The organism is Bacillus sp. m3-13 (assembly GCF_000175075.1).
Lineage (GTDB): Bacteria > Bacillota > Bacilli > Bacillales > Bacillaceae_I > Sutcliffiella_A > Sutcliffiella_A horikoshii_C.
The window spans coordinates 1-56,641 of record NZ_ACPC01000017.1 but is presented as its reverse complement, the minus strand read 5'-3'; the positions used below and the strand labels follow the sequence as shown (position 1 = coordinate 56,641).

Here is a 56,641-nt window from a genome sequence, read left to right as displayed (position 1 = left end):
CGTTTTGAATGGTAGTTTTAAAATTGAAAGCACGATAAGTAGAAAAATACCTATACTCATGCTGTAACTATCATTTTATGGAGCAGGCGCAAACCCGTGTTCTTAACATTTCGCTATGAGAAAAAAAGCGTACTCAAACAGAGCTCGACATTGGTCGAACTTTTCCTCATATCGCACGTATTTGATTACGTTTAGTTAAGAACTACCTTTTCCATAAAACAAACTCCTTCTGTTTGAAGATACTTCCATTATAATGGATGCGCTTTTGAAAGTCACGCCTATTATTGTATGTTATTCCGTTTATTAATAATTAGTTTCTTTGTTTTCTCATTAACATAGGCATAGAGGATATCCTTCACATCGATTTGCCGGACTGTTAAATGGTCTAGCAGCCACTCCTTAGATCTGTCCAGCAGCTTTAGATTCTTTTCTTGAATTTTCCCATCAATGATAACTGAGATTGGAAGTCCCTCATCATCAATTGATATTTCCAGATGCTGTACTGTCACAGGGGTGTTTTCCGGCTTTGGAATGATGCTTATCTCCCCAATCGGTTCTAAAATGGCATAGTCAATGTCAGAGATTTTCGGGTACCCTTTACTTCTTAGTATGGAAAGCAGTTGTGCGATGGAAACCATTGATTTTTCCATATTATCTTCAACAATTTGACCATGCTTGATGAGGATGGTAGGTTCTCCCAAAAAGAACCGGTTGCCCCATTGCCAAAGGGTCAGTTTTGAGAATATTATATGTATCGTAACGAGTACAGCGAGAGCACCGAGCGTTGGTAGATATTTAGTACTGATTAGCGGTTCTGATGCTACCGTCCCCACAATAATAATAGCCACTAGGTCATACGGAGTCATCTGTACGATAGTAGATTTCCCCATCAATCTCATAATGGCAATTGTAATTATGTATATGGTCAATATTTTCAGGATTAAAATCATGGTTAACTCCTCATATCTCTTTTCGAAATATGATGTCCTGATTTATTGATAATATCCTGAGATTTAGTTATTAACTATTAGATGCTCGGTGGTTTCAGGTATTTCTTTTAACGCCTTCTTTAAAAACTCGGGGTATAAAACTACATCTTCTAGCTCAGTGATTGGTACCCATTCATAAACCAACCTTTCCCCTTCCACCCCATGAAACGGTCCATTGGGAAGAGCTTGTTTATCTTCAGTTGAAACAAGATAGTAAAAGCCTATTTCATGAACTTTCTTCTCACGGTATTCAAAGAAATTTTCTACAATCCAAACCAGCCTTCTAATTTCAACGGATAAATCCAGTTCTTCTTTAAATTCGCGTTGCAGGCTGAGGGGGGATGCTTCGTTCATCTCCACTCTTCCACCCGGCAGCGACCAGATTTTGTCCTCGCTTGCTCTGTGAAGGAGGATACGGCCGTCCTGAATCCAAACTCCAGCTACTCTGTAATTGAAAACAGCTTTTTCTGTATGGAAAACTACATCCACTTTATTCACCTCCTTTGAGATCGTTTATTATGGTTGCAATTTGTTCAGTCAGTGTTACTTGGCTGCTAATAATCCAAACCAAAAATGCGATTAAAACAATTGAATAGAATGTTACGTACCTTTTCCAGTTTTTTTCAGGTCTAAATGGCTTATAAGCGTTTTTGAATAACAACAAAAAAAATACCAAGCAAAATACATATGTCACATTCCAATAAGCATTTGCTTTTGATATCAGCTCGATTGCTTGTATTGCTTCATTGGTGGGAGTGTTTATTACTTGATCCTTTATTATGTATCCTTTTTCAATGGTTAGATCCCCATTTTCATGATATTGATACGAATATCCTGTTAAATTGAAGTTGGTCACCGTAGTAAATAGTATGAGGCTAAGGGTACTTAGTATATAAAAAATAAAAATATGTTTGATTTTAATTTTTGAAATGAGTATCACTCCAAGCTTCTAATGACTTCACAAATACAACCCGTTCCTGCCCAATCCCGTCATAGTTCTGATGTATCGGAATGCCTTCTATAACCATGTCCCCATCCGTCATGGTAAAACCCATTCTAGTATGGAACTTAATAGAGGTGGCATTCACAGGCGAGGTTACACAACTCACTTCTGTACAGCCTTTTTCCTTAACTGCCTGAAAAAAATGTTCATAAAGTGTTCTTCCGATATTTTCCTTACGTGCCTTAGGGTTCACACCCACAAAATGTATGTATGCTTGGTGTAGATTGGATGGAGAAATAAAGCCTATAACAAACCCGATGGTCTCTTCGTTTTCTTCTATAATAAAACTCGTGTCTTTAAAATGATGAATGAATAATCGTGGCAGCATGTCGACCATATCCCGCCCGCCCCACCATGTGTTAAGGTTAGTGGATATGCGGAGAAAGTCTTCGTCTTGTATGTTTCTTATTTTCATATGATTGACCTCTCTATCTCACCTTGTATGTAATCTCTAACACTTTTTAGCTCTTCATTCTGAAATACTCCTATTCTATTGCCTTGATAGCTCTCAACCACTTTCCGGATGGTCTCTTTGTACTCTTGTGGAAAAGAAGTAAGCCCATATTCTCCCGCTTCTAGTTTGGAGGAAATGATTCCCTCTTTTACGTACCAATACACTCTTATCAAATTCAACACACAATATACCGGGTCCGCCTCTACGTTTTTTAAACAATCCTGATAATCTGCGAGGATTGAAGATAAATAGTGAGTGCTTGGAATGACAGGAAAAACATCATCTATCATAGGACCTTCCCAGCATATGCCTCTATGATTGAGTATACTGAGATGAGCTGCCAGATCAGGGTCCACTTTATGCTCAACGTTAATTGCCTCGTATTGACCTGTTAACAACTCTGTTTCAAAGACTTGTCTCCATCCTTCACTATAGTGGAATTCATAGGGACTTGGATGGGTCCAGTTTTTAAGTTGATCTTGTGTTAAAAAGCTGATTTCAATAGGATATGGGTAGTTAGAATTGGCAAGCAGGAATTTTGCTAGTTCGCATTGCGTAGGGATGTCTAGCGAATTTTTCACAATTACCAATAGGTCTACATCACTTTGATCAGGATTAAAGCCACCCATTGCCAATGAACCATGGATGTAAATGCCGACAAAATTCTCGTCTGTTATGGCTTTGATAGTATTGGTTAATTTGTTAAAGTAGCTTTCCATATTCTTATTCAACTGTATCAACCCGATTAAATGGGAAATATCTTAGAACCACTTTTCCCATCACGTTTTCTTTCGGTATAGAGCCTATCTCACGGCTGTCTCTGCTTTCATTCCGGTTATCCCCCATCACAAAAACATGACCCTTTGGAACTGTCACTTCTTCAAATGGAAACAGCATTTCTTCTTGTAGATACTCTTCTACCAACGCCTCCCCATTCCTATAAACGGTTCCTCCCCGATATTCCAACTTGTCGCCCTCTACACCAATCACTCGCTTGATCCAGTAATTGTTTCCCTGAGTTTCGTCCAGCAACGCGTTTACTAATGGATTCTCCTTGAAATTATCTGTTAGACTTCTTTCGCGCTCCACCCGACTATCAATGACTACAATATCATTGTACTTTGGGTCGATTCCCACCATGTACCCGCTTTTGAAGATTAACACTTTATCACCATCATCTTTACTGGTCCAGATATCCTCTCCATCCAACGTCGGTTCCATGGAGCTCCCTTTAACGGTAAATGGCTGCACAACCAATGCACTAACAAGAAAAGCGAAAAAGAGGCCGATTACGCATGCCTTCCCCCAACTAAACAATTCTTTTTTAAATTTTTCTGTTTTCATATGTATCACCCTAACAAGCTATTTTGGTTTGTTCCTGTCCCAATAATACGATATGGAAGGGGAAAAGGTTCCATTTTCCAATGATTACTTCACTACTTTTTCACCTATTACATCTTTCAACTCTTCAAAACTACTAATCACCAGATCCGCTTGTGCCAGCTCTTCTTCCTGCGCAAAATCAAACCTGGATCCAATTGCCGTCAATCCATTTCCTTTTGCCGCATTTATATCTGACAGTCGGTCCCCTACAACCGCACCATGATGAATAGAGTACTTCTTCACGATTTCCCCCACAAGTTCTGTCTTATCCAAGGATTCAATTTGGTTGTCTATTTTTCTTGAAGAAGGGAGGTATCGATTGTTTCAGATTCAACTACCAACGCAAGCATCCAGCTCTCGCTTCCTGATTCATGCCATTCACCCTCCTCCCACATGACTCCTTCTCCACTTTTTATAGGGGTTTTTTCTCTGTCTGTTCCAGTTACCCACCCATCTCCTTGGACTACAATGAACAACTGCTGTACGGTTGCCTGATGATATCCCACTACACCGCCAGCATCCAATTGAATAAATCCGATACTATTCTCCTGCTTGTTTCTACAAACTTTTATAAAATGGGCACCCTGTGAATCGTATTGTTTTATCGGGAAACCTATTTCTTTATCAAACCGAAAAAATTTCATTGCTTACTCCTTTCATATTACACATTTTTAAACAAAGCACCTTGCCTTCTTGCCAGTCGCTCCATCACATTGACCAATATGAGGGCAATGATGAAATACGCCGCACCTACCATTAACTCATTTAACAAGAGCGGACGTATTGCGTTATTTTCCAACTGATAAATAGACCGAATTGCTTCTATGCTATTAGTAAGAGGCAGTACTCTTGCCACGGCTTCCATCGGTCCAGGAAGTAGACTGACAGAAAAGTTCACTCCACAGAAAACCTGAAACGAAGCAATCATGAAATTCAAAAACAGGTTTACATTTGAAAACAATAAACTGACACATGCAAAAAGCAGTGAAAAGCTCAAAAGAGAGAACATGGTTACCACAAATAGAAGTAGCAAATAACCAAACTGCTCCACCGGAAGTTCAATTCCAAACAAAAGTCTCGCGATGATAAGCCCTACTATAAAAACAAACAATCCATCCAGTAATGGAACTATTGCTTTTCTTGAGATGATGACAAATGTTGAAGTTGGGGAGGCAATATTCAACTCCAATGTCCCATATTGCCTCTCCCCTCTGAACATGGACATAAAATTAATCATCATCGTCCGGCCGGTATAAAAAACAACGTTACCAAGGACAACATAGGATAAATACTCAGGACCCGCAATCGCACTTACTAATGTGGCAAAAAATAAATAGTGCATGAAAGGATCCAAAACCCTGAAGAGAATAAACAATCTCAGTGTTTGAAACGAATAGAGAGCTTTATAAGATAGATAAGTAAAACCGAATTTGTTTAGCAGTATCATCTATATCGCCCCCAGACTGCCATGATTTCTTAACACCATTTCCATTCGTTTGATAATGAGAACAGAAAGGAGAAAATAACACAACACTTATCAGTAATGCAATTCCCATGGTCGTAAACATTTGCGGTGACAAGGCAAGGGTTTCGTAGTACCCCCTGAATGCCCCACCGTCATAGGAATTACGAAAGCAATGGCCCTAAAAACCCCATGGCAAACTGTCGACTGGCACAAACACGCCACAAATTAAAAGGACCGGGATCAAGATTAAATTCTGATAATCAAATACATTTTGAAACGCAACAAATACGATGGCAAGTATCATGCCAACGACACTCAGGGAAAACAACAATACTAGTACCGAAAGAAAAAAGAAGCCCATAATCCTGAATCCCAACTGGCAATTGAAAAATGAATCTTGCGTATACGAAACTTAGAATCATGGACAAAAGAGCGATAAATGCATTACTAATCGCCTTTGTTTAGAATCACTTGGAATAAGGATACAGGGGCTGCAATTAAAAGCTTCAGCGTGTCGCTCCATTTTTGAGCAATCAACGCCGAACCAGAAGAGTAAAGTACATAGCTCCACATACTAATTAAAGCAGACGCCACCACAAACTTTTCCACATTCACGCCACCGCGCATCTGCTGCAGGAAATAGACAATTGCCAAGAACATCAACGGTTGGAAAAACAGTAAGAACTGATACATTTTGTTTTGAAAATTAGTAAAATATTTGAGCTCTCTTACTAATAAGAAGAAAAAATTCATGGCGTCACCCCACATCCTTCATGTGGTGAACATACGCATCTTCTAACGATATCTCACGTCGTTCAAGCTTAATGACATCGCCATACTTTGCGAGATATTCTTTCAATTGATCCAAACGGGCTTCTTCCTCTTCCACCTGAAACATAACAGAGTAATAAGGTGCTTTAATTTCTGTCACTTCTACCTGTTGTAGGAACTTATCCTCTTTTAGTTTGTCAGTATCATAGACTTGCATCGTAGCTTCAAACAACTTTAGATGGTTGCAACTCTCTTTTATATGTGTCGGTTCCCCAATCATACTGATTTCTCCATTTTTAATAAAAGCAATTCGATCACACAGCTCATCTGCTTCCTGCATGTAGTGCGTCGTTAAAATGATGGTAATACCTTTTTGGGCAAGTTCTTTCACAATATCGCGGAGAAGTCTTGCTCCAATTGGATCGAGTCCGATTGTCGGTTCATCAAGGAAGATGATTTTCGGATCATTGATCAAGCATCGTGCAATATGTAGTCGTTGTACCATTCCTTTAGAATATGTATGTATCTTCTGGTTTGTTGCATCTGTTAACCCTACTAATTCAAGTAACTGGGAAATCTGTTGGGATTGATCTTTGTTAGGGATCTTATATAAGGTGCAAAAATAGTGCATATACTCTTTTGCTGTAAGTCGCCCGTAAACTCCCCGCTCTCCTCCGTAGACAAAATTAATTTTGTCTCTAATTTCACTGCTTTCTTTTACCACATCGTACCCGAGTACTTTGACGCTTCCTGTTGATGGTAAAAGCAACGTCGTCAAAATTTTTATCGTGGTGGTTTTTCCTGCTCCATTCGGTCCAAGAAGTCCAAATACTTCTCCTTCCCTGACCTCGAAGTTCACTTGATTAAGTGCCGTCTTTTTTTCACCCTTCATTTTGTATATTCTTGACAAACTCTCAACCTCAATTACATTTTTCATATTTTTGGCCCCATTCTGAAAATTATAACTCTGATTATAGAGAAGATTGGGTGAGGTGTAAATAATTGGTTCTATTTTCTCCGGGAAAATAGGATTTTTCTATCATTTTTTTCCACCAAGATTACTTACTGTCGAAAACTCACTGTTTACTGTCGGTTTGGAGTGAAATACGGTCCGAATCTTTTGAAATACAAGCCAAAGTCCTCTACTTACTGTCCAAACTTTATGCAATACACAAAAAAGCCGAAGAACAAAGTTCTCCGACTTTTCTGCATAACTAAACCGAATTCAGCCTAACACATCCGTAATCCCGTCCATATTTTCCGAGATCCATTCAACAGCAACATCCAAGTTCTCAAACTCCTGAACCTCAAATGTTACTTCATCCTGAAGCAGCCAAACATCTTTATCTTCATGATTAATGCCACCAATCGACCAGTGCAACAAGCTGTATGGGTGATTATGATTTAAAAATGAAGCCCAAGTTTTCGATTGGGCCACATTTTTTAATGAGTTGATTTTGCCCCCATTGCTCATTTCGCTCCCTCCACTACCAATAAACTCATTCGTGGATTTAAAATTTGGCTTGGACATTTCAACATATAGCAGTTAGCACTTTCCACAAAATCAACTGTCATGTCTTCATCAAAAAAGAGAAGCTTTGATTTTTCCATTAATAATGGTCCTATGTTTGTTTCTAGCTCCACATCGTCATCGTCTTTTTCCGGTGTGATCCATAGTGCGGAAACTCCGCTGACGACGCATCCACATCCATCTGTATCATATTTTAGCTTTAACCATTTTCCTTCTTGGTTTTCAAGCTTTGCTTTTACTCTTTCTGTTGCTTTCTCTGTGAACGTTACTTTCACGTTTCATGCCTCCAAAATGTTTCATTGTTAGCCTGATTGTACCATATATTGCTCATTAGTATAACTAGAAGGCATTAGGAAAGGATGGTAGTGGATAAGTTCTTGTTGTCAAAATGGATAATTGTAGGTACGATACTAATATCTTTATTAGAAGGAGGAGATTACCAATGTCAAAAGTAACAATTAAAGTGATGGATAACGGAGGGTTCCGTGTAACAGGTGATGTAGAGTTAGTTGATGCAGAGGGAAACAAGTTTGAGGACAAGCCGGCGTTTACTTTGTGCCGTTGCGGCCTATCTAAAAAGCTTCCTTATTGTGATGCTTCACATAAAGGCAATTTCGAGTCCTGTGTGCGGGCTGCCCAAGTACTGAACGACTAAATTGGTGCAGCCGTAACCAGTAAAGCTTGGAGGGGAAATCATTTTCCCCTCCTTTCATTATGAATAATGGAGTCGCTGGAGTTTTGGAAGGTAAAGGAACAAAAAAATAGAACGTCCCAGACTGAATACAACAAAAGCAAGCCAGATACCCTGATTTTCAAACATAGGTACCAATAACCATATGACTAATAAAAATAGAAGTAGTGCAAGAAAAATAGAGTTTCTAATAGACTTGGCGTCTGTCACCCCTGAAAATATCCCTTCTAGTTGCAAACCCCAAAAGCCCACAAAAGGGAATATCACCATCCACACCAAGTTGTCAATTGCCATATCTCTTACCGTAGCTATATTTGTAAACAATCCGACAATACTATCTCCAAATAGCAACATGAGGACAGCCAGTGTAACAGCAGTTCCTAACCCCCATACTGCAGACAAATTTACAGCTCTATTAAATAGGAATAAATCTTTGCTTCCTAACGCCCTTCCCGTCAAAATACTGGATGCATTTGCAAATCCACCAATTAAATAAGCCATTATATAATGAATTTGTAGCAAAATGGAATTGGCAGCAAGTGTCACCTCTCCCATACCGGCACCCTTGGATGTAAAAATCCCGGTCATAACCAACAAACATACTGTTCTTAAGAAGAGGTCTCTATTTACTTTTACCATTTTCATCAAAGGATCTGGATCTAGAATCATCCGAAGCTTTACACTGGAGAACCCTATTCTGTTATGTCTGGCTATGATGAATCCACCAAAGAGAACCGCACTTATTTCAGAGATAAGAGTGGCATAGGCTACTCCAGCCACCCCGAGCCCTAAAACCATTACAAAGACAATGCTAAGGACTATGTTCATCACATTCATAACCAATTGGGTGGCAAGCGATAGCCGTACCTTCCCCATTCCGATTAACCACCCAATAAACACATAGCTCATTAAGATAAACGGGGCACCCCAAACGCGAATGGAAAAATAGGTGAAGGCAAAGGAAGATACCGCATCGCTCCCTCCTATTACATTTAATGCAATATGTAAAATCGGCTTTTGAAAAATGATAAAAAGCAAGCCAAAAATCATTGCGATAATCATCGGCCTTAGTAAGGTTAATTGGGTTTCATTAATATTATGTGAACCTTGTGCCTGTGCAGTAAAGCCGCTTGTACTGACTCTTAAAAAGCCAAGTAGCCAGTACATCGTATTGAAGATGACAGCTCCAATTGCCACTCCACCTATTGAAGATGGATCAGGCAACCTCCCAACAACCGCTGTATCCACCACTCCGATTAGCGGCGTGGTAATTCCAGCTATAATGAGGGGAAACGCCAGTCCTACATACTGCCTGTTACTAAAGGCTGCTTTCTCTTTCAATACTCCTGTGTTCATACCTTCTTTTCCTTTCTGTCCTTAAAACGAAGCAGCCTTAATCAGTGCTTTCGTATACGGATGCCGATTATAGTGGTTGAGGTCTTCCAACGGAAACCGGTCCACTACGATGCCATCTTTTAAGACCATTATCTTGTTGCATAAAAAGGTGACAGCTCTTATGTCGTGCGAAATGAAAAGTATCGTCATTTCAGTTTTTTCTTGAAGATTCTTTAGTAACTGCAGAATCTGCTTTTGAACGGTAACATCAAGGCTTGCCGTAGGTTCATCACAAATTAAAAGGCCCGGTTCTAGACTTAGTGCCCTGGCAATACTGACACGTTGCTTTTGCCCTCCACTCAATTCGCCTGGAAAACGCTCCAGCAAATGTGCGTCTAGACCGACCATTTCAAGGAGTGACATCGCTAGTTCTTTGCGGGATGTCTCTTCTCTATTTAGAATAGAAGGCTTTACCTCTTTGAAATTATCTAATGGTTCCAAAACACTTTTCCAAATTGGAAGCTTGGGATTAAGGGTGCTGTTAGCGTCCTGGAACACCATTTGGACTTGTTTGCGGTACTCTCGCAACTCCGCTTTCTTTTTTGGCACAATTGAATTGCCATTAAATGTTATGTCACCTTCCTTATAAGGTTGAAGACCCAACAGTACCTTCGCAAGCGTACTCTTTCCACTACCGCTTTCTCCTACAATCCCCACACACTCTCCTTTGTTTACAGCGAGAGACACATTGTCTAGGGCTTTAACACTTTGGGAATAACTAATGGTCAGCTTCTCTACGATTAATTGGCTCATATGGACATCACCTTCTCCCTATTCGACTCCACCCCAATTTCTTCTCCAGGCAGAGCCAATACACACCCGCATAATTTTTTTGTATAAGGGTGCTGGTGATAACAGCGAATCACTTCGGGAGTTCCACTTTCTACAATCTCACCATGTTCCATTACATATATCTTGTCCGTCCGCTTGTAAGCCTGTGTTAGATCATGTGTGATCATCAAAACGGCACATCCCGTCTCTTTTCTCATTTTCTCAATATAATCCAATACCTTTTCTCCACTCATGACATCAAGTGCAGTGGTAACTTCATCGCAAATTAGCAACGATGGCTTTAACGCAAGGGACATCGCTATAGCAGCCCTTTGTACCTGTCCTCCACTTAATTGAAAAGGGTAACTTCTATAGACTCTTTCCGCTTCTAATCCCGTTTCGGCAAGTACATCCAAAGCCACAACTTTTGCTTCTTTTTTTGATAGAGGATGATGCGCCCGGATGGTTTCAACCATTTGTTTCCCTATTTTAATAAAAGGTGTGAAACTCCCTCTGTAATCTTGAAAAATAATGCCTATCTCTTTCCCGAGAAGCTTTCGGTGTTCCTGATGTGACAATTCTAATAGATTTCTATTTTTATAGAGAATCTTACCTTTTGCGTTCATTTGTCCTGGAAGCAGGTGCAAGATTGCTCTAGCCGTCATGCTTTTCCCGCAACCACTTTCCCCTATCAATCCGATCATTTCCCCCTTGGCAATCTGGAGATTTAATCTGCTGATTATTGCTTTTGATTTATTGTGTGTTTCAACGACTAATTGTTCAATAGTAAGCAAAGGTTCACTCATCGATTATCACTGCCCTTTCTAATGTCAAAGTGATCTTTTAATCCATCTCCCAATAAATTGCATGTTAAGACAGTTATCATGATGGCAAGCCCAGGATAAATCATTAGGGAGGGTACTGCTTGAAAATATCCTCGCCCTTCATTCAATATAGCTCCCCATTCGGGAATAGGTGGCTGTGCTCCTAGTCCGATGTAGGATAAGGCAGAAATCATAAGGATCACCTTACCTACGTCAATGGCTGCCATCGCAATGATCTCCGGAAGTACTTGTGGCAAAAGGTGCATGCGAATGATTTTCCATGTACTTGAGTAGGAAATCTTAGACACAAAAATATACTCTTTTTCCTTTTCTGCCATAACTAGACTTCGGACCACTCTCGCATACATGATCCACCTGACTAGAATGATGGCGAGCACAATATTGGTTAGGTTTGGACCCAATATTCCAGCTATAGCTATGGCCAGGATAAAATCGGGAAATGCCAAGATGCCATCTATCATTCTCATAAAAACGGCATCTACTTTCCCACCTATGTAACCGGAGAGAAGGCCGATTGGCACACCAATTACTATTGCAAGAAAAATCGCAAGCAATCCAAGTCCAATAGTTAACTTGGCTCCATACAAAATTCTTGAAAAGACATCTCTGCCTAATTGATCTGTTCCAAGCCAATGGATGGATGAAGCCTCTTTTAGCCTATTTCCCATATCTATTTGGAATGGATCATGGGGAGCCATTGTGCTTCCAAACAAAATGACACCAGCCAGGAGGCTCGCAAAAATGGAACCAATCACTAGATTAGGATTGCGAAGAAGACTATTATTTTTCCATTTTATCGTCATACTTTCCATTAACTTACCTCCCTTCCATGCCTAATCTGTGGGTCTATAATCAAATAGAGCAAATCTACCATTAAATTGGTCATGACCACTAAGACACCTACCACCATAATGTATCCTTGGATTAACGGATAATCCCGTTGCATCACTGCTTGAACAATCATTTCTCCCATACCTGGCCAGGAGAATAGTATCTCAATTACGGTGATCCCTCCAAGAAGACTGCCAATACTCAAGCCAAACATAGTGACAAGGGGAACGAGACTACCGCGTAATGCATGAAATAGAAGGATTCTTCCCCTTCCTAATCCTCGGGCATAAGCTGATTCAATATATGTACTTTGCAAGGTAGAAACGAGTCTTTCCCTCAGTAATTTTATATATAAAGGCGCCATGGCGATCCCCAGAGTGATAGAAGGCAGAACAAAGTGGGAAAGCGTTCCCTTTCCCATAACAGGCAACAGGTTCCACTTTAATGAAAAAAAGTAGATGAGTAGTAAGCCAAGCCAAAAGCTAGGAATGGATGCACCGAGTATGGCAAACCACCTGCTGATAAAATCCGGCCACTTCCCTTCATATACTGCCCCTATCACACCAAGTGGTACGGCTATAATGAATAGAGCAATCAGCCCCCCTACGGATAAGGCAACGGTCGCTGGAAGTTTATCCAAAATGATTTCCAAAACTGGCCGTTTAGAGATAATAGATTCTCCTAAATCCAATTGCGCTACATTCCATAACCATTGAATATATTGAACTAAAATCGGTTTATCAAATCCATATTCCTTCATGACCCTTTCTTTATCCTCTGTGGTCGATATAACATCATCCACTTTCAATAATGTCCTGACCGGGTCTCCCGGGGTTATTTTCATCAAGACAAATGTTGCGAAAGAAAGTAGCAGAATCATAATAGTCAATTGAACCAGCCTTGAGGAAATAATAGATACAGCCTGTCGCATTTTTTCCACCCACTTCTATTCATGAAGAAAAGTGAAAGCATCCAGGATACTTTCACTTCATCATTTTATTTTACATCCATTTTGTTTGTTATTAGGTAATATTCCTCTGATCCTGGCTCCCAATCTTTGACTCTATCATTTACTCCTACGATAATGTGCGGGTGCAAGATGAAGGAATGAGGAACCTCCTTCTGAATGATATTCACTGCTTCCTTTTGGAGCTCCACCCTCTTTTCAGGATCTGCTGTGGTGTTTAGTTGTTGGGTTAGTTTGTTTAATTCCGGAATATTAATTTGGCCCGGATTCAACGCGCCATCCGGCAGATAAGCAACATTAAGGAAATAACCGCCATCCCCACGAGGAGCTGTCAGGTTAGAGTATGTCACCATATCCCACTCACCTTGTTGCTCCCATAAATAACTATCAATGTTTTCAATGGTGGTGATTTCTATATTAACCCCGACAGATGCAGCTTCCCCTTGCAGGTATTGAGCAAGTAAAGGAAGCTCAGGTCTTCCTGGATACGTCGCAAGTTTAAGAGTAAGCACCTCTCCGTCTCTTTCCATCTTTCCGTCCGCGTTCTTCTGATAGCCTGCCTCTTTCAACAGCTCTTCCGCCATTTCAGGATTATAATTGGTCGGTTCCGTTTCACCCGCAAATGCAAAGTCAGGATTAAATGGGCCTGCCGCCTCTGTTGCGTGACCATTCATAATTTCCTCTACTGCCACTGGACGGTTCACTAATAGGTCCAATGCTTTTCTCACATTTACATCCTGCAATGCAGGGTTAGCATTGTTATAGAGTAGAAAATGGACACGAAGGCTTGGTACCGACTCTACTTTTAGTTTATCGTTGCTTTCAATTGGCTCTAGCGACTCAGGAGGAAGATGATAGGCAATATCTGCTTCACCTGATTGAAGGCCAAGTGCCCTAACATTTCCATCTGAATTAAATTTGATTTTCACTTGATCCAATTTTGCTGCTCCGTCCCAGTAATCCTCATACCTTTCTAAAATTACTTCCGTTTCTGAGGTGAAACTTGTGACCTTAAACGGGCCAGTCGCTATCGGCTGCTCCCCAATATTTTCAGCATCGGCTTTAACGATGGAGGTATTTGTATGTACTAACTCAGAAAGAAAGGCCGGATATTCCTCTGTGTTGACGAACGTTATTTCTTGTCCGTCCGCTTCCATCGACTCGATTTTCAAACTAGATGAAATTGCTTCATTTGTTTCCAGCACCCGTTCAAAGGAAGCTTTCACCGCTTCTCCATCCACCGGCGACCCATCATGGAAGGTGACACCCTCCCTAATCTCAAATGTCCAAGTTTTTTCATCTTTTTTCTCCCATGCTTCTGCCAGCCATGGCTGAATTTCCAGGTTTCCGTCAATCTTAACCAATGTTTCTGCCACTCCAGCACGGACCCCCATCCAATCCTGATGCGGATCCATTGTTTTAGAAGCGAAACTGAATAGCATCGTTACAGACTTTTCAGCGGATTCTTTTGATGTTTCCTTTTCATTTCCACTACTGCAACCTGAAATGATTAATAGCATGACGATGAAAATGGAAAATAATCGTGATTTATTTGATTTCATATCTTTCTCTCCTTTTACCTATTAAGCCTTTGAAGACTTGGTTTAATTTTAGCTTCAGGCATTTTCTGTTTGGAAAGCGCAATGGATGCTCCAATGATTAGTGCACCGCCAACAAATGAGAAGACTCCTAAAGTCTCTCCCCAAAAAACAAATCCCCACATTACATTAAAGAAAATTCCTATGTATCGAACGACCTCCACTACCATGATATTTTCATGTGTAAATGCACTCGTTAACACTAACTGGCCTATCAGTGACACCACTCCGATACAGAGTAGGTAGAACCATCCAAGAGGCGTCGGCCACACAAACTCATTCCACATTAGTGGGAGAGAAACCAGTGCACCTGATGCCAGAAAATAAAAAACAATTTCATACTTATGATGTCTTGTGCTTAAATACCTAATCGAGGTGGCTGCACATGCTGCTAAAAAGGCGCTGAAAACACCGACCAGTGCATAAACAGTGTACGAATCATAACTAAACGGGTTTATCAATAAAATTGCACCCACAATGAATAGAGGAAACAACATAACCATATTCCTGTTCATTTTCTCTTTCAGAAAATAGCCGGAAAGCATGATGGCAAAGAAGGGCGATAAATGCGCGAGAATGCTTGCATCCCCAAGAGGTATGTGAGCAATGGTAAAAAAATAAGCCAACAGATAAAGTGCTCCAAGGGCTCCACGTAACACTAGCATCGGAACACCTTTTTTAGAAAACGCCACTTTTGTTTTTCGCGTAAGGAGGAAAATTAGAAAAGCTCCAATAAAGCTGCGAAAAAATACTATTTCAGACACTGGAATGGTTTCACTTGCAGCTTTTACAAAAACATTCATGATGCTAAATGTTAATGATGATGCAATAGCAAGTAGGATTCCTTTATTCAATACTCCCCCTCCTAGATAGGGCCTTACAAAACCCCATAGAATAGAATGATTACGATTTAAACACCACACCTATTTAATCTATTCAGAAATCCACCTAACAAAACGTAACGATTACTATTTAAGAACTTCACTATACACCTCACTTTTTAAACCGTCAACAACAATTTTAATCTACACGTATTGTTGCATAATAAAAAACCCTTGAAAGAATGAACATCCCTTCAAGGGTTTTATATAATCTATGTCTAAAATATTGTTTGAAGATCGCGTAGTGAATGAATGATATAATCATATTCTTCCACTTCTCCAAACCCATAGTTAGCGTAGACAAAAGGAATCCCAGCTGCCTTCGCTGCTTGTTGGTCTCCTATCGTATCTCCTACATAAACGGGGTTTTTAAGTTGATTGCGTTCCATGATTAATTTTATATTTTCACCTTTTGAGAGTCCTGTTCTTCCCGGATTCTCATAGTCAATGAAATATGTCTCCAATTGATGGTATTTATAAAAAGCTTCTATGTATCCATCTTGGCAATTACTTACTATAAAAAGCTTGTATTTTTGAGATAAACTCTCTAATACTTCTTCTAACTGTTCGTAGAGCTGACCTCCTTTTTGCTCTAGAAGTACTCTCTCCGCTTCTCCGCATTTGTTCAACAACCGGGTGCGGCTATCTTCCTCTATATTTGGGAAAAAGTGTTTCCCTATGTCATGCATTTGAAGCCCCATTGTTGCTTTGAAATCCTCACTTGTTAATTCTTTTTCAATCTGATTATCTTCTTTCAAAATTTTATTCCAAGCTACCAGTACTGTTTCCCGTGAATCCCACAATGTGCCGTCTAAATCGAAAATAATGCTGTCCATGAGTTGTCCTCCTTTATTTTATCCTACTGCCAGTCTTGCTTATCCCATTTACCAAATTACTATTTTTCCTATTGTAACGTATTTTTGCATTTTTCTGCGAATAGCAGTAACTTTATTCTAATTCTATCGTCTGTAGAAAAGAGGTGGTAAATATATGAAACGGATTTATTTTATTTTGTTACCGATTTTATTCTTATTTTCCGCTTGCAGTTCTGTTGAAGATGGTAGTGCACCAGTCCTGTCTGATGTTAGTACTCCAGTCATGCCTGCTGATTTTGAATTTAGCCTTACATATGGTACCTATGGCAAACAAAAAGTGGATACTTCTAATGACATGATAATTAAAGATCTTGTGATAGACGGTACCATAGAAGCTGAGATACCTTTAACAGTCGAAGAAAAAGATCTCATCTATAATGAAATGTTAAAAATAAATATCATGGGAGATTTGGAGATCGATAGAGAGCTTCAGTGTGCAATAGAACCTCCTACATTCACCTCTTGGCACATTCAAATGAACGGGCAGACAAAGGAGTTTTCATATACTAGTTTTTGCGAGTATAATGGAGATGCTAAAAATCTGATGAGCTTGGAGAACTATATACATAAATTAGTTGCAGCCAAGGAGGAGTATCAGGAGTTACCTGATTCAAATGGCTGGTATGAATAAAATGAAACTTCACTTCTACACCAGCAAAAGCTTAGGATTCTTATCATTCTAAGCTTTTGTGTTCCACTGTACTTTAGGCGGAAAGAACCCCTCTGGACTCCGGATAACTTGTTCTTCCGGAAATACCGTTCGCATTACCTCAAAAACCTCCTGTTGCACATTTCCTTCCACCCACTTCGTTTTTTCTCCCATTTCATATTTCTCATATACACCTAAACGGGCTGTTCGCTTGCCTCCGCTTCCGTCCCCTGTAAAATCATCCACACACACCCTGTCCACTATCCCTTTTAGTTTTAACGCAAATCCTTCGGAAAACGGCAAGGCTGGTGCAATAGCCACTTGGGTTGGAATTCCCTCTTTATGCAATATTCTTAATGCTTTAAGTCTTGCAGGTATTGGTGGAGCTGAGGGTGAAAACCTTTTGCGTACCTCTTCTAGATCTGTTTCTATTGTGATGCTTACCATCACGCGGTCTCCCAATTTCTTTAGAAGGTCGATGTCCCTTGTCACAAGTGGGCTTCTTGTTTGAACAAAAAGAAAGTCAGGTGGCTCTTCTGCCATTACTTCTAATAGGGTTCGGGTAACCTCTTCCTTGTGTTCCACCGGTTGATAAGGATCGGTACTGGATGACATGAAAATGCTAATGGCCTGCTCTTTTTTCCTTAAAAGTCGCATTTCTTTAGCGAGCTTTTCTTTTACATCCTTTTTCACATCCACCCATGTGCCCCATTCCTGTTTGCGAAACAAGCCAACCGGGCTTTGTCTCACATAACAATAGGAACACCCAAAGGCACAGCCGATATAGGGGTTGAGGGTGTGGGTATAGCCTTTTAGAAACCCACTTGCTTTGGTCAATAGTTTTTGTGGTGTCTTCTCTGTTACTTCCACTCTCATCCTTTTTCTCCCTTCTTCCATAATAAATATCAATATTTTTCTCTTGTTGTTTCCATCATTTTCTTTATACTTAAAGTATTACAATACAAAAGGGGTAGATACATATGGTACTTACAGTTTTAAAACCTATTTTTGCCGAGTCTGCAAGCAATCTAGTGAATACAATCAGTTCTTATTCTGGAACGGTTTTATTTAAAAAGGAGCATTGGGTAGTTGATGCCAAAAGCTTGCTTGGTGTTTTGGCGCTTGCTCTTCAGCCAGGCCAGGAAGTAGAAGTTACTTCTGATGAAGGCGAAGAAGTATTTGAGGCGATTTTGGCTCTTGGGTACTTTGAAAAGAAATAATAATGGAGCATCCTTCCTCATTCATTGGGAAGGATGTTTTTGTTTTATCAGGAAATATCCAAAATATCATCTACACATAAACAGCCTGCTTCGCCGAATTTATCCACCACATGCAAGCGCCTCTGATAGGCATCGAGATGATGCACCGCTCCTACAAACAAATGGTATCTTCTTTTTTCATAATAGGTAATGGTTACTTCCTTACCCGTTTCCATCGCTTCGCAAAACAGCTCATTCATTTCTTCTAGCCGTTGTTCGTCAATTTCCGGCTTGGTTTGGTATAAATCCTCTTTGGTCCAATCGCGCAGCATCTTGACATGCTCCGGCAGCATCATGGACGTCCATTTAATGGTTCCGCGATCTCGTATCATCCTTAACATCCTTTCTTACATTTCTAGCTATAGCAAATTCTCTACGCCTTATGTCCGCCAACCAACCTGCTTCTATGGACGGCAGTTCCGGCATTGGTATAGGATACAGCCCTTAACAGCGCATTGGTTCCGTATTTTCCGCGGATGGTGTCCATTACATAGCCTAGGTCGCGTTTTTTTGGCTGTTCGAGTTCAAACAAGTTTAGTTGCATTTCACTGTCATCCACCATGTTAGAGAGCGAGATAGCAATCTTTCGGACGGTTTTGGGTTCATAATTTTCCTCAAACAGCTCAAGGCAAGTACGGTATAAGTCCATGGTGACGTTGCTTGCTCGTTCCATTGTTCGAGAGCGATAGAATCCTCCGCCAAGTTCATCGCGGCTGTAGCCAATTCCAAGACTGATGGTACGGCCGGCTTTTCGATGATGCCGCGTTCTCCTGGCGACTTCCTCACAGATTTCTAAGATGACTTGTTTCACTTCTTTCGGGTCTGTATAGTCGCGCATTAAAATCTGACTTTTGCCAAAGCTGATCTGCCCCTGAATAATGGGAGCGCCAAGCTCTGATAGATCAATCCCCCAGGCATGATAGTACAACTGATTTCCCATCACACCAAACTTTTTCTCCAGCAGCTCGAGGGGGTAATTTGCGAGCTGTCCAACATTGAAAATCCCCATTCGATTTAAGGTTTTTTGTACTCTGGATCCAATTCCCCACATTTCACTGAGAGGGGAAAGCGGCCAAAGCTTTGTTTTCACATCGTCATAAGTCCACTCGGCTATGCCCTTCTTTTTTGCTTCAAGATCTAGGCATAGTTTTGACATGAGCATATTCGGGCCAATTCCGATGGCGCATGGAAGCTGAAATTCCCGCTCCATGTCCTCTTTGATTTTTTCAGCAATCGTAGTGGCATCTCCCCAAAGCGCTTCTACCCCGTCGACTTGCAAGAAGCTTTCATCGACACTATAGGTATGGATGGCGTCCTTTGGGACATATCGGTTGAAGAGTCTCGTAATTTCTGTGGAGATGCGCAGATATGTTGCCATCTTGGGGTTTACAATATGGATGCGTTTGTCGTTTGGAATCTCAAACCGGCGGGAACCTGTCTTGATACCAAATTCCTTTTTCAACATGGGAGAGGCTGCAAACACCACGCTCCCCTGTCGCTCTGTATCCCCAACCACCCGCCAAATAGCAAGTGAGCGGATCGAGTCCCATCATCACTGCAGAGCAGCTTGCATAAAAGCTTTTCATATCTACACATAAAATCTTGTTGTTTTGGCATCTTGCTGTAATCCATGTCCACGAACCTTCACACCTCACTAAACAGAAAGTATGTTCGCATTAGTAGTATATACCCAATAATAAGCGAATATACGTTCGGTTTCAATGGTAAATTCCACTACATATTTCGACAAATACCTTTTTCAAGCTCTTGTTAAGTGGGCAAAACCCTTATAATAAAGGAAATGAGGTGAACGAAATGGAGAGAAATTTAGTGAAAAAAATGATTCGAAATTGTTTTATTCAATATCAGCATGACGTTGAATCTGTTCCGCTTAATGAGGAAGAGTACGAAAAAATGGCAGAGGAAGTGAGCAGAGCGGTTGCCGAAGATCCCGATCTGGAAGTGTTTGATGCGGTCAATGATGTAGTGTATGAATTTTTGAGTAAATGGTAAGAGACATAGCAAAATAATTCATAAATCCGACGTAATTACACAAGATAAAAGAAGAGTTCATCTAGAAAAGGAGCGACATCATGAAGAAAAAGCCTGTGCTTGTATTATGGATAATGGTATTCATCTCCATTCTGACACTCCCTTTTCTTGGGTGGAAGCACTTTAAACGTTTTTTGCCGGGAACATTATTTATGTCTATATTAATTGCATTAGAGAGCATTGTGGCGGAGAAGTATAAATGGTGGGCTATCTATAAAAAAATCCCGCCCTATTTTGTAAATGAATTTGCCTTTATAGTCGGACCGTTCTTTGCCGGTTCCCTTTGGATCTTACGTCTTACATATGGAAAAATCTATTTGTATTTCCTTTTGAATGCGTTTGTGGATGCCGTTTTCGTTTATCCTTTTAGTGCTCTATTTGAACATATAGGAATATTCAAAATGAAAAAAATGAGCCGCCATCAACTCTTTGGACTTTTTTTAATAAAATCCTTATTGATGTATGGTTTTCAGGCGATGTGGGAGAAGTACGTCCGTAAAAGTTCAGCCAAAAAACCTGAGCAAGAAAGACCCTACTCCATGTCCCCTGCAGAGTGAGCATCCTTCCCATGGAGCCACTCGATTAGCTTAACATCCTTGTTATTGCGCACTGCTGCATCAAGTGGAGTTAGCCCGTCATAACCAACCCAATTAAGATCCGCTCCTTGGCTGAATAAGTAATCTGCCACCAACAGTTGACCACCATGGCACGCCAACCAAAAAGCTTGTGTGGTTTCAAATGCGGAAGGAAGCAGCTGCGCATCTGCATAATATGTTTTTACTTCATCCAACATCCCCAGTGCAGCTGCATTCCAGAGCTTAGTCTGTGCTCCATTCTCCACAAGCAGGCGGGCTGTATCCCACTGTCCAAATGCTACCGCATCGTCTAATGGGGTTCCTTCTGCGATTACTGCTCCTGTGGCATTTATGTCCGCACCAGCATCTAGAAGCGCCTGAAGCACTTCCACATCATTACTGCTCGCAGCCCAGTGAAGAGGTGTCTCCGTGTGATGACCAGTAAATCTGGCATTCACTTCTGCTCCCGACTCCACTAGTGTGCGTACAACGGTTTCTCCGTTCGGAAAGTGACCAGGCCAATCGGTCGCCACATGAAGCAATGTGCGGGACACTCCAAACGCGTCAGATTTTTCATCATGATAGCCTTTTGAGATAATTCTTGCCGTGGCAAGGTTATGATGAGCAGCAAGTAAACACTCAAGAGCTGATACATCGCCTGTTTGTATTGCTTTAGTGACCTCGATGCCTAAATTTTCGTCTTCTAAGACAAAATTCATATGTATATGCCCCCATTTCATGTGTAAGATTACAAGAAAATCACGTCGGATAATACTTACTGTCGGAAAAGACGTGTTTACTGTCCGTTTGGAAGTAAATACTGTCGGAAATCTCAAAATACAAGCCAAACCCACCTATTTACTGTCCAAACTCAAGGCAATACATGCCAACCGACAACCTTCGTCAAACCCCGACAAATCACCCTCGCTAAGGAAACTCTCAATGAACAATAAAACGCCTTGCACCAATCACACAAGACGTCTCACAAAAGGATATTATCCCTCTTTCACTTCCACCTCAATATCCACCGGCTCGCTGTCATCCAACAGGTTCTTCAAGGTTACCTTATATAATCCCTCCGCTTGCTCCGTCACTTCCTCGACGTGCCACGGATACCCGTCTTCCACTTCTTCTAACGCCTTGGCAATAGCCTTTTGTTCGAGTTCATCCTGCCCTTCATCTACCACTACTTTTATAGCGCCAGACTGGGCCGGAAAGGATTCAGCCACTATGCCGGAGTTCCAAACAGTCACTTTCATTCCGACCATAAGATCAGCTGCTTCCAACGGCTCCCCTGCAGAGCTTTCCACTTTTGTATCCTCTTCAAGGGTATACATAGTTGCAGAAGTACCAGAGCCGCCACTGCTTGGGTGTTGACCCGTCACTAAAATACGTGTTTGTCCTTCATCAGAAACCGAAACGATATAACCTGTCAGATCTTCAACTGCCTGATCACCAACATCCACCGGTTCTTCATTTGGTGCTTCCTCATTAGAACCTGAATTGGAACCTGAACTGTTATTGTTGTCGTTGCCACCAGCTGTTCCACAACCGAATAAAAGAAGGAAACAAGCCAGCAATGACATGAATTTTATTGTTTTCATCCTATTCTCACCTCTTGCTCTATTGGACGGAAGAGGAATGGAAAGGTTACATTATTTTTGTCGAAAAGCCTTGCCGCCGAATTTTTCCACCACTCCTGGAAACACCTGATACAGTTTGCTGGCCATGTTCATCCAGCCAGGAAGATTAATTTCCCGGGTGCGAGTGAACATTGCATCTGCTATCCGTTTGGCAACATATTCAGGCTCAAGCATCCACTTATCCACTTTCTGCTTATAGCTACCAGATGAATCCGCGATATCAAAAAACTCCGTTCGGATTGGACCAGGGTTAACAGATGTTACAAAAATATTGGTATCATAAAGCTCCATTCTCATGCTATTGGTGAAACCGAGAACTGCATGCTTCGTTGCTGCGTACACACTCGACTTCGGAGTCGCAATCTTCCCCGCCTGTGAAGCAATATTGATGATATGACCTTGATTTTGCTCGAGCATGGACGGCAAGACCATCTTCGTACAAGCAATTAATCCATACACATTGACTTCAAACATTCCACTCATATCATCAAGGGAAAGATCTGCAATATCATCAAATTTTCCGTAGCCAGCATTGTTCACCAATACATCAACAGCAGGAATCTCGGTCATTAGCCGTTTGAAAGTATGCTCGATATCTGCCTGTTTACGAACATCCAATTGATAAAAAGGCGCTTCTATCTGATGATTCATGTTTATCTGAGCAGCTACCTGTTCCAACTTATCCAAGGATCTTGCCATGAGTACCGGTGTTGCTCCCCGCTTGGCAACCTCAAGAGCAAGTGCTTTCCCAATCCCACCTGAAGCTCCAGTAATTACGATATATTTACCTTGAAGACTAGCCATCGCTTACTTCCCTCCTGCTGTATATGTATAGGGCTTGGATGTTGCATCTTCTACAATCAAGCCCTTATCAAGTAGATAATCAATCTGGCCTATTGTTTCAGAAAGTGTTAGTAAAAGTTGTTTTTCATAGACAGATTTGAAAAGATACTGACAGATCTCATAAGCAGTGGCAGGCTGAACTTTGAGATAGTTTAATACCTTATTGGCCCGTTTATCCTGCTGCTTCAATCGGATCTCTAATAATTCCGAGACATTTCCAACAATATCCCCATGTCCTGGCAGCACCCGTTTAATCGGCAAACGTTTCATTTTTTCAATAGAGTGTATGTATTCCAGCATCGCTTTCTTCCGTTCCGTTTCATCAACATAAGGCGGCTCTACCAATGGATTAGGTGAAATATCCGCTAAAATTAAATCTCCACCTATCAATGTTCCGCTCTTTTCATCAAAGAGAACAAGATGGCTGCTTGCATGCCCCGGCGTTTCCATGATGCGCCAATTTGCCAAACCGTCTAGGCGGTCCCCTTCTCCAACAAAAGAAGTGAGCCCCCTTTGGCAAGCAAAACGTAAAGGCTTATCAATGGCATCCAATACAGGATAAAAGCGTTCCTCCACTCCCATCCGCTCAAACAGCTCTTTATAGTACGCTTCATGAGTGGAAAAGTAACGATGGTCCTGCGTCATCCAAGGGTGTGCCCGTTTATGCCCATATACTGGTATATTGGCGGGAAAATAATCCAATAAACCAACATGATCTGGATGATGATGTGTCACTACCACTTGATCAATGTCTAATACCTTCAGTCCATGACTGCTCAACTCGCGCTGAAAAACTTCCCAAGCTTCCATCGTTTTCACACCAGCGTCCACCAGTGTCACTTTATCGGTAATGATAATGTATGTATGTACGTCCCCAACCGCAAACGGAGTCGGGATTGTAATTTGTTTAATCTCTTGCTTACAAGAAACGTCGTTCATCATAATCCCCTTTTAATTCGTTTTAGTATATATATAAGTGATGTATTAAAATTATAACGAAATAATAGAACCAAAACAGCCATTGAATAACCATTCAATTATAGAATGCACTAAATAAGGGAAAAAAGAAAGGGGTATTCCTGAATAACTATTAAAATTTCCCAGTTCATTTTTTTGAAATAACGTCCACGCCTGTGTAGGAATTTTGAAGCAGCTTTCTCCAAATAAATTAAACAATCGTGACAAATATCCCCTTGACTTTCCATCCCTTCCGATGGATAATGTATAAAATTACAAATGATAACGTGACGAACGGGACCAGTAAAATGCTGCAAGATGAAAAGAGATGGAGGTTCACCGGCTGAAAGACCTCCTCATCCCCTGCACTTTTGAACCTACCCAGGAACAATCAGGCAAACCTGATCGTCCTCCCACGATACGGGAATCAAAGCTGGGTTCAACTAACCAATTAAGGTGGTACCGCGGATAAGACCTATCCGTCCTTTTATACAGGACAGATAGGTCTTTTTTCTATTTTAAAGGAGCGTGTTAATTATGAAGATAGCATTTATTGGTGCCGGTTCCATGGCTGAAGCGATTATCGCCGGACTGTTAAAACAGGGAATCTGTGCAAAAGAAGATATAACAGTGACAAATAAACAGGATCAACAACGTCTCGAAAGCCTTAAAGATAAATATGGCGTAACCATTATGGAAAATAAAGAAGCCGCTGTAAAAGGAGCAAATGTGATTTTCTTGGCCATGAAGCCTAAGGACGCTAAAGACGGAATTCAAGCAATCAAATCCTATGTAACAAAAGACCAGCTTATTGTTTCCGTACTGGCAGGCATCTCGACTGACGTCATTCAAGACCTTTTTGAACAAGAATTGCGTGTCATCCGCTCCATGCCAAATACATCAGCGGCCATTGGTTTATCTGCAACTGCCATTGCAAAAGGCTCCTTAGCTACTGAAAGCGACTTGACCCTAGTACAATCGTTGTTCTCCGCAATCGGTCTATGCACCATTGTAGAGGAAGACCAACTTCATGCTGTAACAGGGGTTTCCGGAAGCGGTCCTGCTTATATCTATTACATTGCAGAAGCGATGGAAAAAGCAGCATTGGCTCAAGGATTGGATGTGGATGTTGCCAAAAAGCTAGTCAGTCAGACTTTGATTGGAGCCGCTCATATGCTGCAAGAAACAGACAAAGATGCAGAAGTCTTAAGAAAAGAAGTAACAAGTCCAGGCGGCACGACACAGCGAGGGATTTCATTGCTAGATGAACTAAAAGTCTCCGAAGCATTTGAGAGCTGTATCGAAGGAGCGACAGAACGTTCCAGAGAAATGGGAGAGGAAATGGCGGAGAAACTGAAGGAAAAGGCATCAAATTGACCCTCAACCCCACAAAAAACAGCACTTGGAAGAGGGGTTACTTCCAAGTGCTGTTAAACTTAATCTAAAACTTCGACTTCAAACATCATATCTTCATATTCATCCATACTTACAAGAATTTCGTCTACAATCAATTGCAACTTCTCAGTTGATAATTCACTTTTCTTATACTTCCTCACCTCGGCACTTAATCTCTTCTGCCACTCTTCTTTCATCACTTCATCATAGTAGCTGTAGAAAGAGAGATATAAAGGAAGGCCATTGGGCCGCTCTTCACTTATCGCATCAGCAAATTTCACAGCCATGCTCTGTAACGCTTCAACCTCATATTCTTTAGATGTGTGCTGCAAGTTAAATTTTATCGATTCATGGTCTTTTGCTTTAAAACGAAACTCCTCCATGATGAATAAAGGGTCATTACTGAAGACGACCAGGTCATCATCCGTTGTCAAGAGCCAAGCATCCTTTTCACCAACATCCTTGACCTCACCCTCACCTGTAATAATGAGGTCATTGCTCATCACACTAAAAGAATCATAAGACTTATGAAGAGCAAAGATTGACATAATTGCAACTACACCAAGTCCTAATGAAATCAATCGCTCCAACCACTTCTTCTCGATCTTTTTCGTTAAGAGACCGTGAAGTAAATTTAATAAAAAAAGAACAATGAGTAATGTTGCAAGATTAAATACCACCTGCGCCCACCCTGGCAAAATAAAAGTCAAATTTCCAGCCCCCCATTACCAAAACTCATCCCCTATAAGGATTACCTAATTTGTTGATACCAGTTACAATTGATACACGCCCTATATTTAAACTATCCTCTAAAATGGTTTGATAGACGATATTGAAGTTACTATAGTAGGTTGGTATATCGCTAGGTTCAATAAAAATTCTTTCAAATGATTCATACTCAGCCCTAAAACTATGAAACTTCGTGATATCCATTCTATAAAAAACCTGATATCCCACTTTAGGATAAAGACTCTCTTCGCTCCAGTGTGGATTATTATGATGATCGACCACGATGGAACCGAGCAATCGGCAATCTCCTTCCACATACCCCTCCTCCATTGCTTCCCTTTGAAAACACATTTCTGGAGTTTCATTGAATTCGATATGCCCACCTGGAAAATCCCATCCTCTATCTCTGAGGTTGACCAGCATCAACTTATCCTGATAAAAGCAATAACCGTGAGCGCTGGTAATTAAATCTCTTGGCGGAAGTTGAGACTGCTTTTCCCAGGTTAATTGGACGATTGCATCCCCCCAAGTTACTTGTGTAGATGTCATGCGCATCCTACTCCTGTCAAATAAACTACATTAATTTTAACATAATTAACCAATAAGTAATGGTTTTACACAAAAAAGCTGTTACCAAGATCTTCATACCGGCGATGAGGACTTCTCTTCTCCTTTTTTCTCGTCACTCACGTCTTCATCACGTTCATGAGGACTTCTCTACTCCTTTTTTCTCGTCACTCACGTCTTCATCACGTCCATGAGGACCTCTCTTCTCCTTTTTTCTCGTTACTCACGTCTTCATCACGACTATGAGAACCTCTCCCCTCCTTTTTCCTCGTCACCGAGGTCTTCATCACGACAATCAAGAATTACCCACCAATTCCTAAACCAATAAAGCCTGTCCAGAAAGCCAAGACTCTCCAAACAGACTTACAACACCTATAAATTCTTCACAAAATCAGCCAATATCGGCGGGAATTCCTCAAAAGAAAATTTCACATTTAATCTTTCCGTCCATTGATGAGGATCCTTCCCCACTGGCCCCAAGTTAAACACCGGCATCTGCAATGCTTCCATCTCCGCAAAAGGAAGGGAATATGTGGCTCCGTAAACTGGGATATTAAACGGAAGACGATCTTTTGCAGAAAAGTCCCCCTTACCTATGAAACTCAAATCACATAAACCTGAGAAATAGCGCTGTTCATTAAATTCAACATCCGCATCCACTTTCCATTTCTGGATGAACTGACGTGCAGAATCCAATAACTCCTTATTGTCCGTCGCCACAGCAGGATAGTATGGTGGTGCAAAAAACAGAATAATCATCGGTCCTAAATCCTTGCATAAGGAGGCAACTTCTTCTACAACTTTGATGGACTGCTCCCTTTCGTCTAAATGTAAGTTGGAAACAATCATAGAAGAAATTCTTATGTTCATTTCCTGATCCCCATGAATGGCTTTTGCTTTTTCCAAAAGCTCTTCATAGGTATAGACCGCTACGTCTACAGGCATTTCTGTGAAAGATGTGAACCGTTTAAACTGCTCTGCTTTTCCTTTGCAAAATTCATTGATGTTCTTTGCCGCCTGCTTTGCGATACGAAGAAAGTCTGCCTCCCAATCGGTCAGCGATTTTTCCATAAACAAGACATTATATAGCGTCACCGCGGTGTGAGGGATTTGTACGGAATACTCCGTTTTTAAATCCTTTTGAATTAAGCTCGTTGGAGGTGGAGTCACTTCTGCATCTACCTGTTCACATAAATCCGTATTCCACTCCATCAGCTTTTGTATCTCTGACACCATTAAATTAGCATTGAGTCCAGCCAACGGCTCCCCGACATGTGTTTCTTTTCCGTAGCAGAAAAAGCCAGGCAATAGCTTTCCAATAGCTCCGGTATATAGATAGAGATTGTTGTCTCCAGGGTATTTTTGAAACATTGGTTCTGAATTAACGCAAGCCTTAAAATTCAAATCATGCTTCGAAGCTAGATCCCCCAACGCCGGCAGTGCCTGAAGCATCCCTTGTGAGTTTACCTCTTCATCCGGAACCGCCAATAGGAGTAGGTTTACATCCCATTTCTCACCAATAGCTTTTTCCAGAAGGGACATTTGGAGAGCCAGTCCGGCTTTCATGTCCATAACCCCTCTGCCAAACAACCAATCTCCTGAAAGTAGGTGTTCCTTTGCTTCAGCAGGTAGCGCATCGGCATTGTTCTCAAGTTCCCGCGTCAGCTCAACTGGTTGGAAGGCCAGGTCCTTTAGAAAACCATAATCCTCTACCCCTACCACATCAAAATGACTGACAAGCACAATCGTTTCTTTCTTTTCAGATTGCTTTACTAAAGCGGTTACAAAAGAACGCCCATCCTCCATACGATGAAGCTCCAGATTACCAGGGTTCTCTTGGAAATAATCCAGATGATTCAGTTGATAATAAATAAAGGAAGCTAAGCGCTTCTCTTCCCCGGATAATGTCACACTTCCGTGCTGGACAAGGGATACAAGTAGATTTGTCAACTGCTCTTTAGTTTGCCAGTGCATCTCCCATCCTCCTCTAGATAGTAGTATTTTTCTCCTATCATACTACTATTTTCAAGAATTGAACACCTATCTTTTGGTGGGAACAAAAACGTTTGATATAATATTTTAGGAACTCGAAATATATAGGAGGAATCATTTTATGAAATCAACATTATTTTCCCCATATACAGTTAAAGGTGTCACGTTGAAGAATCGAATCGTCATGTCTCCAATGTGCATGTATTCCAGTCATAATGAAGACGGACATGTTCAAGATTGGCATATGACTCACTATGTATCACGCGCAGTTGGCCAAGTAGGACTGATTATGGTGGAAGCAACAGCTGTCCAGCCACAAGGAAGAATTTCTCCACAAGACCTTGGAATCTGGAACGACGAACATATTCAAGGATTTCAAGAACTAAATAGACAAATCAAGGTCCATGGATCAAAAACGGCCATCCAGCTTGCTCATGCCGGCAGAAAAGCAATGGTAGAAGGCGACATCTATGCACCATCCGCCTTGGCATTTAATGAAAAAATGAAAACTCCTGTGGAAATGTCTACAGAGGATATAAAAGAAACAATAGCTGCGTTTGTGGAAGGCGCCAAACGTTCCAAGGAAGCAGGATTTGATATTATTGAACTTCACGGTGCTCATGGATATTTAATCAATGAATTCCTATCACCACTTACGAACAAACGTAAAGACGAATACGGTGGAAGTACAGAAAATCGCTACCGCTTCCTTCGTGACATCATTGATGGTGTAAATGAAGTATGGGACGGACCATTATTTGTCCGTGTATCAGCTAATGACTATCACCCTGAAGGCTTAACAGCAGAAGACTATGTAACATATGCAAAATGGATGAAAGAGCAAGGAGTGGACCTTGTAGATGTCAGTTCAGGTGCGGTGGTGCCGGCAGCGATTGATGTGTACCCTGGCTACCAGGTTGGTTTTGCAGAAACTATCAAGTCCGGTGCTGCTATTGATACAGGTGCGGTTGGGCTGATCACTTCTGGGTTGCAAGCGGAAGAAATTTTAAGAAATAACCGTGCAGATTTAATCTTTGTTGCAAGGGAACTATTGCGTGACCCTTACTGGCCAAGAACAGCTGCCAAGCATCTTGGTGTAGAGATTGAGTCTCCAAAGCAATATGATCGTTCTTGGTAATACAAACGGCCACTCATCGAAGAGTGGCCGCTTTTTTAATTTGATGACTCAAGCAGGTTTTTCTTTTCTTCTTTAACAGAACGCAACTCTTCTTCCATTTGATCACGCTGGCCTTTTAAACTTCCAAGCAACCTGGAAACTCTTCCGATAATCTGAGACGTCTGGTCATAGCTTTCCGTAATTTTCCCGTGCACCATCCAATCTACAATCAGTCCGTCAAAAAAGTAATCAGCAAAAGTCAGCATCCCGCCAACTTCAATCGTGGAATCAAAGTGATGCTTGATATCAAGTAACTCATCTTGGAACACTCTCAACTTATTTTGCGCCTGATGAATATGTTTTTTGGCTTCATCCAAGCGGCTGTGCTTCATCGCAGTGGAAACCATTCCGCCGCCGAACATATCAAACGTGGACCAGCCTTTTGCAGAATCTAAAGAAGATAACGCCCGCTCCAAAGTATGCAATGCCAATTGACCGGCATCTATTGCCTCATCGTATTCATTCAGGTTCGTTTGCAGGTCTGCTTCTTTATCCGCAAGATCAAATAATTTTACACTCCATACCGAGTTGGAGTCGTGAATAAGCTTTTCCTTCTCCCGAATAATCTTTTCATATCTAACGGGAGCATTTGCCACTGGTGCAAGTAACGCTTGAAATTCAGCCAGTTCCTGTTCTACATCTTGAATCGTTTCAACAGCTTCGGTATATTTTAGTTTTGCAGCTAGAGCTTCTTTCTGTTCTTGGTCAAGTTTCTCTAGCTTTTTACCGATCATCGAATAGAAAACACTCGTCAGTGTAAAGCCTTCAAGACGTGCCACATCGTCTTCTTCTTTTTCCAGTAGCGACTCCAACTGTATTTTTTTACGCTTTTCTTCTTCCAAATATGTATTCAGTCTTTCAATATGCTCTTCGTACTTTGCCTTCTTACGCAGGTTATCTTTTACTTCAAGTAACTCTTGGTTTAAATCTGTGAACAAAATAAATCCCCCTTTAATTAAACTCTCATAATCTATTTACGAACGAAAGCTCCATTAGTTTCAGATTCTTAACTCAATGTTTAACCTGCATCAAACTTGTCCACAGAAAGTCCTCACCAAATATGTCATTTGCTTGCGGAATTTTTACCATTTCCCTGAATTCCTTTATCTCAAAGTCTTTTGAAAAAAGACGCTTTAATCTTTCTTCGGTATAACCAATTCCACCGTTCATGCTTCCTTGTTCATAAACATCCCAGTCAGCAGTTGCTGCAGCCGCTTTAGTATTAAAGCAGACCAAACCGAAGTGACCATCTTTTTTTAGAGCTTTTTTTATTGTTTCTATATAGCTCAATCTGCGATGTGGAGCAAGGTGATGGAACATGCCACTGTCATAGACAAAATCATAAGTGTTGGGTTCGAATTCGTAATCAAAAAGGGAAGCATGGTGAAAGTTAATATCCACTTTTTCAGAAAAAGCCCTTTCTCTGGCCCAATTCAATGCATTTTCCGAAATATCAATAGCATCTACTGTACAACCCATTTTTGCTAGATAAATTGCATTCCTCCCAGGGCCGCACCCTATCTCTAGTACTCGTTTAGGTGACAGTCCCTTACCCAAATAGGAAACTAAATTTTCATCTGGACCATTCACTTTAAAGAATGGGATTTCTTTGTTTCTATCCTTATAAAAGTCATTCCAAAAAGCCCCCGGTTCTCGTAAAAGTCCGTCTAACATTTCGTAAAGATCTTCATTATTTATTATTTCTTTAGCCATCTTATCTCCCCCTTACCTTATATGTAATATTGTACCAATATCCTGTCTGTACATTGTTACAACCCTTTTAAGATTAGATGAAATAGCCAAAACTGGAAACCATTATTCCCTATTAAATCTCAATCTACCACAATTCTAATCCCCCTATTTTTCTTCTAATAACTCTAAGTGATGTATAGGGTATGGACGCACAAAATTATGTTCCACCCCACCTAAAATCATTCAGGCTAATGATATATAATCCACACACTCTCCATCTTTGTCACATTCGTAATGAAAATGTAACAAACCCAAAAGAGGACGATTACCTCGAAAGCAATCGTCCTCTCCCTAATGATTTTTATTTTATCGAAATTACATCAAAATCGTTTACCACAACCGTGTTAGAAAATATCTCTTTCGCCTCTTCCATTAATAAGAGAACATCCTCTTGCTGGTACCTCGCACTTATGTGCGTTAAGAGCAATTGGTTCGCTGCTGCCTCCTTGGCAACTTGCGCCGCCTGGACAGTAGTGGAATGGAAATACTCTCTTGCAAGCATTTCATCCTTTGCTGCAAAAGTCGCCTCGTGGATAAGAACATCCGCAGCTTCTGCCAACTCAACAGAAACAGGCGTATACCTTGTATCTCCAAGTATGGTGATCACCTTTCCCTTTTTTGGAGGACCAATAAAATCTTTTCCTACTACTATTCTACCGTCAGACAAGGTAATGCTTTTCCCCTCTTTTAGTTTTTGAAGGTGAGGGCCTGATGGAATATTGCTTTGCTTAACCTTATCCATCAATAAAGCTCCAGGCAAGTCTTTCTGAATAATTCGAAAGCCAAAGGAAGGAATTCCATGGACAAGTTTTTTCCCCTTTATGGTGAAATCCTCTTCTTCCAAAAATAATCCGTCCTCTTCAAACTCTTCAATAATTAATGGATACTTCACATGCGTCATACTCACTCGCAAAGAGGTTTCAATGTATTCTTTTATCCCTACCGGCCCGTAAACCGTCAAAGGAGTGTCCCCACCTTGAAAAGAACGGCTGCTTAAAAGACCTGGCAAGCCAAAGATATGATCTCCGTGTAGGTGGGTGATAAATATTTTGGAAATCTTTCTTGGTTTTAATGATGTATGTAAAATTTGATGCTGTGTTGCTTCCCCACAATCAAAGAGCCACACAGAACCCTCTTTATCATCTATATGTAATGCCAGCGAGGATACATTTCGGTGCTTTGCTGGAACACCAGAACCTGTACCTAAAAAAGTTAGTTTCATATTCATCCGCTCCTCTTGTTCCATTATACTCAAAAAAGAAATTTTCCATAATACAATCAATGAATATAGTACAATGATAATATCACGGATAAAGGAGAATGGACGCTATGGATAACATTTCTACAATCGTATTTGACCTAGACGGTACGCTTTATGAGGACACACACCATTTTCAGTATTACGCCGACCTTCTCAAAAACAAGTTACCAGCGGAAAAACAGACTACGTTTGAAGAAGACTATAAAGCTATTGAGGCAGGGACACATACCCTTAAGATGGGTAGGGTGTATGATGCTAAAAAAGATTTAATTCTGGCCCATAATGATGGGAAGGTATCTAGAGGATGGACTTGGGGGGGAGTGGAAGTATCACAAGAAGAACTTACTTCCTATTATCCCGAACCTCTTCAATTTGACCTGTTTGATATGCTCAGTATCGGGGATCTATGGTGGGTACCGGTTTCCATTGCCAAACACTACGGATTAAGCAGCGAGGAAGCATATGCGGCATTCCTGCAAACAAGAGAACATATGATGACAGATGACTTTCTATTAGAACCAGTAGCAGAGTTTGCTAATGTATTAGAAAAGCTCCATAAAAAATATACATTAATTCTTATGACTAATAGCCCGCAGACAGACAGCGATGTCATATTGAAGAAACTCGGATTCACTTCTTACTTTCATGATAAAATTTATGAAGCCAATAAACCGGTACATACAGCAGATCGTCTTTCATACATATCTAAGGAACACCATGTTCCTTACAGCCAAATGCTGAGCGTTGGTGATAACTATATTAACGAAATTCTTCCTGCTGCATTATTGGGTTGTAGTACAATTTGTATCGATCCTTTTAACCTATTTAAAGAAAGCGAAGCAACCTATACAGTCTCTGGATTATCAGAGCTTTCTAAGCTATTAGATAAATCTTTTTTGAAATAACACTTCACGGTGTTATTTTTTTTTGAATAAAACGCTTGCTTTTAGAACACTTGTTCTATTATAATAAAAACAGAACAAACGTTCTAAATACTAATGAGGTGATACTAATGAAATTAATCCAACAATCTTTCTACGTTACTTTGAAGCTATTGGCTGTTTCCGGTTTTGCCATTCTTTTTTATGTCATGATGACAGATAAGACAAGCAATGCCCCAATGTTTATGCTTAGCTTGATGACTTCCCTTAGTTTAATTGCAATTCCTGGTATGAAAAATGTTATCAATAACTACGAAGAGACTCACCATGAATCCTGATTCTTCTTCCGTAACCAAGGAAACCGCCCTCAAGATTGCAAAAAGATTGATACATTACAATGTTACTAATGACTTGGATATTATTAGTTCTGTGGTAGATGTTTGCAAAGAAGATGTCGTTTCCTATCTAAATAAGCCAACCAAAATTAAAAAAGCCCTGCACTCGAACATTACAGGACCGGATTAATCAGTTATTATTCTTTTGTTCTTCTACTGGAATCTCAGGAATAATAACTGGTGCTACCCCTCCACCACCGCTTCCACTCTCATGATAATACATCGGAACTTTTCCTGGAATCACTAAATCTCCTATTTTTACAGAGTTATTTATCTCCATTGGCTGTTCGACCAACGGAATGATAATGTTCATCTTCACACTAACATTTACATAGACCTCTATAACTGTATTATTTATACCTGTTTCAATCACTTTCGTTTCCACATTCGAGATGACATCACCGAGGATCTCGAACCGCACCGGTATTTTAGGACCAAGATTGGAAAAAAGAGTCGTTTTGGTGGCCATCCCTAACGGAACCTTATACACAATCCCATTCTGCTTTTTTGATTCTTCGTAATCTATGTTCAAATCATTTTTATATGATTCCATTCCTTCCAGATTTCCTTCTTCAAGGAAATCCAAATACCTTTGGACTCTTAATGTAGTTTCAGATATCACCGTATTGACTACTTTATGATTGGTACTAAAAGCTACATGATCTGTACCTTCATTTAATACGATAATTAATTCCTCTGGATTTAGACTGTTTGCTATCTTCTTTGAGACGGCATCATTAATAGCTTGTGTTGCAATCTGACGTGCTTTCGTTTCTGCTATACTCCTTAAACTCGGTTCCAGGTTTTTATTGATGATGATCAAACTAAAAACCGTTAAAACATTAAATAGTATAAACGTAATTAAAAACACGTACTTTAATGGCAGTGGCCCACTTTTCAATAGGGAAGTACGACGCATTCTTCTCATAGTTGCAATCCTCCTCCCCTTATATATATAAGATTGTTGGACAGATTATTAATCATTTTTTGAGTATTAAAAGACAAAAAAAACCTGTAAACAAATGTTGTCTACAGGCCAATAATTACTTATTCTAAAAAATCCTTCTGAAAACTAGTCGTTATTTTAGCCTTTGAGCCTGCATCAGCAGTATTCTTATTCTTAATACCCCTTTTAATAATCCCCTTCCCGAATTTATCTTCTAGATCTTGAAGGGTTTTATGCAATGGCTCTTTCTTAGCATCTTCTTGAAACGTAAACAGATCAAGCTGTTTAACAGAATCATCTTTTTCCACAAGTTCTTGAGCAGTTACACCCAATAAGCGGACAGGTTCCCCGTCCCAATGCTTTCTAAGCAAAAACATAGCAGCTGCTTTAATAGCACTTTCACCTTCTATTGGATTAGGTAGTTTTCGGCTCCTTGTCACCGTATGATGAATGCCATATCTGATCATTAGCTGAATGTTATGGCTGAGCACTGACTTTCGTTTCATTCTTGCACTCACAGAAGATGACAGTTTTTCGATGGTCTTCTCTAACAAACGTTCATCTTCTGAATCCTTTGGTAAAGTAGTAGAGTTTCCAATACTTTTAAATTCAGAGACACTATCGGGATCAACTGGACGAGTGTCAACTCCATTTGCTCGCTTTTTCAGCCGCTCTCCATTAATACCAAGCAGGTGTTTTAGTTGATAATCATTGCCTTTAGCCAATTCACCAATTGTTGTAATACTTATTGTCTTTAATTTTTCAGCAGTCTTGGCCCCTACACCATGCATTTCCCCCACATTCATAGGCCAAAGGATTTTATCAATTTCTCTTTTTCGTAGGATAGTAATTCCCATGGGCTTTTTCATATCCGATGCCATCTTCGCCAAGAATTTATTCGGGGCAATTCCAATACTACAGGGCAACAAAAGTTCTTTTTGTAACCTCAATTGGATTTCCTCAGCAATTTGTAAAGGTGTTAGTGGTCCGGCATAATCTGTCACATCCATATAACCTTCATCGATGGAAACCGGTTCAACTTGGTCTGTATACTCCCTTAGCAAATCAAACATGGCTTGTGAACTCTTCCTGTACCGGTCAAAGTTAGGCTTTCTCACAATAAGCTGGGGGCATTTTTGCCTTGCTTCCCATAAAGGCATCGTTGTTTTCACACCAAAGGCTCTCGCCTCATAACTACAAGTGACGATAATCCCTTTTCGCTCTTCTACATTACCCGCAATTGCTACAGGCTTTCCCTTAAGCAAGGGATCATAGGCCATCTCGACAGACGCGTAGAAGCTATTCATATCTACATGAAAGATTACTTGATGTACTTTTTTTCCACTCATACAATCCACCCTAAGCTTCTCTGCCTATTTTATTTAACAACCAGCTTTGTCAGAAGTTCGCTTAATGCTTTTAGTTCATCCGTACTTAATGATATTTTCTCTAGGAACTTGTTTGGGACACACTCTACCTCTTTATTTAAGGCTTTTCCTTTCGGGGTAAGAGTTATCACAACACTTCGTTCATCTTTTTTGGAGCGACTTCTTGTAATTAAGTGATTTGTTTCCATACGCTTTAGCATGGGAGTTAAAGTACCAGAGTCCAAAATCAGCTTCTCACCCAACTCTTTTACTGAAATGGCATCCCTTTCCCACAGTACCAATAGGACCAGGTATTGAGAATATGTTATTCCCAGCTCATCTAAATATGATCTATATAATTTCATCATTTTCTTTTCTGCAGAGTAAATTTTAAAACAAAGTTGATTATCTAATTTTAAGTTGCTATCCATACATATATCTCCTTTAAATCTCGATAATACTATTGTACAACTCACTTACCTTTTACACAAATACCTTTTGCACAACTTATTAGTTGACTAAATAATTCACACGCGATAAGATAGAAGGGAATTAAGTTTTGCGCAATATAATTTTACACAATTAAAAGGAGCGGATTAGACATGGATGCATTATATACAGCAAAAGTTACAGCCTCAGGTGGTAGAGCAGGAAAAATTCAAAGCGAAGATGGAACTTTAGATCTTGCACTTGCAATGCCAAAATCATTAGGTGGAACAGAAAAAGAAGGAGCAACTAATCCAGAACAACTATTTGCTGCCGGGTATTCCGCTTGTTTTGACAGTGCACTAAACCTTGTAGCACGTCAGGCGCGTCAGAAAATTGAATCAGAAGTTGTTGCAGAGGTTTCTATTGGTAAAGACACGGATGGTGGCTTTAAACTGGCTGTCGTGTTAAACGTTAGTATTAATGGAGTTACTCAAGAGGAAGCAGAGAAGTTAGTTAAACAAGCACATGAAGTTTGCCCTTATTCTAAAGCTACCAGAGGAAATATTGAAGTGGAACTAGTAACAAGAGCACAATAATTCAAAATAAGACCACCAGCTAGAAAAAGGCTGGTGGTCTTATTTTGTATAAAAAACTTAATATGTATTTTCCCTATAAAGTAGAAGCTTCCACCGCATCCTTGATATGATGGATTTTTTCAAGGCTTCCCACTAAGTTATTCGGATCAATAATTGCAATCAATCGACTATCAAGATTTACCATCCCGCTTATATACGGAGAAGACTGAAATGCCAACACGTTTAAATCCTTAATAGCCTCTTTTTTCACATCCAATATTTCCTTTGCATCTTCCACTAATAACCCTATGGAAAGTTCCGATGTTTGCACAACAATTAATCGTGTTTTATCATTCACTTCAATGGGGTCAGAAAATAATATATGCTTGACATCAAAAACTGGTATTAGTTGTCCCCTTACTTTCATAAGGCCTTTTAAATAAGCTGCCATTTCAGGTAGTGCTGTAACAGTCCCAAGCTTTTCAATAGAAACCACATTTTCAACTGCTATGCCATACTCTTCTTCCTTTGTTTCAAAAATTACTAGTTTTTTGGATTCCATGACTATTCTCCTATTCGCCCTTTTTCTCTATTATAAAACAAGGTATAAAAAAAAGCTTGGCAAATTCACCAAGCTTTCCCATTTTATTTTGCTACTTCCTTCATGATACTTACAACCAATTCCGTTGTTTTAATCAATTCTTCAATGGGCATTCTTTCATTAGTCGTGTGAATTTCTTCGTACCCAACTGCTAGATTTACCGTTGGAACGCCAAATCCTGCGATAACATTGGCATCACTGCCTCCGCCGCTACGTTGAAGTTCAGGCGTTCTTCCGATTTCAGTAACGGCACGCTTAGCCACTTCTACTACATGATCACCATCAGCAAATTTGAAGCCTGGGTACATCACGTCTACTGTTACTTCTGCACGGCCACCCATGTCTGCTGCAACAGTTTCAAATGCATCCTTCATTTTCGCTACTTGTGCTTCCATTTTTTCTGGAACCAAGGAACGAGCTTCTGCTAAAATATCGACACGGTCACAGACGATATTTGTTGGACCACCGCCTTCAAAACGTCCAATGTTTGCAGTTGTTTCTTCGTCAATCCTGCCTAATGGCATTTTTGCAATGGATTTTGCTGCAATCGTAATCGCAGAAATTCCTTTTTCCGGTGCAACTCCAGCATGAGCTGTCTTCCCGTAAATAGTTGCTTTTACTTTTGCTTGTGTTGGTGCAGCGACAATGATGTTTCCAACTGTTCCGTCGCTATCAAGAGCAAAACCGAATTTTGCAGTTACTAAAGCTGGATCTAGAGCTTTTGCTCCTACAAGACCAGATTCTTCACCAACTGTGATAACGAACTCGATTTTTCCGTGTTCAATATTATTTTCTTTTAATACTTTTACTGCTTCAAGCATTGCAGCAAGGCCTGCTTTATCATCAGCTCCAAGGATAGTTGTACCGTCTGTCACTATGTAGCCGTCTTTAATGGATGGTTTGATTCCCTTACCAGGAACTACTGTGTCCATATGGGACGTGAAATAAATGGTATCCACACCATCTTTAGTACCTTCAAGTGTACAGATCAGGTTACCTGCACCATGTCCGGTTTCATTCATGGTATCATCTTCTACTACTTGGACACCAAGCGCAGAGAATTTTTCTTTTAATACTTTACAAATCTCTGCTTCAAATTTTGTTTCTGAGTCCACCTGGACAAGCTCTAAAAATTCTTCGACAAGTCTGTCTCTGTTAATCATATGTATGTTCCTCCTACTACTTATTGAATCCCATCCTATTATAACCTATTCATGCGATTTTTTCCTTGCTCAACCTAATTAATCGGCAAAGTAGCGGTATCAAATTCTTGAATGGATCTTCTATATTCATCGTAACGCTCCGTAAAGGTATTACTTGTATATTCCTTGATTGTTTTTCTCCAAAAAGCCTGAGCGGGATAGTTATTTTCAATCTGGAAAATTTGCCATTTACCAGGGAACATAGAAAACAGCTGTTGAGAGGCTATTGTTCCCACCCCTTTTCCATGAAACTTTCTCAGGACAAAGAACTCTTCTATAACATTTGGTGAACCTTCGTTTCCCTCTTCTACCAGGGCAAAACCGGCAAGTTCTTCACCAGAAATAATAAAAAATGCATGATACTCATTGTTATTCCAATACTTGTCTAAATCAAATGGTTTATACTTTCCATCCGTTTCTAATGTAATTTGCTTATTAAATCTTGTGAACTCGTAAATATAAAACTGAATTATATTATGAAGAACCGCTTCCTGATCTTGATTCACTTTTTTCAGATTAACCATATTATTCTTCCCCTTTTTAGTTAAAAAAGATAGCAGGCTTTTTCCACCTACTATCTCTCCTCATGAATTATAGTGGGATGTTCCCGTGTTTTTTATAAGGTCTTGATTCTTTTTTATTACGGAGCATTTCTAGTGATTGAATCAATTTAATCCTTGTCTCTCTTGGATCAATCACGTCATCTACCATACCTTGGCTTGCTGCAACATAAGGATTGGCAAACTTTTCACGATACTCTTCAATCTTCTGAGCGCGTGTCTCTTCTGGATTATCGCTCTCATTGATTTCTCGGGCAAAAATGATGTTTGCTGCTCCTTGAGGACCCATTACTGCGATTTCCGCATTCGGCCATGCAAACACAAGGTCCGCGCCAATGGATTTACTGTTTAAGGCTACATATGCGCCACCATACGCTTTACGCAAAATCACGGTCAGCTTTGGTACAGTCGCTTCGGAATATGCATAAAGGATTTTGGCACCATGACGGATGATTCCGCCGTGCTCCTGTTTCACACCCGGGAAGAATCCCGTGACATCTTCAAATGTAATCAATGGAATATTGAAAGAGTCACAGAAACGAATAAACCTGGATGCTTTATCAGAAGAATCGATATCAAGTCCGCCTGCCATCACTTTTGGCTGATTACAAACTAGTCCAACAACTTCTCCCTTCAGCCTTGCCAATCCAACTACGATATTTTTGGCAAAATCCTTATGAACTTCCATAAACGACCCTTCATCCACTACCTGGTTGATTACAATTCGAACATCATAAGGTCTAATTGCGTCAAACGGGATGGCATCGGCTAAATCTGGACGGTAATCATCACCTTGTTCACAAGAAATTCTTTCTGGCTTTTCTTCATTGTTTTGTGGAAGGTAACTTAGCAGGTTGCGAACCTGTGCCAGTACCTCTTCCTCCGAAGAACTGGAAAAGTGAGCATTACCGCTTATCGCGTTATGTACTTTAGCTCCACCAAGACCTTCTGAACTGATTTTCTCTCCTGTTACCGTTTCAATCACCTTTGGTCCCGTGATAAACATTTGACTCGTCTTTTCCACCATGAAGACAAAATCGGTAATGGCCGGAGAATAGACAGCCCCACCTGCACAAGGCCCCATAATAACTGATATTTGAGGAATCACTCCTGAATAGATAGAGTTTCTGTAAAAAATGTGACCATATCCATCTAATGAGAGAACACCTTCCTGGATACGCGCACCACCGGAGTCATTCAAGCCGACAATGGGTGCACCATTTTTCGCTGCCATATCCATGACATTGGCGATTTTCTTTGCATGCATTTCTCCTAGGGCTCCACCAAATACAGTGAAGTCTTGTGAAAAAAGATAGATTGGTTTGCCGTTCACTTTTCCATAACCTGTAACGACGCCATCTCCAGGTCCTTTTTTTCCCTGCAGCCCAAAGTCATTGCAACGGTGTTCGATAAATGGATTAAGTTCTACAAAAGTCCCTTCATCCACAAGCAGTTCGATACGCTCTCTGGCAGTCAGTTTCCCTTTTTCATGCTGCTTGTCAATTCGATCGTCTCCACCGCCAAGTTCTACTTCGCGACGTTTGTCATAAAGCTCGTTTATTTTTTCATAAATATCAATTGTCATGTTGTTTCGCCGCCTTTTCGCAGAATTCTACCAATACGCCATTGCTTGCTTTTGGGTGCATGAAAGCGATGTTCGCCCCGCCTGCCCCGACACGAGATTTCTTGTCTATCATAGGTATTCCCTTTTCAATCATTTCTTGAATTCTATCTTCTATGGATTCTACACTTAAGGCTACATGGTGAATGCCTTCCCCACGCTTTTCAATAAATTTGGCAACCGGACTATCAGGAGAAGTCGGTTCCAATAACTCCAGCTTACAATTCCCGGCATTGATGAATGCCACTCTTACCCTTTGCTCCGCTACATGTTCCACAGCTTCAAAAGTCAACCCCAAAGCCTCTGTATAAAATGGAAGCGCTGTCTCAATTGAGTTTACAGCAATCCCAATATGATTTACATTTTTAATCATGCCAATCCCCCTTGTTGTATGTCCCCTAACTATGACTCTATAACAATTCGACTTTTTGTGCAAAATTCCTTCCTTTTTCGTCTAGAATCCTAACTTGAGAAAGAATCGAAATCCATGTAAAATAGGGATAGTAGAATAAATGGGGAGTGAATGAACTCAAATGATGAACCGCAAATTCCAAAAAGTTGTCGTATATTTAATGATTGGCGTCATGCTAATCACGACACTATTAGCTGGAGCTTCCATGTTTTTTTAATAGATTAACAGACAAAAACGAGCCGGAGATACTTGGCTCGTTTTTTAATTAACTGTAAAGCTTTAAAAGGGAATCAATATTTAACAGAAAAACTACAAACACAACGTTCATAAGCAGTGTAATAATAAATTCCTTAGATTCCTTAATATAAAGATATTGAATGATTGCCTGGAGGCAAAACAGAACGGTAAAAAAGATAACAAAGAGATGCTCTATTTGAAGTACACCTGTTTCTATAACGGCCGGGTACGTAATAAAGACTAAAATGACACAAATAATCCTTCCGAGCACATCTATTTTCTTCCCTTTTTGGATCTGTAAGCTTCGCACGTTTTATTCCCAGTAACTTTCTCACTGCTACATCCACGAATACAAGCGCTACAGCTATTGTTAACATCAACCACACAAAAGTCATGCCAACACTCCTCTCCTATAAAACTCTACGAAATTGCGCTATTTTGTACCAGCAGAACAAATCTCCATGATAATGGAGAAAATTAAGAGCAATAATTAATAAGAATCCCAATACCTCTCCCACCATAAAGCCCACCAAAACAAAAATAACTCACTCCCACATACATCGTGAGTCTAGTCCTAGCCTGTTGTGCTACTTCAAATTGACCTTTGCTTTCTGCCACTTTAATCAGCCTACTGATGATGAGATACATCAGAATTAGGTGCAACACTCCAAGCCCTGTATAGTAAAGAGCGTTAAAAAAGTAATCCCCATTGTAACTCATTGGGTCTGCCGCATTGGCTTTCGGTATGAAAAAAGTGGGAAAAGATATGATTGCAATACCAACTGCCCAACTTCTCTCCTTCTCAAAATCAAGTTGCATCAACCCATATGCAATCATGGAATAACCCACAAAATCCGGTATTATATCTACATACTCAATGTTTATGTCTATTAATACAAAAAGAAATCCCCATAATATTTTTGTAAGTCCTCTATATGTATCATACATATTATCCCCCCTCAAACAAAAAGTCTATTGCTTAGTAATACGTTTAAAAACTCCTGAAGTTTCAATATTTATTCCCAATAAAAAAACCGAACCAAATGGGTCCGGCATCTTTTTAGAAACCTAGCATTCTCGGAATAAATAACACAGCGTCCGCCCAATATGTGATAATCATCAAGATGAAAATTCCCATTAATAGAAATGGAGTGGTTGCTTTAATCAGCTTCTCGATTTTCACATCCGCAATGGAGGAGACAACAAACAGGCCAGTTCCAACAGGAGGGGTTAAAAGGCCAATGGTCAAATTAATACAGATGATGACACCGAAGTGGATAGGATCTATCCCAAATGCCACAACAAGAGGCATCAATACAGGAATTAATATAATTAATGCGGCAATGCCGTCCAAAACCGCCCCGAGCAACAGAAGCATCAAATTCACCATCAATAAGAAAACTAGCGGATTTTCTGAAATGCTTAACATACCGTCAGCAACAAGTTGCGGGATTTGTTCAAACGCAATCATCCAACCAAAGATGTTTGCCATCGCAATAAGAAACGTTACGGTTGCGGTACTTATTACCGTGTTCATTAATAGCTTTGGAATGTATTTCAGTTTCAACTCCTTATATAGGAACATGCCTACTATCAGAGCAACGAAACATGCTACCGCAGCGGATTCCGTCGGAGTAAATGCACCGCTTAAAATACCAAAAATAATGATAAATGGAACGCTTAATGCAGGAATGACATACAAACCGTGATGTAGAATTTCTTTAAAAGATGAACGTTCACTTTTGGGGAAATTATACTTATAACCCAAAAAGGCAATGAGACCAATAAAACCTAGACCATATATGATTCCGGGAATTATTCCTGCCATGAATAACCCACCTATGGAGGTGCCAGAGAGAGTTCCATAAATGATGAATATCATGCTTGGAGGAATGATAGGGGCGACAATGGAGGAGGCAAGGGTGAGCGCCGCGGAAAACTCTCTTGTGTACCCTTCTCTTTCCATTTCCGGAACCATAACTTTACTCATCATCGCTGCTTGAGCATTTGCTGAACCTAAAATGGACGCAATAAACATATTGGATATAATCGTAACGTAAGCCAGGCCACCCCTCACGTGACCAATTAATGTTTTGGAGAACTTTACGAGCCTTGTCGTAATTCCCCCGCTATTCATCAATTCGCCCGCGAGCATGAAGAGTGGGATTGCCAATAACCCGAAATTTTCTAACCCAGAATACAAACGCATAGGTGTGGATTCCAGAAGCACCGGGCTTCCTACAAGTAAGAAGTACAAAACAGTTGTCATACCTAATACGAGAGAGATAGGAATACCAATGAGTAAAAATACAAAAAACAAGACAATTACTAGTATCGTCATTCTACTACTCCCTCCCGGAAAACAACTAGAAAGTTAGTCAAAATATGAAACGCTGCACAAGTTAGGCCGATTGGGACTGCGCTGTATGGTATCCACATGGGTAATAGAATACCACTTGATTTTTGCAAGGCAACATTGGGAGATAGTATCCAAGTATAGGTATAATAAAGAATGACGAAAAGAAATAAAAGCATACAAATATGACCGATTAAGGTTAATACCTTTCTGATATTTGTTGGCACATACTCCAGGAATATCGAAACAGAAGCCTGGGACTTATATTTCAGTCCCAAGCTACCTCCAATAAAGCTGATCCAGATTAATAGAAAGATTGATACTTCCCCGGCCCATGACAAGGGGGAGTTTAGGAAGTATCGGAAGGCTACTGATAATGTTATGATAACCGCCATGCACAACATTAAAAATGCAGCGAGAATTTTCTCGACTTTGGCTATTCCTTCACTGATTCTCATCATTCTTGTGACTTCCCCCTTTAAATCTTATTTTCTATACGTATCAATAAATTCTTTAATTAGAGGATCTGAATCTTTGTATTTTGCATCAAACTCTGCAATCTGGTCTGCAAATGCATCTGCTGGGATATCATAAATTTTCATTCCATTGTCGCTTAATGTTTGCCTGAATTCTTCTTCCTGACCAGAGCGAGTATTTACTGCAAAATCGGTGGCTACTGTTAGTGCATCACGAACTAACTTTTGGTCTGCTTCTGACATTCCTTCAAATGTGGATTTATTTACGATGGCAACGGATGGCCAAACCATATGGTTGGTAACAGCTCCATATTTTACGACTTCATAATATTTATTAGTGATGGCAGCATCCAAATCCATGTCCATCCCGTCAATTACGCCTGTTTGAACAGCTGCGTAAACTTCAGGAAGGGGCAATCCTTCAGGCGAGGCGCCTGCGGAACGATAAAAATCTTGCATTGGAGGACTTGGCGTTACACGTAATTTTAAACCTGCCATATCTTCTGGGGAAGTCACTTCCTTGTCTTTAAAAAGCATGACACGTTGACCAGCAAACAGATAATCCAATCCAACAAGGCCTTGCTCATCCAATGTAGCCAAAATCTTCTTAGAAACCTCAGAGGTCCTAGCTTCATGTGCTGCATTGATATCTTCAAATGCATATGGCATAAACCATGCGGCAAAAGAAGGAGAGCGGGAACTCATATAAGCTGCCGTGATCAATCCAAAGTCTACGGATCCTGCCTCAATCTGTTGAACCATATCTGCCTCTGTTCCAAGCTGGCTTGCGGGATAGATTTCCACTTTCATTCTTCCATCGGACTTATTTTCTAGTTCTTCTGCAAATTTTTCCGCAGCCTGATGCCACATATGGTTGGTTGGGGTAATATGTGCTAATTTAAAGGAATATGTCTTACCTGATTCATCTCCGCTTGCTTCGTCTCCTCCACATGCCGCGAGCAACAATACCATTGACATGACCATCATCATTACTATACTTTGCTTCCCCTTTTTCATCGTTCTCCCCCTTTATTTTCCTTATTCATCAAGTTGCGCCTTTGTAACACCGCCTGTTCCCCAATTTTCCTTAGGTATTTCCATGAGCAACACCCTTACTTGTTCCGGAGCAGTTCCAAGCGTTTGGGTGATGGCTTGGGTGACGTTTTGAATCAGTTCTTGTTTTTGCTCGATACTTCTTCCTTCCAGCAAATGAATGTGAGTAATCGGCATATAGGTACTCCTTTACAACTCGACGTTCAATTTCAATGTTCCTAACTGATCATAGTGAACCTCTACTACATCCCCCTTGTAGACATTAATTGCTTCGGTAATTCCACCAGCAAGAACCACCATTCCAGGTTTGACGGAAAGGCCTTCGCGGTCCAACATTTTCACCAATTCCACAATAGACTTTACGGGGTGATCCAATACTGCCGCTCCCACTCCTGATTGAACCGTCTCTCCGTTCCTCGCCATGGATACTCCAACCTTATCCCAAGAAGTGAAGTATGGAGAGAATGCTTGATTTCCTAGAATGAACTTAGAAGAAGATGCATTGTCTGCCACCACATCCTCTAGCGTAAAGGAGAAGTTCCGATACCTGCTGTCAATGACCTCTATGGCAGGGAAGATGCATTCTGTTGCCATCCAGACATCACGAACGGTAATTTGATCTCCTTTCAGTTCTTTGTTAAGAATAAAAGCAAATTCTGGCTCCACTCGCGGATGAATGAGATTGCCAATATGTAAGGTGGGCTCCGTCAATTCCATAGAAGATGTTAATCTACCATAAATAGCTTCTTCCACTCCCACTGACAATTGTTTTGCCTTACTGGTCAATCCCATTTTCCAGCCAATTAATCTGTCTCCATTGTTGATAGCTTGGTCCATGCTCAACTTTTGAATTTCATAGGCATGCTCCACATTCATATTCGGATGAGAGAGAGAAATTTTATCCATTTCTTGTCCATTTTTTTGGTGATCTGCCACATGTTTTGCAATTTGAAGTAAGTCCAATATAGATCCTCCTCTTAAGCTTTCACGGTCTTTTTGGCCATCTCGGCAGCAATATCGACAATCATGTCTTCTTGTCCGCCGACTACTTTTCGTTTGCCCAATTCTATTAATATATCTTTTGCATCTACCTTAAACTGTTTTGCCGCTTTGTTTGCATGAACCAAGAAACTTGAGTATACACCTGCATATCCAAGCAGCAGTCCTTCCCTTGTAATTTCTTGCGGCTTCTGCAAAATAGGGGCGACAATCTCCTCTGCCACATCCATCATTTTATATACATCAATTCCAGTCTGAATATTTAGCCTGTCTAGTACAGAGACCAGCACTTCTGTCTGTGTATTTCCAGCCCCGGCCCCAAGGCAACGAATGCTTCCATCTATTCTGGTTGCCCCTTGTTCAATAGCTACTAACGAATTGGCCACCGCTAATGAGAGATTGTTGTGAGCATGGAACCCAATTGGTACATCCAAACTGTTTCGCAAACAATGAACTCTTTCTTTTACTTGATGTGGTAAAAGAGCCCCCGCAGAATCAACTACATAAACGACATCCGCTCCATAGCTTTCCATCAAGCTTGCCTGTTCAAGCAATTTTTCTGTTGGCGCCATATGAGACATCATCAGAAAACCAACAGCTTCTAAGCCAAGCTCTTTTGCAAAAGATATATGCTGCTTAGATACATCCGCTTCCGTGACATGAGTAGCAATTCGGACTATTTTGGCACCACGGCTTGCCGCTTCTTTTAAATGCTGAACGGTACCTATGCCGGGAAGCAACAAGACGGCTATCTTTGCTTTCGTAACAACTTCCGTTGCGGCGCTGATCAAATCCATTTCATTTGTAAGCGACAATCCATATTGAAGGGAAGATCCTCCAAGTCCATCACCATGGGACACTTCAATAACAGGTACATTCGCATCATCCAATGCTTTTGCAACACTTTTCACTTGATCAATAGTAAATTGATGACTGATAGCATGACTGCCATCCCTTAAAGCAACCTCAGTAATCCATACATCACGTTTCAACCTTTTGCCCTCCCCTCTATTATGTAGCTTTAACTGCTTTAGTTCTTTTTCCTGCCAATCTATTTGCTTTTTCTTCTCCTACTTTTACTGCTGCTGCAGTCATGATATCCAAATTACCTGAGTACTCTGGCAGGTAATCCCCTGCTCCCTTCACTTCTATGAAAATACTGATCTTATCCCCATCGAATATCGGGTCAGTACGCAGTCTATAACCTGGTACATACTCTTGAATTTCTTCTACACGTCTAGCTATCGCGGCACTTATTTGTTCTTCTTTTCCTTTCGAATTCTTCACTTGGCAGTAAACCGTATCTCTCATTAAAATCGGTGGTTCTGCAGGATTCAGAATAATGATCGCTTTTCCATTTTTAGCTCCACCTATTTTTTCCATGGCACGGGCTGTTGTAGTAGTAAATTCATCAATATTCATGCGTGTCCCAGGACCAGCACTTTTACTTGCAATAGTTGCAACAATTTCCGCATACTCCACTTCGCACACTTGACTGACAGCATGAATGATTGGGATGGTAGCCTGTCCACCACAAGTAACCATGTTCACTACAGGTTTATTTATGTGCTCCAACAGGTTTACGGTTGGGACGACAAATGGACCGATAGCTGCGGGAGTTAGATCAATTAAATGCTTCCCCGTTTTTTCCAATTCCTTTGCATGCCTGTAATGCGCTTTAGCAGAGGTTGCATCAAAAAGGATGTCTGCAAGATCCGGCTTTTCTAGAAAACCATCCACTCCATTCATAATTATGGTATGACCGTAAGCCTTTGCACGTCTAAGGCCATCTGAGTGAGGATCTATGCCAATCATGGCCGTCAGTTCCAGGGACTTGGAACGATGAAGTTTAAGCATTAGGTCTGTACCGATGTTTCCTGAACCAATAATCGCTACTTTCACTTTCCCCAAAGCGTACTCCTCCTCTCTTTATTCAAAGTTTACTTTTACCTCTCCGAGTGTTTGGAATTTGGCCTCGAATTCGTCGCCCTCTTCTGCGTTAACTGCCGCGGATAAGGCACCTGAGAGGATTACTTCATTTGCTTTCAATGTAATTCCAAACTCAGATAGTTTATTAGCAAGCCAAGCTACACAATAGGCTGGATCTCCTAAAGCCGCTTTCCCGACACCTTCATTCATTAATTGTTGATTCTTATAAAACGACATCTTCTCTTCCTTAAGGTTAATTTGATGCGGCTGGAGCTTTTTATCCCCTAACACGTACAGGCCAGAAGAAGCATTATCCGCTATCGTGTCACATAGTTTGATTTTCCATCCTGCTACACGACTGTCCACAACCTCTAATGCAGCAACAACATATTCTGTCGCATCCAATACATCCTCCACCGTCACATTGGGACCAGTTAAGTCCTTTTTTAAAAAGAATGCTATTTCTCCTTCCACTTTCGGTTCGAGAAGTTGCCGGCGTGAAATAACCCCACCATTTCTCACTTCCATTGATTGAAGAAGGTGACCATAGTCGGGTTCGTCTACACCAAGAAGCTGTTGCATGGCCAGTGACGTAAGTCCGATTTTTTTCCCACTGATTGTTTCTCCATTTTCTAGCTTCACCTGAATGTTATCCATTTGAATGTTGTATGCTTCTTTCACTGTTAAGTCCGGGTTCATATTCGTTAAAGGCGATACACCTTTTCTTGTTTTTTCAGCGTTCATCAACAGGTCTGAAAACTCTCTCGTTTGAATGGTCAATTATAGGAACTCCTTTCTAGCATCAAAGTTTTACCGTAACATTCGACAATTCACTGTAAAAATCAAAGCTGTGCATGCCGCCTTCCCTGCCAATACCGCTTTGCTTCATCCCACCGAATGGAGTCCTTAAATCTCTTAAATACCAAGTATTGATCCAGATGATTCCCGCCTCAATTTCTCTTGCAACACGATGTGCACGGCGAAGATCATTCGTCCAGATTGTTGCACCCAGCCCATAATGAGTATCATTAGCTTGCTCCAATACTTCTTCTTCTGTTTCAAACGGGATAACGGTGACGACAGGGCCGAAGATTTCTTCTTTAACACATCTTGCATGTCTATCTAGTCCAACGACAATCGTCGGTTCAATGAAATACCCTTTATCAACAAAGTCAGGTCTCCCTCCACCTGTCAAAATGGTCCCGCCTTCTTCTTTCGCTATTTCAATATAGGAGAGGACCCGTTCGTAGTGTTCTTTACTGATCACTGCACCTACTTTTGTAGCTGGATTAAATGGATCTCCGGTTTGTAGTTCTTTAGTTCTGGCAGTGAACTTTTCAAGAAACGATTCATAGATTGCACTCTCCACATAGATTCTTGAACCACAAAGGCATACTTCCCCTTGGTTCATGAAACTCGATTTGAGCGTTGTATCAATAACCTCATCCAAGTTGGAATCCGCAAAGATGATATTTGGATTTTTCCCACCTAGCTCATAAGATAACTTTTTAAGCGTAGGAGCTGCCGCTTTCATGATTGCAGATCCAGTTTTGGTTTCCCCTGTAAAAGTAATTGCATCCACACCTGGATGCTCGGTTAATGCAGAACCGGCCGAATCAGCTCCAAAACCATGCACGAGATTAATGACCCCATCTGGTACACCTGCATTTTTGCAAATTTCCGCCAGAACAGTTGCTGTCATTGGGGACCATTCCGCAGGCTTCATGACCGCAGTATTACCTGCCGCAAGACATGGGGCTAATTTCCAAGTCAATAAGAGTAAAGGTAGATTCCAAGGATTGATCATCCCTACGACTCCTACCGGTCTTCTAATAGAATAATGAAGCGCCACATTATCTTGTTGGTAGGATTCTCCTCCCATAGATGTTAAAAAGTCTGCGAAAAAATAAAAGTTGTAAGCAGATCTGGTGATGTCCATTTCAAGAGCCAATTCGTATGGCTTGCCAGTATCCATAGACTCCAAGACAGCCAGTTCTTCTTTTCTCTCTAAAATTCCATCTCCTATTCTTCGCAATAAATCTGACCGCTCTTTGGTCGTATACTTTTTCCAAGGACCTTTTAACGCTTTTCTTGCAGCAGTAACCGCACGATCAACTTCCTCTTTCCCGCCTTCCGCCACTTTACCGATCACTTCTTCTGTTGCAGGATTTATATTATCGAAGGTTTTCAAGTTAATAGAATCGATGTAATCGCCGTCGATAAAGTGCCGACAATCTATCGGCTTGATTTTCCCAGGAATAAACTCTTTAACTTGCATCAGACAACCCACCCTTTCCAAAATGAAGACTCCCTCTCATCCAAGAGAGAGAAGGAGTCGTTACTCTGCAACTTCAACAATCAATTCTATTTCGATGGCCGTATTGTTAGGCAGTTGTGCCATGCCTACTGCAGAACGGGCATGTTTTCCTCTATCACCGAATACCTCAACCAATAAGTCTGATGCCCCGTTCATCACTTTAGGTTGATCAGTGAAATCTTCTGTGCTATTGACAAAGCCCAACATTTTAACGATTTTTTTCACCCTACTTAATTCACCTAGCTCATGCTTTAAAACACTTAATAGATTTAGCATCGACTGGCGAGAAGCAAGATACCCTTCCTCAATAGTAAAATCCCTGCCTAACTTGCCATGATATTGATCCACCCCTTGGCCTGCGGTGAAAATCAGATTACCTACTTTGACATGACTGACATAGTTACCGACTGCCGGACGTATATCTCTTAACTCAAGACCTAATTGTTTCAGCTTTTCCTCTGGAGTCATCAGCTTTTGTTCCATAGTCGGTCTCCTTTATATTCAAAAATTCCAAAGCATTCTTTCCTAACAGCAGTTTTTTGTCCGAATCAGATAAATCCTCTATCTCATCTACTACTTTTCCAGGTGCAATTTCTCGTAATAGGAAAGGATAGTCAGAACCCATAATCACTTTATCGATACCAAATCGTTCAATCAGGTATTTCATCGTAAGCGCATCATAGTTCAAGGAGTCAAAATAGAACTTCTTAGCATAATGACTAGGAGGATGTGTTGTAAGCCGAAGATGCGGCCATACTTCCCACCCCTTGTCCAAGCGCGGTAAAATATAAGGAAACGAGCCTCCGCCATGGGCAAAACAGATTTTAAGGTTCGGAAACTTTTCCATTACCCCGCTCCAAATCAAACTTGCGGCTGCAAGAGCTGTCTCGCTTGGCATTCCGATCGTGTACATAAAATTGTGTCTTGGGGTACGGTCTTTCGCCATCGTTTCCCAAGGATGAATAAAGAGAGGTACATTCCACTCTTCTGCCATCTTAAAGAACTCTGTTAAATGAGGGGAATCAAGATTTTCTCCATTTACATTAGTTCCGATTTCTATTCCGGCAAGCTTAAGATCATGCATACACCGATCCATTTCCTGAATGGCAACAACCGTATCTTGAAGAGGTACGGTTCCTAGACCAATAAATCGGTTGGGATATTCTTTAACCGTATCTGCAATAAAATTATTTTGGAGCTGCGCCATTTCTAGTGCAGCCTCTTTGTCCGCCCAGTAAGAAAATGTCACAGGAATTGGGGATAGTACTTGTATGTCCACACCCTCTCTGTCCATGTCCTGAATACGTTTATGCGGACACCAAACTTGGTCGGTCACTTCCCGAAAGACCTTTCCTGCAACCATAATGTTTGCGCCACATGTACAAGTCTGATCTAGCGTTGGCCAGCGGTCTCCGCCATATTTTTCTCCAAAGTCCGGAAACTCCTTTGGAATGATGTGAGTATGAAAATCTATTCGCATTTCCACACATCTACTTCCTCTGGCATTACATGGCCGCAATGGTCACAAGTGCGCAGTTCTTCGCTTTCATTGAACTCCTCTATCGCTCCTTTTACCTGCGTTTCAATATTAGTCAATTGAACCGTCACCCTGTGCATTTCCTCATTACAGTTGTCACAAAACCAAACAAAGTCCTCAAGCTCCCCTTTGTCCCTCTTTCTTTCCAAAACAATGCCATACGTATCCGCCACACGGTGCGGAGAATGGGGAACATTTGCAGGCAGCATAAACATTTCCCCTTCTTTAACCGTTACCACTTCACGCTCTCCTTTTTCATTGATGCATTCTACATAACAGTCACCCTTCACCTGATAAAAGAACTCGTCTGATGGATCAACATGGAAATCCCGTCTTCTATTCGGCCCGCCAAGCAGCATCGCGATAAACTCAGAATCCTCCCAAAGAACTTTATTGTTAACCGGCGGCTTCAATAGATGTTTGTTATCCTCGATTACTTTCATAATGTTCATGGATCTCGTCTTCAATGCCATAGCTAATTCCTCCCTATTATCATTTTGTAAGCGTTGTCAAATTGCGCTAATATAACCAAGCTCTTTTGAAATTTGTCTGGATGTCCGCAAAACACTTTGAATGATGGCCTGTTTTTGCTCGCCTTGCATATATGAAATGGGACCAACCATATTCAGAGCGGCTACAGTTTGTCCTGTATAAGAATGAATCGGAGCAGCAATTCCGTATAACCCCAATTCATTTTCATTATTGCTGATGGCGTACCCTTGCTCTCTTATTTCTTCCAATTCTTTTTTTAATTTTTTTACACAAGTGATGGTATTTGGCGCTCTTTGCAACAGACCTTTAGAAATAGTAGGCTGAATGAAGGATGGATTGAAAGATAATAATATCTTTCCTGTACTTGTACAATAAGCAGGTTTGCGGGCACCGACAAAAGTCGGAACAGGTACGGAATTTTTGGCAGAAACCTTTAGGACAAAGCGTACCTCTCCAGCATCAAACATACCGATATGGACCGTTCCATTATATTGGCGGACAAGGTCCTCTACGATTGGAATGGCTTCACTGTATATTTCCTGCTGATACATGACATGGTTACTCCACTCAAGCAATTTCCAGCCGAGCCGATATTTTTTTCGGCTGTCCTGTATCAAAATTCCTTCATGGCATAGCGTACTGACAATATGATGGACCGTACTTACATTCATCCCTAACTTCTCTGCAATTTCCTGGTTACCCAAAACTGGCTCATTCCCTGTAAAACAGTCCAGAATCTTTGCTACTTTCAGCACAGAGGATATCATGTCTTCGCCCCTTTTTCATCAAAGTTCTACAATAAATATCAGAATATAACTAATATTCTAATATTTATACAAAGAACGCCATTTCCCTTTATTTTAAATGAGATTTTTTTCTGGTTTAGTTGTATCCTTCAGAGCTTGTTCTGCCATTTCGAATTTACTCTTTCGCTTGTATTGATTATAAAAAATTGCTCTCTTTCTGATTGGATCCCCTGTATAATAGCGTTCATATTGCAATAAGCGTTGTCCGAAAGCTTCTCCGCAAAGGTCCCATGCAAGCTTAAATATGCGAACACGTTCTTCTGCTGACACTCCTTCTCTTCCTCCAAAATACTTGTCCAAATCCGGTCGTAATTCTGTATTTTCAAAATCGGCACCTGTAGGAGACATTAGCAAACCACCTGCTCCAATAATCTGCATAACTTCAATTGCCCGTGGGTACATTTTCGGTAGTAGACCTCTGATGGTTTCAAGCGGTGCCGGTGCCGGACGGTATTCTCCATCCTTTGTCACTTCATACTCATATTCGGATACACGTAGTAATGCCCGAATTGTTTCCACTGCTTGAACGAGCTCACCAAGATCATTTTGCACATTCAAAAATCCATCTACTCCGATGGAATCCGCTACTTTACATGCGACCTCTGTTGCAAAGGCTAGTTTCACATATCCTCTGACTCCTGACTGATGGGCAGGCTGCTTAGCAATTCCTGTCATTGGATATAAGGAATTGGCCGCTTCCACATTGTTATACATGAATACTCTGTCCCAAGGCACCGATACATCGTCAAACGCAAGGATAGCATCCATTTCTTCGTACCTAGAAGCCAGTGGATGATCGAATACAGATCGTTTTCCATCCTGCATCGGTTCACGGCAAATAATCCGTAATCCCGGTGTATCAATAGGAATGGCAAATGCAAGTGCATATCTCTCATCACCAGGTTGGAACCCCGGGAAAGAGTAGATAATCACTTCATCTGTGATAGGAGCTAATGTTGCCAACATTTTGGCACCTCTAACCACTAAACCATCCTTTGTTTCTTTTACCGTCCCTAAATGAGTAAACAAATCCTTTTGTTCATAGGACGCTTTACTTCGATCATTTTGTGGATTAATGATTGCATGTGTTAAAAATAAATCATTATCCCTGATATGACGGTAGTAGTTTCGTATATTCACGGACCAATCCGGATTATATTTATCCAAAAACCAAGAGTTGCTTGCCATGGAAGTGACCACTACATTCAGGAAATCGGGTGTTCTTCCCATAAGGCCGAAAGTTGCACGAGCATAAGCCTCAAACAATCTACTGCGGGCCATAAGATCTTCGTGAGATCTTGGGACAAGAAACGCGTTGTTCACCCGTTCCCCCGTTTCTTCACACACATGCGTTATCTTATCCTGATACTCGGGATCAAACTGCATATCATAAAGTTTTGGCAATTTCATGAATCGGCTGCTTGAACACATCTTCGCTATATAAATCCTCCACTTTCCGACCACCAAGCCAGACTTCAGGCTTTCTGGCCCTTAAAGAGTTAATGTATTGCTCACCTGTCCTGATTCCCATTCCATTTCCCCCTTTTTATTGAAATCGCTTTCATTTTTATTGCGCGCTGTCTCCAAAAATATGTAGTTTCACCTCCATACAAGCTATCTTCCTAAACTATAGGCCGAAAGATTTACCAAAACAATCAGAAAATTTCAAATAGTGAAATCTCCGCAAAAAAAAGTCAGTTCTTTTTGTTTAAAAAGAACCGACTCCTCGTTTATAACAATGAAAATAGCCACTACTTCACTTCAAAACACCTTTCTCTCTCCCAAGCTCCTCAAACGTTTTACCTGTCTTCACAATCCATATTTTTGTCCCCACAGGCACTCTGTCGAATAATGCTTCCACATTCTTATTTTCCAATCGAATGCAACCTTGTGTCACATATCCACCGATGGAATATGGATTGTTTGTCCCGTGAACACCATAGGTCCTACCGTCGGTATCTTCTGCGTCAAATCCAATCCACCTTGTGCCAAGCGGATTTTTCGGATCGCCCCCAGCGATATCTTTTTTGCGATAGTATGGGTTAATTGCTTTTACGGTGATCGTGAATTCACCCTCAGGTGTAAGTTCTTTAGACTTTCCTAGTGGCTACCGTATGCACCTCTTTCAATTCTTCTCCTTGAAAGTAGG

At 40.7% G+C, this 56,641-nt stretch carries 68 protein-coding genes and 3 pseudogenes; 12 read left to right on the top strand and 59 right to left on the bottom strand.

Translation table 11 applies throughout. The features are described from left to right. Positions 1–281: 281 nt before the first annotated feature. The 13 genes from M313_RS0108560 to M313_RS0108495 form a co-directional block, all read right to left on the bottom strand. Complete coding sequence (locus M313_RS0108560; protein ID WP_010194251.1) at positions 282–950, bottom strand: DUF421 domain-containing protein; 669 nt, start codon at positions 948–950, stop codon at positions 282–284. 63 nt (positions 951–1,013) lie between these two features. Next, complete coding sequence (locus M313_RS0108555; RefSeq protein WP_010194250.1) at positions 1,014–1,478, bottom strand: NUDIX hydrolase; 465 nt, start codon at positions 1,476–1,478, stop codon at positions 1,014–1,016. 428 nt (positions 1,479–1,906) lie between these two features. Then, on the bottom strand, positions 1,907–2,407 hold the full coding sequence (locus M313_RS0108545; protein WP_010194248.1) for a GNAT family N-acetyltransferase: 501 nt from the start codon (positions 2,405–2,407) through the stop codon (positions 1,907–1,909). Then, positions 2,404–3,177: an aminoglycoside adenylyltransferase domain-containing protein gene (locus M313_RS0108540; RefSeq protein WP_010194247.1), complete on the bottom strand. Its 774-nt coding sequence runs from the start codon at positions 3,175–3,177 to the stop codon at positions 2,404–2,406. The genes M313_RS0108545 and M313_RS0108540 overlap by 4 nt, the downstream gene beginning before the upstream one ends. Beyond that, positions 3,170–3,790 carry a signal peptidase I gene (lepB, locus tag M313_RS0108535; RefSeq protein ID WP_010194246.1) on the bottom strand — a complete coding sequence of 207 codons (621 nt, stop codon included), beginning with the start codon at positions 3,788–3,790 and terminating at the stop codon, positions 3,170–3,172. The genes M313_RS0108540 and lepB overlap by 8 nt, the downstream gene beginning before the upstream one ends. An 84-nt stretch (positions 3,791–3,874) precedes the next feature. After that, positions 3,875–4,072 carry an HAD hydrolase-like protein gene (locus tag M313_RS23105; RefSeq protein ID WP_010194245.1) on the bottom strand — a complete coding sequence of 66 codons (198 nt, stop codon included), beginning with the start codon at positions 4,070–4,072 and terminating at the stop codon, positions 3,875–3,877. A gap of 47 nt (positions 4,073–4,119) precedes the next feature. Beyond that, positions 4,120–4,473 (bottom strand): cupin domain-containing protein, encoded by a 354-nt coding sequence (locus M313_RS0108525; protein ID WP_010194243.1) that lies wholly within the window; start codon positions 4,471–4,473, stop codon positions 4,120–4,122. Positions 4,474–4,490: 17 nt separating this feature from the next. Further along, positions 4,491–5,276 carry an ABC transporter permease gene (locus M313_RS0108520; protein WP_010194239.1) on the bottom strand — a complete coding sequence of 262 codons (786 nt, stop codon included), beginning with the start codon at positions 5,274–5,276 and terminating at the stop codon, positions 4,491–4,493. 196 nt (positions 5,277–5,472) lie between these two features. Continuing rightward, on the bottom strand, positions 5,473–5,655 hold the full coding sequence (locus M313_RS0108515; protein ID WP_010194238.1) for an ABC transporter permease: 183 nt from the start codon (positions 5,653–5,655) through the stop codon (positions 5,473–5,475). A gap of 86 nt (positions 5,656–5,741) precedes the next feature. Continuing rightward, positions 5,742–6,047: a hypothetical protein gene (locus tag M313_RS0108510; protein WP_010194236.1), complete on the bottom strand. Its 306-nt coding sequence runs from the start codon at positions 6,045–6,047 to the stop codon at positions 5,742–5,744. A 4-nt stretch (positions 6,048–6,051) separates the two neighbouring features. Continuing rightward, positions 6,052–7,002 carry an ABC transporter ATP-binding protein gene (locus M313_RS23100; RefSeq protein WP_010194234.1) on the bottom strand — a complete coding sequence of 317 codons (951 nt, stop codon included), beginning with the start codon at positions 7,000–7,002 and terminating at the stop codon, positions 6,052–6,054. A gap of 288 nt (positions 7,003–7,290) precedes the next feature. After that, complete coding sequence (locus M313_RS0108500; RefSeq protein WP_010194233.1) at positions 7,291–7,539, bottom strand: DUF2552 family protein; 249 nt, start codon at positions 7,537–7,539, stop codon at positions 7,291–7,293. Beyond that, positions 7,536–7,871 (bottom strand): iron-sulfur cluster biosynthesis family protein, encoded by a 336-nt coding sequence (locus M313_RS0108495; protein WP_010194232.1) that lies wholly within the window; start codon positions 7,869–7,871, stop codon positions 7,536–7,538. Before M313_RS0108495 ends, M313_RS0108500 begins: the two co-directional genes overlap by 4 nt. Before the next feature lie 167 nt (positions 7,872–8,038). Between M313_RS0108495 and M313_RS0108490 the strand changes: the two genes are divergently transcribed. Continuing rightward, positions 8,039–8,251 carry a CDGSH iron-sulfur domain-containing protein gene (locus tag M313_RS0108490; RefSeq protein ID WP_010194231.1) on the top strand — a complete coding sequence of 71 codons (213 nt, stop codon included), beginning with the start codon at positions 8,039–8,041 and terminating at the stop codon, positions 8,249–8,251. Positions 8,252–8,308: 57 nt separating this feature from the next. Here the strand turns inward: M313_RS0108490 and M313_RS0108485 are convergent, their stop codons facing one another. From M313_RS0108485 to M313_RS0108450, 8 genes are all read right to left on the bottom strand, one after another. After that, on the bottom strand, positions 8,309–9,643 hold the full coding sequence (locus tag M313_RS0108485) for an MATE family efflux transporter (protein ID WP_010194229.1): 1,335 nt from the start codon (positions 9,641–9,643) through the stop codon (positions 8,309–8,311). Between the two features lie 21 nt (positions 9,644–9,664). Further along, the gene (locus tag M313_RS0108480) at positions 9,665–10,435 is read right to left on the bottom strand and encodes an ABC transporter ATP-binding protein (protein ID WP_010194226.1); all 771 of its coding nucleotides are present in this window, start codon (positions 10,433–10,435) and stop codon (positions 9,665–9,667) included. Beyond that, a complete protein-coding gene (locus tag M313_RS0108475; RefSeq protein ID WP_010194223.1) occupies positions 10,432–11,259 on the bottom strand; it encodes an ABC transporter ATP-binding protein in 828 nt (275 codons plus the stop codon). Before M313_RS0108475 ends, M313_RS0108480 begins: the two co-directional genes overlap by 4 nt. Next, a complete protein-coding gene (nikC, locus tag M313_RS0108470; RefSeq protein ID WP_010194220.1) occupies positions 11,256–12,110 on the bottom strand; it encodes a nickel transporter permease in 855 nt (284 codons plus the stop codon). Before nikC ends, M313_RS0108475 begins: the two co-directional genes overlap by 4 nt. Further along, positions 12,110–13,060, bottom strand: a complete 951-nt coding sequence (gene nikB, locus M313_RS0108465; RefSeq protein WP_010194219.1) for a nickel ABC transporter permease — start codon at positions 13,058–13,060, stop codon at positions 12,110–12,112. The genes nikC and nikB overlap by 1 nt, the downstream gene beginning before the upstream one ends. A gap of 65 nt (positions 13,061–13,125) precedes the next feature. Then, positions 13,126–14,658 carry a nickel ABC transporter substrate-binding protein gene (nikA, locus tag M313_RS0108460; protein ID WP_010194218.1) on the bottom strand — a complete coding sequence of 511 codons (1,533 nt, stop codon included), beginning with the start codon at positions 14,656–14,658 and terminating at the stop codon, positions 13,126–13,128. 14 nt (positions 14,659–14,672) lie between these two features. After that, positions 14,673–15,548, bottom strand: coding sequence for a DMT family transporter (locus tag M313_RS23095; RefSeq protein WP_010194217.1), 876 nt, complete (start codon positions 15,546–15,548; stop codon positions 14,673–14,675). A 245-nt stretch (positions 15,549–15,793) separates the two neighbouring features. Next, positions 15,794–16,411, bottom strand: a complete 618-nt coding sequence (locus M313_RS0108450; protein ID WP_010194216.1) for an HAD family hydrolase — start codon at positions 16,409–16,411, stop codon at positions 15,794–15,796. Between the two features lie 154 nt (positions 16,412–16,565). Here M313_RS0108450 and M313_RS0108445 point away from each other — a divergent pair, with 154 nt between their 5' ends. After that, a complete protein-coding gene (locus tag M313_RS0108445) occupies positions 16,566–17,081 on the top strand; it encodes a hypothetical protein (protein WP_010194215.1) in 516 nt (171 codons plus the stop codon). Positions 17,082–17,129: 48 nt separating this feature from the next. Here the strand turns inward: M313_RS0108445 and M313_RS0108440 are convergent, their stop codons facing one another. Further along, entirely contained in the window at positions 17,130–17,975 is an 846-nt protein-coding gene (locus M313_RS0108440) for an SPL family radical SAM protein (RefSeq protein WP_010194214.1), read from the bottom strand. A gap of 104 nt (positions 17,976–18,079) precedes the next feature. Here M313_RS0108440 and M313_RS0108435 point away from each other — a divergent pair, with 104 nt between their 5' ends. After that, entirely contained in the window at positions 18,080–18,319 is a 240-nt protein-coding gene (locus M313_RS0108435) for an HPr family phosphocarrier protein (RefSeq protein WP_010194213.1), read from the top strand. A gap of 47 nt (positions 18,320–18,366) precedes the next feature. On the opposite strand, the gene M313_RS0108430 is transcribed toward M313_RS0108435, so the two are convergent. Both M313_RS0108430 and M313_RS23090 read right to left on the bottom strand, forming a co-directional pair. Further along, complete coding sequence (locus M313_RS0108430) at positions 18,367–18,690, bottom strand: YolD-like family protein (protein ID WP_010194209.1); 324 nt, start codon at positions 18,688–18,690, stop codon at positions 18,367–18,369. Positions 18,691–18,731: 41 nt separating this feature from the next. Then, positions 18,732–19,990, bottom strand: a pseudogene (locus M313_RS23090) (Y-family DNA polymerase). Between the two features lie 183 nt (positions 19,991–20,173). Between M313_RS23090 and M313_RS0108420 the strand changes: the two are divergent. Together M313_RS0108420 and M313_RS23085 are read left to right on the top strand one after the other, a co-directional pair. Further along, positions 20,174–20,371: a YqzH family protein gene (locus M313_RS0108420; protein ID WP_010194205.1), complete on the top strand. Its 198-nt coding sequence runs from the start codon at positions 20,174–20,176 to the stop codon at positions 20,369–20,371. Between the two features lie 80 nt (positions 20,372–20,451). Next, positions 20,452–20,967, top strand: coding sequence for a hypothetical protein (locus M313_RS23085; RefSeq protein WP_010194203.1), 516 nt, complete (start codon positions 20,452–20,454; stop codon positions 20,965–20,967). Here M313_RS23085 and M313_RS0108410 read toward each other — a convergent pair. The 4 genes from M313_RS0108410 to M313_RS0108395 form a co-directional block, all read right to left on the bottom strand. Next, positions 20,943–21,704, bottom strand: a complete 762-nt coding sequence (locus M313_RS0108410) for an ankyrin repeat domain-containing protein (RefSeq protein ID WP_010194202.1) — start codon at positions 21,702–21,704, stop codon at positions 20,943–20,945. The genes M313_RS23085 and M313_RS0108410 overlap by 25 nt on opposite strands. 276 nt (positions 21,705–21,980) lie before the next feature. Next, positions 21,981–22,589 (bottom strand): DUF3221 domain-containing protein, encoded by a 609-nt coding sequence (locus tag M313_RS0108405; RefSeq protein ID WP_010194200.1) that lies wholly within the window; start codon positions 22,587–22,589, stop codon positions 21,981–21,983. Positions 22,590–22,640: 51 nt separating this feature from the next. Then, a complete protein-coding gene (locus M313_RS0108400; protein WP_010194194.1) occupies positions 22,641–23,432 on the bottom strand; it encodes an SDR family NAD(P)-dependent oxidoreductase in 792 nt (263 codons plus the stop codon). Between the two features lie 3 nt (positions 23,433–23,435). Further along, positions 23,436–24,413, bottom strand: a complete 978-nt coding sequence (locus M313_RS0108395) for an MBL fold metallo-hydrolase (protein WP_157182438.1) — start codon at positions 24,411–24,413, stop codon at positions 23,436–23,438. 543 nt (positions 24,414–24,956) lie between these two features. Between M313_RS0108395 and proC the strand changes: the two genes are divergently transcribed. Then, positions 24,957–25,805, top strand: coding sequence for a pyrroline-5-carboxylate reductase (gene proC, locus M313_RS0108390; RefSeq protein WP_029326399.1), 849 nt, complete (start codon positions 24,957–24,959; stop codon positions 25,803–25,805). A gap of 59 nt (positions 25,806–25,864) precedes the next feature. Here proC and M313_RS0108385 read toward each other — a convergent pair whose 3' ends face one another. The 3 genes from M313_RS0108385 to M313_RS0108375 form a co-directional block, all read right to left on the bottom strand. After that, complete coding sequence (locus tag M313_RS0108385) at positions 25,865–26,533, bottom strand: hypothetical protein (RefSeq protein WP_010194191.1); 669 nt, start codon at positions 26,531–26,533, stop codon at positions 25,865–25,867. Positions 26,534–26,558: 25 nt separating this feature from the next. Beyond that, the gene (locus M313_RS0108380; RefSeq protein ID WP_010194190.1) at positions 26,559–27,101 is read right to left on the bottom strand and encodes an NUDIX domain-containing protein; all 543 of its coding nucleotides are present in this window, start codon (positions 27,099–27,101) and stop codon (positions 26,559–26,561) included. Between the two features lie 390 nt (positions 27,102–27,491). After that, on the bottom strand, positions 27,492–29,093 hold the full coding sequence (locus tag M313_RS0108375; RefSeq protein WP_010194189.1) for a M20/M25/M40 family metallo-hydrolase: 1,602 nt from the start codon (positions 29,091–29,093) through the stop codon (positions 27,492–27,494). A 139-nt stretch (positions 29,094–29,232) separates the two neighbouring features. Between M313_RS0108375 and namA the strand changes: the two genes are divergently transcribed. Then, positions 29,233–30,249, top strand: a complete 1,017-nt coding sequence (namA, locus tag M313_RS0108370; RefSeq protein ID WP_010194188.1) for an NADPH dehydrogenase NamA — start codon at positions 29,233–29,235, stop codon at positions 30,247–30,249. Positions 30,250–30,284: 35 nt separating this feature from the next. On the opposite strand, the gene M313_RS0108365 is transcribed toward namA, so the two are convergent. The 3 genes from M313_RS0108365 to rnz form a co-directional block, all read right to left on the bottom strand. Then, the gene (locus M313_RS0108365; RefSeq protein WP_010194183.1) at positions 30,285–31,226 is read right to left on the bottom strand and encodes a coiled-coil domain-containing protein; all 942 of its coding nucleotides are present in this window, start codon (positions 31,224–31,226) and stop codon (positions 30,285–30,287) included. Between the two features lie 73 nt (positions 31,227–31,299). Continuing rightward, a complete protein-coding gene (locus tag M313_RS0108360; protein WP_010194180.1) occupies positions 31,300–32,001 on the bottom strand; it encodes a class I SAM-dependent methyltransferase in 702 nt (233 codons plus the stop codon). Positions 32,002–32,341: 340 nt separating this feature from the next. After that, complete coding sequence (gene rnz, locus M313_RS0108355; RefSeq protein WP_010194178.1) at positions 32,342–33,262, bottom strand: ribonuclease Z; 921 nt, start codon at positions 33,260–33,262, stop codon at positions 32,342–32,344. 107 nt (positions 33,263–33,369) lie between these two features. On the opposite strand from rnz, the gene M313_RS0108350 reads away from it, so the two are divergent. From M313_RS0108350 to M313_RS0108340, 3 genes are all read left to right on the top strand, one after another. Next, the gene (locus tag M313_RS0108350) at positions 33,370–34,206 is read left to right on the top strand and encodes an HAD family hydrolase (RefSeq protein WP_010194177.1); all 837 of its coding nucleotides are present in this window, start codon (positions 33,370–33,372) and stop codon (positions 34,204–34,206) included. A gap of 107 nt (positions 34,207–34,313) precedes the next feature. Next, positions 34,314–34,520: a hypothetical protein gene (locus M313_RS0108345; RefSeq protein WP_010194176.1), complete on the top strand. Its 207-nt coding sequence runs from the start codon at positions 34,314–34,316 to the stop codon at positions 34,518–34,520. Continuing rightward, positions 34,510–34,707, top strand: coding sequence for a hypothetical protein (locus tag M313_RS0108340; RefSeq protein ID WP_010194175.1), 198 nt, complete (start codon positions 34,510–34,512; stop codon positions 34,705–34,707). Before M313_RS0108345 ends, M313_RS0108340 begins: the two co-directional genes overlap by 11 nt. Here the strand turns inward: M313_RS0108340 and yunB are convergent, their stop codons facing one another. The 3 genes from yunB to M313_RS0108325 all read right to left on the bottom strand — a co-directional run bounded on the left by yunB (position 34,708) and on the right by M313_RS0108325 (position 37,321). Further along, positions 34,708–35,505: a sporulation protein YunB gene (yunB, locus tag M313_RS0108335; protein WP_010194174.1), complete on the bottom strand. Its 798-nt coding sequence runs from the start codon at positions 35,503–35,505 to the stop codon at positions 34,708–34,710. A gap of 119 nt (positions 35,506–35,624) precedes the next feature. Continuing rightward, positions 35,625–36,872 (bottom strand): DNA polymerase IV, encoded by a 1,248-nt coding sequence (locus tag M313_RS0108330; protein ID WP_010194173.1) that lies wholly within the window; start codon positions 36,870–36,872, stop codon positions 35,625–35,627. A 29-nt stretch (positions 36,873–36,901) separates the two neighbouring features. Continuing rightward, positions 36,902–37,321, bottom strand: a complete 420-nt coding sequence (locus M313_RS0108325; RefSeq protein ID WP_010194170.1) for a MarR family winged helix-turn-helix transcriptional regulator — start codon at positions 37,319–37,321, stop codon at positions 36,902–36,904. Between the two features lie 171 nt (positions 37,322–37,492). Here M313_RS0108325 and M313_RS0108320 point away from each other — a divergent pair, with 171 nt between their 5' ends. Further along, positions 37,493–37,915, top strand: a complete 423-nt coding sequence (locus M313_RS0108320; protein WP_010194169.1) for an organic hydroperoxide resistance protein — start codon at positions 37,493–37,495, stop codon at positions 37,913–37,915. Positions 37,916–37,988: 73 nt separating this feature from the next. On the opposite strand, the gene M313_RS0108315 is transcribed toward M313_RS0108320, so the two are convergent. From M313_RS0108315 to mce, 5 genes are all read right to left on the bottom strand, one after another. Beyond that, positions 37,989–38,456 carry a chemotaxis protein CheW gene (locus tag M313_RS0108315; protein WP_010194168.1) on the bottom strand — a complete coding sequence of 156 codons (468 nt, stop codon included), beginning with the start codon at positions 38,454–38,456 and terminating at the stop codon, positions 37,989–37,991. A gap of 83 nt (positions 38,457–38,539) precedes the next feature. Then, positions 38,540–39,658 (bottom strand): tripeptidase T, encoded by a 1,119-nt coding sequence (locus tag M313_RS0108310; RefSeq protein WP_010194167.1) that lies wholly within the window; start codon positions 39,656–39,658, stop codon positions 38,540–38,542. A 74-nt stretch (positions 39,659–39,732) separates the two neighbouring features. Continuing rightward, entirely contained in the window at positions 39,733–40,221 is a 489-nt protein-coding gene (locus M313_RS0108305) for a GNAT family N-acetyltransferase (protein WP_010194166.1), read from the bottom strand. Positions 40,222–40,288: 67 nt separating this feature from the next. Next, positions 40,289–41,842, bottom strand: coding sequence for an acyl-CoA carboxylase subunit beta (locus M313_RS0108300; protein ID WP_010194165.1), 1,554 nt, complete (start codon positions 41,840–41,842; stop codon positions 40,289–40,291). Continuing rightward, a complete protein-coding gene (gene mce, locus M313_RS0108295) occupies positions 41,832–42,251 on the bottom strand; it encodes a methylmalonyl-CoA epimerase (protein WP_010194164.1) in 420 nt (139 codons plus the stop codon). Before mce ends, M313_RS0108300 begins: the two co-directional genes overlap by 11 nt. Before the next feature lie 160 nt (positions 42,252–42,411). Here mce and prli42 point away from each other — a divergent pair, with 160 nt between their 5' ends. Next, positions 42,412–42,507 (top strand): stressosome-associated protein Prli42, encoded by a 96-nt coding sequence (gene prli42, locus M313_RS25790; protein ID WP_010194162.1) that lies wholly within the window; start codon positions 42,412–42,414, stop codon positions 42,505–42,507. A 48-nt stretch (positions 42,508–42,555) separates the two neighbouring features. Here prli42 and M313_RS0108290 read toward each other — a convergent pair whose 3' ends face one another. The 17 genes and pseudogenes from M313_RS0108290 to M313_RS25150 all read right to left on the bottom strand — a co-directional run. Next, a complete protein-coding gene (locus M313_RS0108290) occupies positions 42,556–42,837 on the bottom strand; it encodes a DUF4181 domain-containing protein (protein ID WP_029326396.1) in 282 nt (93 codons plus the stop codon). A gap of 167 nt (positions 42,838–43,004) precedes the next feature. Beyond that, positions 43,005–43,475 carry a hypothetical protein gene (locus M313_RS0108285; protein WP_010194160.1) on the bottom strand — a complete coding sequence of 157 codons (471 nt, stop codon included), beginning with the start codon at positions 43,473–43,475 and terminating at the stop codon, positions 43,005–43,007. A gap of 112 nt (positions 43,476–43,587) precedes the next feature. Then, entirely contained in the window at positions 43,588–44,868 is a 1,281-nt protein-coding gene (locus M313_RS0108280) for a TRAP transporter large permease (protein WP_010194159.1), read from the bottom strand. Further along, positions 44,865–45,344: a TRAP transporter small permease gene (locus tag M313_RS0108275; RefSeq protein WP_010194158.1), complete on the bottom strand. Its 480-nt coding sequence runs from the start codon at positions 45,342–45,344 to the stop codon at positions 44,865–44,867. Before M313_RS0108275 ends, M313_RS0108280 begins: the two co-directional genes overlap by 4 nt. A 24-nt stretch (positions 45,345–45,368) precedes the next feature. Beyond that, on the bottom strand, positions 45,369–46,376 hold the full coding sequence (locus M313_RS0108270; RefSeq protein ID WP_010194157.1) for a TRAP transporter substrate-binding protein: 1,008 nt from the start codon (positions 46,374–46,376) through the stop codon (positions 45,369–45,371). A 21-nt stretch (positions 46,377–46,397) separates the two neighbouring features. After that, the gene (gene thmT, locus M313_RS0108265) at positions 46,398–46,589 is read right to left on the bottom strand and encodes a 2-hydroxymuconate tautomerase (RefSeq protein WP_010194156.1); all 192 of its coding nucleotides are present in this window, start codon (positions 46,587–46,589) and stop codon (positions 46,398–46,400) included. A gap of 12 nt (positions 46,590–46,601) precedes the next feature. Beyond that, a complete protein-coding gene (locus M313_RS0108260; protein ID WP_010194155.1) occupies positions 46,602–47,375 on the bottom strand; it encodes a 2-keto-4-pentenoate hydratase in 774 nt (257 codons plus the stop codon). A 14-nt stretch (positions 47,376–47,389) separates the two neighbouring features. Then, positions 47,390–48,403, bottom strand: coding sequence for a 4-hydroxy-2-oxovalerate aldolase (dmpG, locus tag M313_RS0108255; protein WP_010194153.1), 1,014 nt, complete (start codon positions 48,401–48,403; stop codon positions 47,390–47,392). Positions 48,404–48,422: 19 nt separating this feature from the next. Beyond that, entirely contained in the window at positions 48,423–49,322 is a 900-nt protein-coding gene (locus M313_RS0108250; RefSeq protein WP_010194151.1) for an acetaldehyde dehydrogenase (acetylating), read from the bottom strand. Positions 49,323–49,340: 18 nt separating this feature from the next. Beyond that, the gene (locus tag M313_RS0108245; RefSeq protein WP_010194148.1) at positions 49,341–50,120 is read right to left on the bottom strand and encodes a 2-keto-4-pentenoate hydratase; all 780 of its coding nucleotides are present in this window, start codon (positions 50,118–50,120) and stop codon (positions 49,341–49,343) included. Positions 50,121–50,142: 22 nt separating this feature from the next. Further along, entirely contained in the window at positions 50,143–51,618 is a 1,476-nt protein-coding gene (locus M313_RS0108240) for an aldehyde dehydrogenase (RefSeq protein ID WP_010194145.1), read from the bottom strand. 60 nt (positions 51,619–51,678) lie between these two features. After that, entirely contained in the window at positions 51,679–52,140 is a 462-nt protein-coding gene (locus M313_RS0108235) for a RidA family protein (protein WP_010194143.1), read from the bottom strand. Continuing rightward, entirely contained in the window at positions 52,088–53,137 is a 1,050-nt protein-coding gene (locus tag M313_RS0108230; RefSeq protein ID WP_083800903.1) for an amidohydrolase family protein, read from the bottom strand. The genes M313_RS0108235 and M313_RS0108230 overlap by 53 nt, the downstream gene beginning before the upstream one ends. Then, positions 53,128–53,667: a 3-hydroxyanthranilate 3,4-dioxygenase gene (locus M313_RS0108225; RefSeq protein ID WP_010194141.1), complete on the bottom strand. Its 540-nt coding sequence runs from the start codon at positions 53,665–53,667 to the stop codon at positions 53,128–53,130. The genes M313_RS0108230 and M313_RS0108225 overlap by 10 nt, the downstream gene beginning before the upstream one ends. A 36-nt stretch (positions 53,668–53,703) precedes the next feature. Continuing rightward, the gene (locus M313_RS0108220) at positions 53,704–54,453 is read right to left on the bottom strand and encodes an IclR family transcriptional regulator (RefSeq protein ID WP_010194140.1); all 750 of its coding nucleotides are present in this window, start codon (positions 54,451–54,453) and stop codon (positions 53,704–53,706) included. Between the two features lie 93 nt (positions 54,454–54,546). Then, positions 54,547–56,023, bottom strand: a pseudogene (locus M313_RS23080) (4-hydroxyphenylacetate 3-hydroxylase family protein). 225 nt (positions 56,024–56,248) lie between these two features. Continuing rightward, a pseudogene (locus tag M313_RS25150) lies at positions 56,249–56,641 on the bottom strand (L,D-transpeptidase); the annotation flags it as partial.

Bases quoted from the DNA above. Each gene is read 5' to 3' on its own strand.
- M313_RS0108510 (WP_010194236.1), bottom strand. From the start codon at position 6,047: ATGAATTTTTTCTTCTTATTAGTAAGAGAGCTCAAATATTTTACTAAT.
- M313_RS0108490 (WP_010194231.1), top strand. From the start codon at position 8,039: ATGTCAAAAGTAACAATTAAAGTGATGGATAACGGAGGGTTCCGTGTA.
- M313_RS0108225 (WP_010194141.1), bottom strand. From the start codon at position 53,667: ATGGCATTGAAGACGAGATCCATGAACATTATGAAAGTAATCGAGGAT.
- M313_RS0108270 (WP_010194157.1), bottom strand. From the start codon at position 46,376: ATGAAAAAGGGGAAGCAAAGTATAGTAATGATGATGGTCATGTCAATG.
- M313_RS0108440 (WP_010194214.1), bottom strand. From the start codon at position 17,975: ATGAGAGTGGAAGTAACAGAGAAGACACCACAAAAACTATTGACCAAA.
- M313_RS0108305 (WP_010194166.1), bottom strand. From the start codon at position 40,221: ATGGTTAATCTGAAAAAAGTGAATCAAGATCAGGAAGCGGTTCTTCAT.
- lepB (WP_010194246.1), bottom strand. From the start codon at position 3,790: ATGAAAACAGAAAAATTTAAAAAAGAATTGTTTAGTTGGGGGAAGGCA.
- M313_RS0108515 (WP_010194238.1), bottom strand. From the start codon at position 5,655: ATGGGCTTCTTTTTTCTTTCGGTACTAGTATTGTTGTTTTCCCTGAGT.
- M313_RS0108395 (WP_157182438.1), bottom strand. From the start codon at position 24,413: ATGATGAACGACGTTTCTTGTAAGCAAGAGATTAAACAAATTACAATC.
- M313_RS0108475 (WP_010194223.1), bottom strand. From the start codon at position 11,259: ATGAGTGAACCTTTGCTTACTATTGAACAATTAGTCGTTGAAACACAC.
- M313_RS0108330 (WP_010194173.1), bottom strand. From the start codon at position 36,872: ATGAGTGGAAAAAAAGTACATCAAGTAATCTTTCATGTAGATATGAAT.
- rnz (WP_010194178.1), bottom strand. From the start codon at position 33,262: ATGAAACTAACTTTTTTAGGTACAGGTTCTGGTGTTCCAGCAAAGCAC.
- nikC (WP_010194220.1), bottom strand. From the start codon at position 12,110: ATGGAAAGTATGACGATAAAATGGAAAAATAATAGTCTTCTTCGCAAT.
- M313_RS0108230 (WP_083800903.1), bottom strand. From the start codon at position 53,137: ATGCGAATAGATTTTCATACTCACATCATTCCAAAGGAGTTTCCGGAC.
- M313_RS0108325 (WP_010194170.1), bottom strand. From the start codon at position 37,321: ATGGATAGCAACTTAAAATTAGATAATCAACTTTGTTTTAAAATTTAC.
- M313_RS0108485 (WP_010194229.1), bottom strand. From the start codon at position 9,643: ATGAACACAGGAGTATTGAAAGAGAAAGCAGCCTTTAGTAACAGGCAG.
- M313_RS0108525 (WP_010194243.1), bottom strand. From the start codon at position 4,473: ATGAAATTTTTTCGGTTTGATAAAGAAATAGGTTTCCCGATAAAACAA.
- M313_RS0108445 (WP_010194215.1), top strand. From the start codon at position 16,566: ATGAAACGGATTTATTTTATTTTGTTACCGATTTTATTCTTATTTTCC.
- M313_RS0108240 (WP_010194145.1), bottom strand. From the start codon at position 51,618: ATGCAAGTTAAAGAGTTTATTCCTGGGAAAATCAAGCCGATAGATTGT.
- M313_RS0108430 (WP_010194209.1), bottom strand. From the start codon at position 18,690: ATGATACGAGATCGCGGAACCATTAAATGGACGTCCATGATGCTGCCG.
- M313_RS0108410 (WP_010194202.1), bottom strand. From the start codon at position 21,704: ATGAATTTTGTCTTAGAAGACGAAAATTTAGGCATCGAGGTCACTAAA.
- M313_RS0108375 (WP_010194189.1), bottom strand. From the start codon at position 29,093: ATGCACTGGCAAACTAAAGAGCAGTTGACAAATCTACTTGTATCCCTT.
- M313_RS23085 (WP_010194203.1), top strand. From the start codon at position 20,452: ATGAAGAAAAAGCCTGTGCTTGTATTATGGATAATGGTATTCATCTCC.
- M313_RS0108340 (WP_010194175.1), top strand. From the start codon at position 34,510: ATGAATCCTGATTCTTCTTCCGTAACCAAGGAAACCGCCCTCAAGATT.
- M313_RS0108235 (WP_010194143.1), bottom strand. From the start codon at position 52,140: ATGGAACAAAAGCTGATGACTCCAGAGGAAAAGCTGAAACAATTAGGT.
- M313_RS0108380 (WP_010194190.1), bottom strand. From the start codon at position 27,101: ATGACATCTACACAAGTAACTTGGGGGGATGCAATCGTCCAATTAACC.
- M313_RS0108345 (WP_010194176.1), top strand. From the start codon at position 34,314: ATGAAATTAATCCAACAATCTTTCTACGTTACTTTGAAGCTATTGGCT.
- M313_RS0108435 (WP_010194213.1), top strand. From the start codon at position 18,080: ATGGTACTTACAGTTTTAAAACCTATTTTTGCCGAGTCTGCAAGCAAT.
- M313_RS0108360 (WP_010194180.1), bottom strand. From the start codon at position 32,001: ATGGCTAAAGAAATAATAAATAATGAAGATCTTTACGAAATGTTAGAC.
- M313_RS0108450 (WP_010194216.1), bottom strand. From the start codon at position 16,411: ATGGACAGCATTATTTTCGATTTAGACGGCACATTGTGGGATTCACGG.
- M313_RS0108315 (WP_010194168.1), bottom strand. From the start codon at position 38,456: ATGGAATCCAAAAAACTAGTAATTTTTGAAACAAAGGAAGAAGAGTAT.
- M313_RS0108545 (WP_010194248.1), bottom strand. From the start codon at position 2,407: ATGAAAATAAGAAACATACAAGACGAAGACTTTCTCCGCATATCCACT.
- M313_RS0108405 (WP_010194200.1), bottom strand. From the start codon at position 22,589: ATGAAAACAATAAAATTCATGTCATTGCTGGCTTGTTTCCTTCTTTTA.
- M313_RS23100 (WP_010194234.1), bottom strand. From the start codon at position 7,002: ATGAAAAATGTAATTGAGGTTGAGAGTTTGTCAAGAATATACAAAATG.
- M313_RS0108220 (WP_010194140.1), bottom strand. From the start codon at position 54,453: ATGATATCCTCTGTGCTGAAAGTAGCAAAGATTCTGGACTGTTTTACA.
- M313_RS0108350 (WP_010194177.1), top strand. From the start codon at position 33,370: ATGGATAACATTTCTACAATCGTATTTGACCTAGACGGTACGCTTTAT.
- M313_RS0108400 (WP_010194194.1), bottom strand. From the start codon at position 23,432: ATGGCTAGTCTTCAAGGTAAATATATCGTAATTACTGGAGCTTCAGGT.
- nikA (WP_010194218.1), bottom strand. From the start codon at position 14,658: ATGAAATCAAATAAATCACGATTATTTTCCATTTTCATCGTCATGCTA.
- namA (WP_010194188.1), top strand. From the start codon at position 29,233: ATGAAATCAACATTATTTTCCCCATATACAGTTAAAGGTGTCACGTTG.
- M313_RS0108285 (WP_010194160.1), bottom strand. From the start codon at position 43,475: ATGTATGATACATATAGAGGACTTACAAAAATATTATGGGGATTTCTT.
- M313_RS0108420 (WP_010194205.1), top strand. From the start codon at position 20,174: ATGGAGAGAAATTTAGTGAAAAAAATGATTCGAAATTGTTTTATTCAA.
- M313_RS0108320 (WP_010194169.1), top strand. From the start codon at position 37,493: ATGGATGCATTATATACAGCAAAAGTTACAGCCTCAGGTGGTAGAGCA.
- M313_RS0108480 (WP_010194226.1), bottom strand. From the start codon at position 10,435: ATGAGCCAATTAATCGTAGAGAAGCTGACCATTAGTTATTCCCAAAGT.
- mce (WP_010194164.1), bottom strand. From the start codon at position 42,251: ATGATTAAAAATGTAAATCATATTGGGATTGCTGTAAACTCAATTGAG.
- M313_RS0108280 (WP_010194159.1), bottom strand. From the start codon at position 44,868: ATGACGATACTAGTAATTGTCTTGTTTTTTGTATTTTTACTCATTGGT.
- prli42 (WP_010194162.1), top strand. From the start codon at position 42,412: ATGATGAACCGCAAATTCCAAAAAGTTGTCGTATATTTAATGATTGGC.
- M313_RS0108520 (WP_010194239.1), bottom strand. From the start codon at position 5,276: ATGATACTGCTAAACAAATTCGGTTTTACTTATCTATCTTATAAAGCT.
- M313_RS0108300 (WP_010194165.1), bottom strand. From the start codon at position 41,842: ATGACAATTGATATTTATGAAAAAATAAACGAGCTTTATGACAAACGT.
- M313_RS0108310 (WP_010194167.1), bottom strand. From the start codon at position 39,658: ATGATTAACAGAGACAGACTTGTCGAAGAATTTTTAGAGCTTGTCCAG.
- M313_RS0108500 (WP_010194233.1), bottom strand. From the start codon at position 7,539: ATGAGCAATGGGGGCAAAATCAACTCATTAAAAAATGTGGCCCAATCG.
- yunB (WP_010194174.1), bottom strand. From the start codon at position 35,505: ATGAGAAGAATGCGTCGTACTTCCCTATTGAAAAGTGGGCCACTGCCA.
- M313_RS0108275 (WP_010194158.1), bottom strand. From the start codon at position 45,344: ATGATGAGAATCAGTGAAGGAATAGCCAAAGTCGAGAAAATTCTCGCT.
- nikB (WP_010194219.1), bottom strand. From the start codon at position 13,060: ATGCGACAGGCTGTATCTATTATTTCCTCAAGGCTGGTTCAATTGACT.
- thmT (WP_010194156.1), bottom strand. From the start codon at position 46,589: ATGCCGATTACTCACATTCATTTGCTGGAAGGAAGAAGTATCGAGCAA.
- M313_RS0108560 (WP_010194251.1), bottom strand. From the start codon at position 950: ATGATTTTAATCCTGAAAATATTGACCATATACATAATTACAATTGCC.